This window comes from Albidovulum marisflavi, assembly GCF_025751435.1.
GTDB lineage: Bacteria > Pseudomonadota > Alphaproteobacteria > Rhodobacterales > Rhodobacteraceae > Albidovulum > Albidovulum marisflavi.
Window position 1 is genome coordinate 563340 of record NZ_JAOWKY010000002.1, and the last position, 43443, is coordinate 606782.

The 43443-nt window shown below is 63.4% G+C and carries 46 protein-coding genes, 1 tRNA gene and 2 pseudogenes (1 of these 49 cut by a window edge); 23 read left to right on the plus strand and 26 right to left on the minus strand.

Annotation, left to right across the window (positions count from 1 at the left end; all coding sequences use genetic code 11):
* The 3 genes from OEW28_RS11530 to OEW28_RS11540 all read right to left on the minus strand — a co-directional run.
* A protein-coding gene (locus OEW28_RS11530) for a pilus assembly protein TadG-related protein (RefSeq protein WP_263734907.1) crosses the window boundary here: on the minus strand, nt 1–315 show its beginning. The gene continues 1065 nt to the left of window position 1, outside the view; the window shows 315 of its 1380 coding nt (coding positions 1–315); it begins with the start codon at nt 313–315; its stop codon lies beyond the left edge, outside the window.
* Nucleotides 312–728 (minus strand): TadE/TadG family type IV pilus assembly protein, encoded by a 417-nt coding sequence (locus tag OEW28_RS11535; protein ID WP_263734908.1) that lies wholly within the window; start codon nt 726–728, stop codon nt 312–314. The genes OEW28_RS11530 and OEW28_RS11535 overlap by 4 nt, the downstream gene beginning before the upstream one ends.
* Nucleotides 729–1031: 303 nt before the next feature.
* Nucleotides 1032–2462: a Glu/Leu/Phe/Val family dehydrogenase gene (locus OEW28_RS11540; RefSeq protein WP_263734909.1), complete on the minus strand. Its 1431-nt coding sequence runs from the start codon at nt 2460–2462 to the stop codon at nt 1032–1034.
* Nucleotides 2463–2789: 327 nt separating this feature from the next.
* Here OEW28_RS11540 and OEW28_RS11545 point away from each other — a divergent pair, with 327 nt between their 5' ends.
* A complete protein-coding gene (locus tag OEW28_RS11545; RefSeq protein WP_263734910.1) occupies nt 2790–3701 on the plus strand; it encodes a pirin family protein in 912 nt (303 codons plus the stop codon).
* 55 nt (nt 3702–3756) lie between these two features.
* Here OEW28_RS11545 and OEW28_RS11550 read toward each other — a convergent pair whose 3' ends face one another.
* The 3 genes from OEW28_RS11550 to OEW28_RS11560 form a co-directional block, all read right to left on the minus strand.
* Nucleotides 3757–4137, minus strand: coding sequence for a c-type cytochrome (locus tag OEW28_RS11550; RefSeq protein WP_318527536.1), 381 nt, complete (start codon nt 4135–4137; stop codon nt 3757–3759).
* Nucleotides 4138–4249: 112 nt separating this feature from the next.
* Nucleotides 4250–4783 (minus strand): hypothetical protein, encoded by a 534-nt coding sequence (locus OEW28_RS11555; protein ID WP_263734912.1) that lies wholly within the window; start codon nt 4781–4783, stop codon nt 4250–4252.
* A 78-nt stretch (nt 4784–4861) separates the two neighbouring features.
* Nucleotides 4862–5449 carry a TetR/AcrR family transcriptional regulator gene (locus tag OEW28_RS11560; protein ID WP_263734913.1) on the minus strand — a complete coding sequence of 196 codons (588 nt, stop codon included), beginning with the start codon at nt 5447–5449 and terminating at the stop codon, nt 4862–4864.
* A 95-nt stretch (nt 5450–5544) separates the two neighbouring features.
* Here OEW28_RS11560 and OEW28_RS11565 point away from each other — a divergent pair, with 95 nt between their 5' ends.
* The 5 genes from OEW28_RS11565 to OEW28_RS11585 all read left to right on the plus strand — a co-directional run bounded on the left by OEW28_RS11565 (nt 5545) and on the right by OEW28_RS11585 (nt 10156).
* Nucleotides 5545–5772 (plus strand): hypothetical protein, encoded by a 228-nt coding sequence (locus OEW28_RS11565; protein ID WP_263734914.1) that lies wholly within the window; start codon nt 5545–5547, stop codon nt 5770–5772.
* A gap of 88 nt (nt 5773–5860) precedes the next feature.
* The gene (locus OEW28_RS11570; RefSeq protein WP_263734915.1) at nt 5861–7147 is read left to right on the plus strand and encodes a homoserine dehydrogenase; all 1287 of its coding nucleotides are present in this window, start codon (nt 5861–5863) and stop codon (nt 7145–7147) included.
* Nucleotides 7148–7243: 96 nt separating this feature from the next.
* The gene (gene glpX, locus OEW28_RS11575; RefSeq protein WP_263734916.1) at nt 7244–8209 is read left to right on the plus strand and encodes a class II fructose-bisphosphatase; all 966 of its coding nucleotides are present in this window, start codon (nt 7244–7246) and stop codon (nt 8207–8209) included.
* Between the two features lie 49 nt (nt 8210–8258).
* The gene (recJ, locus tag OEW28_RS11580) at nt 8259–10001 is read left to right on the plus strand and encodes a single-stranded-DNA-specific exonuclease RecJ (RefSeq protein WP_263734917.1); all 1743 of its coding nucleotides are present in this window, start codon (nt 8259–8261) and stop codon (nt 9999–10001) included.
* A gap of 80 nt (nt 10002–10081) precedes the next feature.
* Nucleotides 10082–10156 (plus strand) — tRNA-Glu (locus OEW28_RS11585).
* Nucleotides 10157–10188: 32 nt separating this feature from the next.
* Here OEW28_RS11585 and OEW28_RS11590 read toward each other — a convergent pair.
* Both OEW28_RS11590 and OEW28_RS11595 read right to left on the minus strand, forming a co-directional pair.
* A complete protein-coding gene (locus OEW28_RS11590) occupies nt 10189–10515 on the minus strand; it encodes a site-specific integrase (protein ID WP_263734918.1) in 327 nt (108 codons plus the stop codon).
* 138 nt (nt 10516–10653) lie between these two features.
* Entirely contained in the window at nt 10654–11256 is a 603-nt protein-coding gene (locus tag OEW28_RS11595) for a thermonuclease family protein (protein ID WP_263734919.1), read from the minus strand.
* A 338-nt stretch (nt 11257–11594) separates the two neighbouring features.
* On the opposite strand from OEW28_RS11595, the pseudogene OEW28_RS11600 reads away from it, so the two are divergent.
* Nucleotides 11595–11903, plus strand: a pseudogene (locus OEW28_RS11600) (DDE-type integrase/transposase/recombinase); the annotation flags it as partial.
* Nucleotides 11904–11959: 56 nt separating this feature from the next.
* Here OEW28_RS11600 and OEW28_RS11605 read toward each other — a convergent pair.
* Together OEW28_RS11605 and OEW28_RS11610 are read right to left on the minus strand one after the other, a co-directional pair.
* Nucleotides 11960–13315 (minus strand): aminotransferase class III-fold pyridoxal phosphate-dependent enzyme, encoded by a 1356-nt coding sequence (locus tag OEW28_RS11605; RefSeq protein WP_263734973.1) that lies wholly within the window; start codon nt 13313–13315, stop codon nt 11960–11962.
* A 13-nt stretch (nt 13316–13328) separates the two neighbouring features.
* A complete protein-coding gene (locus tag OEW28_RS11610; protein WP_263734920.1) occupies nt 13329–14141 on the minus strand; it encodes an IclR family transcriptional regulator in 813 nt (270 codons plus the stop codon).
* A 108-nt stretch (nt 14142–14249) separates the two neighbouring features.
* Between OEW28_RS11610 and OEW28_RS11615 the strand changes: the two genes are divergently transcribed.
* From OEW28_RS11615 to OEW28_RS11630, 4 genes are read left to right on the plus strand one after another with little or no spacing between them, the layout of a single operon-like run.
* Nucleotides 14250–15188: a tripartite tricarboxylate transporter substrate binding protein gene (locus tag OEW28_RS11615; RefSeq protein WP_263734974.1), complete on the plus strand. Its 939-nt coding sequence runs from the start codon at nt 14250–14252 to the stop codon at nt 15186–15188.
* Nucleotides 15189–15245: 57 nt separating this feature from the next.
* The gene (locus OEW28_RS11620) at nt 15246–15788 is read left to right on the plus strand and encodes a tripartite tricarboxylate transporter TctB family protein (RefSeq protein WP_263734921.1); all 543 of its coding nucleotides are present in this window, start codon (nt 15246–15248) and stop codon (nt 15786–15788) included.
* Between the two features lie 10 nt (nt 15789–15798).
* Nucleotides 15799–17322, plus strand: coding sequence for a tripartite tricarboxylate transporter permease (locus OEW28_RS11625; protein WP_263734922.1), 1524 nt, complete (start codon nt 15799–15801; stop codon nt 17320–17322).
* Between the two features lie 6 nt (nt 17323–17328).
* Complete coding sequence (locus OEW28_RS11630) at nt 17329–18816, plus strand: aldehyde dehydrogenase (RefSeq protein WP_263734923.1); 1488 nt, start codon at nt 17329–17331, stop codon at nt 18814–18816.
* Between the two features lie 130 nt (nt 18817–18946).
* Here OEW28_RS11630 and OEW28_RS11635 read toward each other — a convergent pair whose 3' ends face one another.
* From OEW28_RS11635 to OEW28_RS11650, 4 genes are all read right to left on the minus strand, one after another.
* Nucleotides 18947–19894 (minus strand): phosphotransferase enzyme family protein, encoded by a 948-nt coding sequence (locus OEW28_RS11635; protein WP_263734924.1) that lies wholly within the window; start codon nt 19892–19894, stop codon nt 18947–18949.
* Nucleotides 19891–21168, minus strand: coding sequence for an aspartate aminotransferase family protein (locus tag OEW28_RS11640; RefSeq protein ID WP_263734925.1), 1278 nt, complete (start codon nt 21166–21168; stop codon nt 19891–19893). The genes OEW28_RS11635 and OEW28_RS11640 overlap by 4 nt, the downstream gene beginning before the upstream one ends.
* An 81-nt stretch (nt 21169–21249) precedes the next feature.
* Nucleotides 21250–21912, minus strand: coding sequence for a hypothetical protein (locus OEW28_RS11645; protein ID WP_263734926.1), 663 nt, complete (start codon nt 21910–21912; stop codon nt 21250–21252).
* Nucleotides 21913–22102: 190 nt separating this feature from the next.
* Nucleotides 22103–23038 (minus strand): tripartite tricarboxylate transporter substrate binding protein, encoded by a 936-nt coding sequence (locus OEW28_RS11650; RefSeq protein WP_263734927.1) that lies wholly within the window; start codon nt 23036–23038, stop codon nt 22103–22105.
* 122 nt (nt 23039–23160) lie between these two features.
* On the opposite strand from OEW28_RS11650, the gene OEW28_RS11655 reads away from it, so the two are divergent.
* Nucleotides 23161–23970: an IclR family transcriptional regulator gene (locus OEW28_RS11655; RefSeq protein ID WP_263734928.1), complete on the plus strand. Its 810-nt coding sequence runs from the start codon at nt 23161–23163 to the stop codon at nt 23968–23970.
* Nucleotides 23971–24009: 39 nt separating this feature from the next.
* Here OEW28_RS11655 and OEW28_RS11660 read toward each other — a convergent pair whose 3' ends face one another.
* A complete protein-coding gene (locus tag OEW28_RS11660) occupies nt 24010–24483 on the minus strand; it encodes a Tm-1-like ATP-binding domain-containing protein (RefSeq protein ID WP_318527537.1) in 474 nt (157 codons plus the stop codon).
* Between the two features lie 215 nt (nt 24484–24698).
* On the opposite strand from OEW28_RS11660, the gene OEW28_RS11665 reads away from it, so the two are divergent.
* Nucleotides 24699–25160 (plus strand): MarR family winged helix-turn-helix transcriptional regulator, encoded by a 462-nt coding sequence (locus OEW28_RS11665; protein ID WP_263734930.1) that lies wholly within the window; start codon nt 24699–24701, stop codon nt 25158–25160.
* A gap of 15 nt (nt 25161–25175) precedes the next feature.
* Here the strand turns inward: OEW28_RS11665 and OEW28_RS11670 are convergent, their stop codons facing one another.
* Entirely contained in the window at nt 25176–25712 is a 537-nt protein-coding gene (locus tag OEW28_RS11670; protein ID WP_263734931.1) for a MarR family winged helix-turn-helix transcriptional regulator, read from the minus strand.
* Nucleotides 25713–25844: 132 nt separating this feature from the next.
* Between OEW28_RS11670 and OEW28_RS11675 the strand changes: the two genes are divergently transcribed.
* Genes OEW28_RS11675 through fahA form a run of 8 tightly spaced genes read left to right on the plus strand, consistent with a single transcriptional unit; the run spans nt 25845 to nt 33387 of the window.
* Nucleotides 25845–26795: an MBL fold metallo-hydrolase gene (locus tag OEW28_RS11675; RefSeq protein ID WP_263734932.1), complete on the plus strand. Its 951-nt coding sequence runs from the start codon at nt 25845–25847 to the stop codon at nt 26793–26795.
* Between the two features lie 29 nt (nt 26796–26824).
* Nucleotides 26825–28444: an FAD-dependent oxidoreductase gene (locus OEW28_RS11680; protein WP_263734975.1), complete on the plus strand. Its 1620-nt coding sequence runs from the start codon at nt 26825–26827 to the stop codon at nt 28442–28444.
* 13 nt (nt 28445–28457) lie between these two features.
* Nucleotides 28458–28649 (plus strand): DUF2783 domain-containing protein, encoded by a 192-nt coding sequence (locus OEW28_RS11685; RefSeq protein WP_263734933.1) that lies wholly within the window; start codon nt 28458–28460, stop codon nt 28647–28649.
* Between the two features lie 23 nt (nt 28650–28672).
* Entirely contained in the window at nt 28673–29218 is a 546-nt protein-coding gene (locus tag OEW28_RS11690) for a VOC family protein (RefSeq protein ID WP_263734934.1), read from the plus strand.
* 53 nt (nt 29219–29271) lie between these two features.
* Nucleotides 29272–30627, plus strand: a complete 1356-nt coding sequence (gene hmgA, locus OEW28_RS11695; protein WP_263734935.1) for a homogentisate 1,2-dioxygenase — start codon at nt 29272–29274, stop codon at nt 30625–30627.
* A complete protein-coding gene (locus OEW28_RS11700) occupies nt 30624–31484 on the plus strand; it encodes an MBL fold metallo-hydrolase (protein ID WP_263734936.1) in 861 nt (286 codons plus the stop codon). The genes hmgA and OEW28_RS11700 overlap by 4 nt, the downstream gene beginning before the upstream one ends.
* Nucleotides 31485–31491: 7 nt before the next feature.
* The gene (gene maiA / locus OEW28_RS11705) at nt 31492–32121 is read left to right on the plus strand and encodes a maleylacetoacetate isomerase (protein WP_263734937.1); all 630 of its coding nucleotides are present in this window, start codon (nt 31492–31494) and stop codon (nt 32119–32121) included.
* Between the two features lie 12 nt (nt 32122–32133).
* Complete coding sequence (fahA, locus tag OEW28_RS11710; RefSeq protein ID WP_263734938.1) at nt 32134–33387, plus strand: fumarylacetoacetase; 1254 nt, start codon at nt 32134–32136, stop codon at nt 33385–33387.
* A 419-nt stretch (nt 33388–33806) separates the two neighbouring features.
* Here the strand turns inward: fahA and OEW28_RS11715 are convergent.
* Both OEW28_RS11715 and OEW28_RS11720 read right to left on the minus strand, forming a co-directional pair.
* Nucleotides 33807–34151 (minus strand): annotated as a pseudogene (locus OEW28_RS11715) (RraA family protein); the annotation flags it as partial.
* The gene (locus tag OEW28_RS11720; RefSeq protein ID WP_318527539.1) at nt 34133–34654 is read right to left on the minus strand and encodes a substrate-binding domain-containing protein; all 522 of its coding nucleotides are present in this window, start codon (nt 34652–34654) and stop codon (nt 34133–34135) included. The gene OEW28_RS11720 and the pseudogene OEW28_RS11715, both read right to left, overlap by 19 nt.
* A gap of 11 nt (nt 34655–34665) precedes the next feature.
* Between OEW28_RS11720 and OEW28_RS11725 the strand changes: the two genes are divergently transcribed.
* Together OEW28_RS11725 and OEW28_RS11730 are read left to right on the plus strand one after the other, a co-directional pair.
* Nucleotides 34666–35532 (plus strand): amidohydrolase family protein, encoded by an 867-nt coding sequence (locus OEW28_RS11725; protein ID WP_263734939.1) that lies wholly within the window; start codon nt 34666–34668, stop codon nt 35530–35532.
* Complete coding sequence (locus tag OEW28_RS11730; protein ID WP_263734940.1) at nt 35529–35729, plus strand: thioesterase family protein; 201 nt, start codon at nt 35529–35531, stop codon at nt 35727–35729. The genes OEW28_RS11725 and OEW28_RS11730 overlap by 4 nt, the downstream gene beginning before the upstream one ends.
* A gap of 11 nt (nt 35730–35740) precedes the next feature.
* Here the strand turns inward: OEW28_RS11730 and pyk are convergent, their stop codons facing one another.
* From pyk to OEW28_RS11770, 8 genes are all read right to left on the minus strand, one after another.
* Nucleotides 35741–37153, minus strand: coding sequence for a pyruvate kinase (gene pyk, locus OEW28_RS11735; protein ID WP_263734941.1), 1413 nt, complete (start codon nt 37151–37153; stop codon nt 35741–35743).
* 172 nt (nt 37154–37325) lie between these two features.
* The gene (locus tag OEW28_RS11740) at nt 37326–38600 is read right to left on the minus strand and encodes a TRAP transporter large permease (protein ID WP_263734942.1); all 1275 of its coding nucleotides are present in this window, start codon (nt 38598–38600) and stop codon (nt 37326–37328) included.
* A 4-nt stretch (nt 38601–38604) separates the two neighbouring features.
* On the minus strand, nt 38605–39111 hold the full coding sequence (locus tag OEW28_RS11745; RefSeq protein ID WP_263734943.1) for a TRAP transporter small permease: 507 nt from the start codon (nt 39109–39111) through the stop codon (nt 38605–38607).
* 53 nt (nt 39112–39164) lie between these two features.
* Entirely contained in the window at nt 39165–40133 is a 969-nt protein-coding gene (locus tag OEW28_RS11750; protein WP_263734944.1) for a TRAP transporter substrate-binding protein, read from the minus strand.
* A gap of 27 nt (nt 40134–40160) precedes the next feature.
* Nucleotides 40161–41003, minus strand: a complete 843-nt coding sequence (locus OEW28_RS11755) for a shikimate dehydrogenase family protein (RefSeq protein WP_263734945.1) — start codon at nt 41001–41003, stop codon at nt 40161–40163.
* The gene (locus OEW28_RS11760; RefSeq protein ID WP_263734946.1) at nt 41003–41773 is read right to left on the minus strand and encodes a 3-ketoacyl-ACP reductase; all 771 of its coding nucleotides are present in this window, start codon (nt 41771–41773) and stop codon (nt 41003–41005) included. Before OEW28_RS11760 ends, OEW28_RS11755 begins: the two co-directional genes overlap by 1 nt.
* Nucleotides 41774–41842: 69 nt before the next feature.
* Nucleotides 41843–42844, minus strand: coding sequence for a LacI family DNA-binding transcriptional regulator (locus OEW28_RS11765; protein ID WP_263734947.1), 1002 nt, complete (start codon nt 42842–42844; stop codon nt 41843–41845).
* A gap of 369 nt (nt 42845–43213) precedes the next feature.
* The coding region (locus OEW28_RS11770; RefSeq protein ID WP_263734948.1) for an electron transfer flavoprotein subunit alpha/FixB family protein at nt 43214–43443 on the minus strand (230 nt) is incomplete at its 5' end.

A 43443-nucleotide genomic window follows, 5' to 3' on the forward strand; every position in this document is an offset into this window, starting at 1 on the left:
AACGATATCCTCGGGGCGCAGAACCGTGCCGTAGCGAGAGGTCGGCATCATGTTGGTCGCCACGGTGATCGCCTTGGCCTTGGCGACGTCGGCGGTTTCCCATTCGCGCGTCAGAAGGGCGGCGTGGGCGGCCGAGTCCGCGGTCGCCTGCAACTGCGTGTAGGCCTGGAAACCATTGCCGACATCCACGGCGAAGCCGCCCAGGATCAGGCTCACGATCAGCATCTGCAAGCTGAGCACGGTTATGCCACCGTCCTCGCGCTTTGCGCGTTTTTTCGCGGCGCGGGCCGCGCGGCTCAGGAATAGCGGTGTCATGGTTGGCTGAACCCCTCGTCAAGCTGGTCGGCGGTGATGAACCAGTTGCTGCTGAAGACATGGGCAATGCCCAGAAGGTCGAGATCTGCCAGCGGGACGGTCACGGTCGTCGTGATCAGACCGGCCGCGTTGGTGGTCACCGCGTTCGCATTGGCGCTGATCGAGGCGATACGACCTTCCACGTAGGTTTCCGTCTCGGCGTTGGTGGTCAGACGGCGGATCGAGTAGTTCCGGTTCCCGTCCTGGATGATCCGCATGATCCGGGACTGGTTGTTGAAGATCATCGATAGGTCGACCATCAGGGAAAACAGACCCAGGAAGAATGGCAGCCACAGGATGACTTCGATCGTCGCTGCCCCTCGGTCGCGACGCAGGAAATTCTTGCCCCTGCTGACAAGACGAAATGGCAGCATAACACGGCTCCTAAACACCGCCGATCCGCGGCGGCACCCCACACGCCATCAAATAAGCGATCAGAATCGGGCTAAATTTTGTCGATTTCAGGCTGTCGTGATGGCATGCGAAGCAGGAGGCCGCGCATCGAAGGATAAATCAGGCGCGATCCGATCCATTTGCGCACAATCGCGAACAATCAAGTGTCCGATACCGCTCCATTCGGCTCAATTGAGTCAACTTGCTGTTCGGAGCGCAGGTTTGGTCACCTGCTGGCGGCTTCGCTGCGAATCCGGTGGGCCGCGCGGCGGGCCGTGGGGCGATCAAAGCCCCTTCGAACGGTAGGCCGCCGCCACGCGGTCGATGGCCACGATATAGGCCGCGACACGCAGGTCGTGCACGTCGTTGCGGGCATGCCAAACCTCACGCATGGCCTGGTAGGCGGTGCGCATGGTGTCGTCGAGACCCGAGCGCACCAGTTCAAGCTCGTCAGAGCCGCGCAGGAAGCGTTCCTTGAAGTCCGGGGCAAGCTCCCATCCCAGTCCGCGGTCAGAGGAAAGCCGTTCAAGCTCTTCGACGATCAGGCGTGAGCGCGCCTCTTCGGCCCGCCGCTGCATTCGCCCGAACCGGATGTGAGACAGGTTCTTGACCCATTCGAAATAGGACACCGTGACGCCGCCGGCGTTGGCGTACATGTCAGGGATGATGACGGTGCCCTTTTCGCGTAGCACCTCGTCAGCGCCGAAGGTGACCGGCCCGTTGGCCGCCTCGATGATCAGACGGGCCTTGATCCGGTCGGCATTGCCAAGGTGGATTACCCCTTCATGCGCGGCGGGGATCAAGATGTCGCACTCTTTCTCAAGCACCTCCGCGCCGTTTTCGACCTGGACCGCGTCGGCATAGCCCTTGATTGTTCCGTGACGGTTCATCCACTGCTTGACCGCCGCGACATCCAGCCCTTCATCCCGCACCAGCGCGCCGTCATGTTCGATGATGCCGGTCACGATCACCCCGTCCTCTTCGCTGAGGAACTTGGTGGCATGGTAGCCCACATTGCCAAGGCCCTGCACGATCACGCGCTTGCCTTCCAGATCGCCCGAAAGCCCGGCCAGCGCCTTGTCGTCGGCGTGGCGGAAGAACTCGCGCAGGGCGTACTGCACCCCGCGCCCCGTCGCCTCGACGCGGCCCTGGATGCCGCCTGCGTGCGGCGGCTTGCCCGTCACGCAGGCACGCGCGTTGATGTCGGCGGTGTTCATGCGCGCGTACTGGTCCGCAATCCACGCCATTTCACGCTCGGAAGTTCCCATGTCCGGCGCGGGAACGTTCTGCGCGGGGTTGATCAGATCGCGCTTTATAAGCTCATAGGCAAAGCGCCGGGTGATCTGCTCGAGCTCGTGTTCGTCCCACTGCCGCGGATCGATGCAAAGACCGCCCTTCGAGCCGCCGAAGGGTGTTTCCACAAGGGCACATTTGTAGGTCATCAGCGCGGCCAGCGCTTCGACCTCATCCTGAGACACCGAGGTGGCGTATCGGATGCCGCCCTTCACAGGCTCCATGTGCTCAGAGTGCACCGATCGGTATCCGACGAAGGTCTCGATCTTGCCCCGCAGCCGCACGCCGAAGCGCACGGTGTAGGTCGAGTTGCAGACCTTGATCTTTTCTTCAAGCCCTGGGCTGAGGTCCATGAGCGCCACCGCCCGATTGAACATCAGATCCACAGACTCGCGAAAGCTCGGCTCCTTCAGGGTCGACATGGCTTCTCCTGACATCAGCTCGGTAGCCATTTATAACACGCATTGCGCGAACTGGAACCGCCGCGGACGCCCAGCCCCCGAACTTCCCGCGCAAATCGGGGCGGACCAGGCCAATGACGCCGGTCCCGGCGGTACTTTCGCGGCCGGAAAAAACGCTGACTCGTTGCCGCGCTGGCCGTGCCTGGGCTGCGCCACACCACAGGCAGATGCCGGGTCAAGATCGTTGTGCGCTGGCAAACGCATACTGTGAGTCCCGGACTGCGCGGTCAGGACTCGCGGCGCGCCGGGATGCGCCTATATTCGCTTCAGCAGAACAGGAGGCCCGCAATGTCCATCCGTCCAATCCTTGAATCCCGCCGCGCCATGCCGACGATGGAAGGCGCGGGCGTAAAGCTGCATCGCGCCTTCGGCTTCCACGACCCCAGCGAGCTTGACCCATTCCTGCTGTTCGACGACTTCCGCAACGAGCGGCCCGACGATTACCTGCGCGGGTTCCCGTGGCATCCGCACCGCGGGATCGAGACCATCACCTACGTGCTCGCCGGGACCGTCGAGCATGGCGACAGCCTTGGCAACAAGGGGCGTCTGGGCGCGGGTGACGTGCAGTGGATGACGGCCGGGTCGGGGATCATGCATCAAGAAATGCCGCTTGGAAACGCCAAGGGCCAGATGCATGGCTTCCAGCTTTGGGCCAACCTGCCCTCGGGCCTCAAGATGACGACGCCGCGCTATCAGGATGTGAAATCGGCCGACATCCCCGAGATCACCGACGACGACGGAACCGTCGTGCGGGTGATCGTCGGCTCATTCTGGGGCAAGTCCGGACCGGTCGACGGGATCGCAGCCGATCCGCAGTACCTGGACATCTCGGTTCCGCCTGGCGTGCGCAAGACCTTCAGGATCGACACCTATCGCCGCGCCTTCGCCTATGTCTTCGAAGGCACCGGCCGCTTTTCCGACGCGTCCCGCCCGCAAGGCGTGCTTCTGGAAAAGGAGGTGATGGGCGAAGAGGTGAACATCCGCGACATGTCCGGCGACCGGACGCTCATCCGCTTCGGCACGGGTGACGAGGTGACGGTGCAGGCCGGTGACAAGGGGATCCGGTTCCTGCTGATCTCGGGCGCGCCGATCGAAGAACCGGTCGCCTGGCATGGACCGATCGTGATGAACACCAAGGCCGAGATCATGCAGGCGATGACGGACCTCAGGAACGGGACGTTCATCCGCCCCGCGCATTGACCGGCGGGCCGCGCGGTTTCATCAGGCCTCAAGAGAGGCGGACAACCGCGTAAGACTAATAGCGGGCCTGGCCAGCGTAATATGCTGCCAGGTCCTCAAGATCCTGATCGGTCAGATCCCGCAGGAAATTTGTCATGGCCGAACCCTTGCTGGTGTCCTCACGCTTGCCGGACGCATAGTTCCTCATTTGCTCCAGCAAGTAGACCGCCGGCTGTCCGGCCAACATCGGAACCGGTTGGAACGAGGTTGAGCGGGCATTCCCGTCCACCCCGTGACACCGTGCGCAGTTGGTTCGCGCAAGATCCCGTCCATGCTCCGGGTCACCTTCCGCGAGAACGGCGGAAGCCGTCGCGAAGAATGACAGGGTCAATGTCGAAGCGATGCGCAAGGCCACGTCAGCCTCCCCGAACGATCCAACTTGCAACCATGATACCACATTAGCGGCGTTTCGGCGAACGCGCCTGCCAGTCGGCGGCGCGCTTGCAGGTGGGGCCGAACAGACGTCTGCCCTGGCGAAGCGGAAGCCGCCAACGGGACACGGTACCCGACTAGTCTTCGAAAAGCGCCTTGGCGCGTTCAGGGTCCCAGCGCCGCTCTGTCAGCCCTTCGGCTTCCCATTCCAGTCGCTCGGCCTCAAAGAAGTCGCCACCGTAGATGTGCAGTGCGCCGGTGTACTTGCAGATCGGGTTGGTCACTGAATGAATGACATCCTTTCCAAGCGGCGCGACGTCTCCGGCCGCCAAGGCCTTGGCGCCCGCGGCCTCGATCCGGCCAAGTGGATCATCCTTCACACGACGCCAGAAGATATTGTCCTCGCGGCCCGTGTAGATGCCGATGACGGCCCACATGTTGTGATCGTGGGGCATCAGGACCATCTGAGGTTTCCAGACGACGTTGAGAATTGTCAGCTGGGGCGATTTGTAGATGGCGCTCAGCCCGCCCGAAGTCGGTTCGCCAAGTTCGTCCAGGACCGCCGAGAGATCCGTCATCGCCCCTTTCAGCAGCTCCGCCACAGCGCCGTGGGTTGGGTCGTCGCGGACGGCGGCCTTGCAGTCTTCGACGAATGCTTCGAGATTGAACATCGTCTCTCCTCCAGCCCCAAAAGTCCGAGACTAGCACAAAATGGCCTTCCGAAGAACGCGGTCATCGCCGGACGGGCGTTACACAGCGACCGCCTTGCGCACCATGTCCCAGTAGATATCGCCCACTGCGGCACGCCCCAGACGCCCGCCTTCGCGATACCAGGTGTTGACACCGTTCAGCATGGCGATGATCGCCATGGTCGCGAGCTTGGTATCGGGCACGGCGAAGAACCCCCCGCCCTGCCCCGCCTTGAGGATCGATTCCAGCCGGTTCTCGTAGTCCCGCCGAAGCCCCTCGATCACGGCGAAGTTTTCCGGCCCAAGGTTTCGCAACTCCATGTAGGACAGGAAGACGGCGTCGGCATGGTCAAGATTGAAGGCGATGTGAAACCTCACGAAGGAGTCGAGCCGTTCGACCGGGCCGGCGGGGGGCTCCGCCGCGTCCCAAGCCTTGATCAACTCGTCCATGTGGTCCCTGAGCAGATCGACCAGCATCGTTTCCTTGTCGGGCGTGTAGAGATAAAGCGCGCCGGCCTGCACGCCCACCTCGGCCGCGATCTGACGCATGGACACCGCCGCGAAGCCGTGGCGCGCGAAGAGTCGGCGTGCCGCCGCGCGGATGCGCGGGCCGGTGATATCGGATCGGGAACCGGGTTTGCGGGCCATGGGCCCACAGTATATGAACAAACGTTCAGAACAATCCCCGAAACTTGCGAAGCCTGCCGGTCCGGCCTATCTTCGCGCCGCGACACGGAGGCTTCATGCGCCCAGTTCCCATCACCTTGGCGGCCGTCGTTCTGGCGGCCTGCGCGCCCGGCACCGGAACGGCTCCGACGGCCGCCCGCGCGCCCTACCCCGAGCTTCTTCCCCTGTCCGAGCTTCTGTCGCCCGAGGGTGCCATCGACGGTGCCGCGACGGCCGCAGCGCTTGAGGCGGAAGCAGCAGCGCTAAGGGCACGCGCTGCCGCGCTAAAGGCGGCCGACGGCTGATACGGCGTCGCACCACGCGCGGGCGCGTTGCAAGCCCCGCCGCAACAGGCTAACACCCGCCGGAACGCATGATATCCAGGAGCTCCCCATGTCCGAACCGCTGCGTCTTGGCATAGCCGGCCTTGGCACTGTCGGCATGGGCGTCGTCAAGATCGCCCAGGCCCACGCCGCGATGCTGGAACGCCGTGCGGGGCGCCCCATCAAGATCACCGCCGTGTCCGCGCGCGATCGCACCCGAAACCGCGATGCCGACCTGTCGGGCTACGCATGGGAAAACGACCCGGTCGCGCTTGCGCGGCGTGAAGACGTCGACCTGTTCATCGAGGTGATGGGAGGCGACAACGGTCCCGCCAAAGCCTCGACAGAGGCGGCAATCGCGACCGGCAAGGACGTGGTCACGGCAAACAAGGCGCTTCTTGCGCATCACGGCCAGGCTCTTGCCGAAACGGCGGAAAGTGCCGGCCGCGTCATCCGTTTCGAGGCTGCGGTCGCAGGCGGAATCCCTGTCGTCAAGGCGCTGACCGAAGGGCTGGCGGCGAACGAGATCCGACGCGTGATGGGCGTGATGAACGGCACCTGCAACTACATCCTGACCCGGATGGAAAGCGCGGGCCTTGCCTACGACCAGGTCTTCGAGGAAGCGCGCCAGCTTGGCTATCTCGAGGCGGACCCGAACCTTGACGTCGGCGGCATCGACGCCGGCCACAAGCTCAGCCTTCTGGCCGCCGTGGCCTTCGGAACCAGGGTGTCGTTCGACGCGGTGGAACTTGAGGGAATCGGGCGCGTGTCCATCGACGATATCCGCCGCGCGGCCGACATGGGTTATCGCATCAAGCTGCTCGGCGTCGCGCAGATGACGGGACGGGGGCTGGAACAGCGCATGTCGCCCTGCCTTGTGCCCGCGGACAGCCCTCTTGGACAGCTTCAGGGCGGAACGAACATGGTCGTCCTGGAAGGCGACAGCGTCGGACAGATCGTGCTGCGTGGTGCGGGCGCGGGTCAGGGGCCGACGGCAAGCGCGGTCATGTCGGATGTCATCGACATCGCGCGCGGCATCCGCGTTTCCACCTTCGGCCAGCCGGCCGCAACGCTCTGCGACGCGATCCCGGCCAAGGCCACGGCGCCGGCACCATTCTATCTGCGCATGGCGTTGTCGGACAAACCCGGAGCATTGGCCAAGGTGGCGACGATCCTCGGCGACGCCGGGATCTCGATCGACAGGATGCGCCAGTACGGGCACGAAGATCCGACCGCGCCGGTGCTGATCGTGACTCACCGGACGACGCGCGAGGCGATCGACCACGCGTTGTCGCGGCTGCCCGCGACGGGCGTCGTCGAGGGCGACGCGGTCGCGATCAGGATCGAGACCGTCTGAGGCCGCCCACGCCCTGGCGCCGGGCCGCTTGCCCCTTGCAGGCGCTTGGCGCGAGGCGTTACACGAAGAAAAACGCAGTTCACCCGGGGACAGACAATGGCCAACGTCAAGGAATTCAGGGATCGCATGCTCTCGCTTGGGCTTGCCCGCGTCAGCGAGGCGGCGGCGCATGCCTCTGCCCGCCTTATCGGACGGGGTGACGAAAAGGCCGCCGACCAGGCCGCGGTCAACGCCATGCGCGACCAGCTCAACCTTCTGGACATAGCCGGCACGGTGGTGATCGGCGAGGGTGAGCGCGACGAGGCGCCCATGCTTTTCATCGGCGAACAGGTCGGAACCGGCGACGGCCCCGAGGTCGATATCGCGCTTGATCCGCTTGAAGGCACGACGCTGACCGCCAAGGACATGCCGAACGCGCTGACCGTGATCGCCATGGCGCCGCGCGGAACGCTTCTGCATGCGCCCGACGTCTACATGGACAAGCTTGCCGTGGGTCCGGGTCTGCCCAAGGATGTCGTCAGCCTCGAGATGAGCCCGACCGAACGGGTCGTGGAGCTGGCGCGGGCCAAGAAGTGCAAGCCCACCGACATCACGGTCTGCATCCTGGAACGCCCCCGGCATGAATCGATGATCGCAGAGGTTCGCGCCACCGGCGCGGCAATCCGCTTGATCACGGATGGCGACGTGGCCGGCGTAATTCATTGCGCGGAAAGCGAAATAACGGGCATCGACATGTACATGGGCACCGGCGGAGCGCCTGAGGGCGTGCTTGCTGCATCGGCGCTCAAATGCATGGGCGGGCAGATCTGGGGCCGCCTGCTGTTCCGCAATGACGATGAACGCAGCCGCGCCGCCCGGGCAGGCATCACCGACCTGAACCGCATCTATTCCCGCGACGACATGGTCACGGCGGACGTGATCTTTGCCGCGACCGGCGTCACGAACGGGTCGATCGTCCAGGGGGTCAAGCGCGAACCGCAGTTCATTCAGACGGAAACCATCTTGATGCGGTCGAAGACCGGCTCTGTCCGCCGGATGATCTACCGCAACCCGGTGAAGTGAGCGCGAAACGCGATCCAGGAAGCGGCGGCGCCGCTTGGGCGGGCGCGGCATGAGCGCGTTTCTGGGCGTCGAAAGTTCCGCCACGGGCCGCCGATGGGTGGGTCCTTCGGCAGAGGCCGATCGCCTGGCCGAGGGGCTCGCGCAGGAAACGGGGCTACCGCTGGCGCTTGGTCGCATCTTGTCGGCGCGCGGGATAACCGCTGCCGACGCCGCGTCCTTTCTGGAACCGCAGTTGCGCGACCTGCTGCCCGACCCCAAATCGCTGAAGGACATGGGCAAGGCGGCCCTTCGCTTCCTCAAGGCGGTCAGGGGCCGCGAGCGGATCGCCATCTTCGCCGATTATGACGTGGATGGCGGGACCTCCGCCGCGCTTCTGATCACCTGGCTGCGCGCCCTCGGGCGGCCTGCCACGCTTTATGTTCCCGACAGGATCGACGAAGGCTACGGACCGAACGTCCCGGCGATGGCAGCTCTGGCCCGCGCCCACGACCTGATCGTCTGCGTCGATTGCGGCACGCTCAGTCACGACGCGATCGCGGCGGCCAGCGGCGCGGACGTCGTGATCCTTGACCACCATCTGGGCGGAGAGACGCTGCCCCCCGCGGTGGCGGTCGTCAACCCGAACAGGCAGGACGAAACCGGCGAACTGGCGCACCTTTGCGCAGCGTCGGTCGTTTTCCTGATGCTGGTCGAGGTCAACCGCCAGATGCGCGAAGACGGCGTGCGCGGACCCGACCTGATGGCGCTGCTCGATCTCGTGGCGCTGGCGACGGTGGCAGATGTTGCGCCGCTGGTTGGCGTCAATCGCGCCTTCGTGCGACAGGGGCTGAAGATTCTGGCGCGCCGCGAACGGGTGGGGCTTAGGGTTCTGGCCGATGTCGCGCGGATGGACAGGGCCCCCACGCCCTATCACCTTGGTTACCTGCTGGGTCCGCGGATCAACGCGGGCGGACGCATCGGCGCATCCGACCTGGGTGCGCGGCTTCTGGCCACCGACGACCCGCATGAGGCGCAGGCGCTGGCCGAACGGCTTGACGCGCTGAACACCGAACGCCGAGAGATCGAGAACAGGGTGCGCGACGCGGCGCTCTTGCAGGCCGAAGAGCGCGGGCTTGACGCCCCGCTCGTCTGGGCGGCCGGCGAAGGCTGGCATCCAGGCGTTGTCGGCATCGTCGCCGCCCGTCTCAAGGAGGCCACGAACAGGCCCGCTGTCGTGATCGGGCTGGCGGGGGACGAGGGCAAAGGTTCCGGCCGGTCGGTTGCGGGTGTCGACCTGGGTGCCGCGGTTCAGCGCATCGCAGCCGAAGGGCTGCTGACAAAGGGGGGCGGGCACCCAATGGCCGCTGGCCTGACGGTCCAGCGCGACCGGATGGAACCCGCGATGACCCGGTTGGCCGAGTTGTTGTCCCGGCAGGGTGCCGGGGCGCAGGGCCCGCGCGAACTTCGGCTGGATGGGCTGCTCATGCCCGGTGCCGCGACCCCGGAGCTTCTCGAGGCGCTTGAACAGGCAGGTCCATTCGGCCAAGGGGCGCCGGCGCCGCGATTTGCCTTTCCGTCGGCCGAAATCACGTTCAGCCGCCGCGTGGGCGAAAGCCATCTGCGGCTCACCCTTTCGGACGGCCTTTCGGCACGGCTGGAAGCGATCGCATTTGGCGCCTTCGACAGCGCCCTTGGCCCGTTCCTCGAGGCCCACGGCGGCCGAAGAGTCAATGTTGCCGGGCGTTTGGAGATGAACCAATGGCGGGGCCGCAGCTCTGTCCAGCTGCGCGTCGAGGACGCCGCGAGCCTGTGAATCAGGTCTGTCGAAAAAATCGCAAAATACCTCTTGCGAGTCACCCGCGCCTGGCCTAAACACCGCCCCACGCCAAGCGCGGCCCGTTCGTCTATCGGTTAGGACGTCAGGTTTTCAACCTGAAAAGAGGGGTTCGACTCCCCTACGGGCTGCCATGGCTTTCCCCAAGACATTGTTATACATGGGCTTATCCGCCCTTCTTGTCCAACTTGTCGGCTAGCCGCCCGCGATCTGCCTTTTCGGTGTAGGTCGATCCCTGATTGTTGGTCTTGTGGCCGAGGAAGCCCCGGATTTCGTCCGGCGTAGCCTCGTCATTTGCGAGCCTCGTGGCGCTCGCTTTGCGTCGCCCGTGGGCCGAACCAGGCACGCCCGCCGCCGTGCATTGGTCGCGAAGCGAGTTGCCAAGCGTTTCGGGCTTGTACGGCCGATCCTGGGTCAGGAATGAGAGCCGATCGGACGGCACGAATGCGAGTTCCGTGGCAAGCTCGAGAACCAGATCCAAGCGGATCGACACGGGAATGCCTGTCTTGTGCCTGCGAAACTCAAGCCGCTCGCCCTGTACGTTTTGCCAGCCAACCCGAACATCCCGCCTGCCTCGTACTCTTATACACAGTTGAAGCGATGAACCCTGGGCCAACAGATGAAGCTGGGGCTACTGTTTGCTCTTTCTCTTTTCGAAGTTTTCCCACACATGCATCCGGCCCTTTTGACGCGCATCGGCTAGAAAGAGTTTCTTGCGGACTTCAGGTACTTCCAGCGAGCCGTACTTGCCGCCTGAAAACTTGGGCCAATCGATTGCCAGACCAAGCTTCACCATCTCGGCCGAAAGGTCACGACCGTCAGGCAAGTAACAATGCGCTAGCGTGCGGCCGTAGCTGTCTAAGTCGGTCACTTCTGCTCGAATGACATGACCCTTACAGAGCCTTTGCAACGCCCTCTTGGCTCGTACTCCATAGGGATGGTCTAACTCGGGAGCATCAACTCCGAACAATCGAACCTGGGTTTTCTGAATCCTTATGGTATCTCCATCAACCACGTACGCTGCGCCCGTGAGAATGCGCTCTTCCAGAAGATGCCTGGCACTACTCGGGTCGAACCGCGAAGTCTGTGTCCCGTGAACCTGAGAAGGTCCGGTTCTCGTTCGGCGTATCGGCGCGGGATCTGGCAAAGAATTGGTTTGGCTTCCTTCCGTTTTTTTCGAACGAAGAAACAGAAGAATCGCCGCGATCACAACGACGCCTATCAATAGTTCCACTGTAGTGACCTCGCGCCGTCAATTTACGATTCTGAGAAACTAAGTTCATCTTTTCAGAGATTTGACAGCAAGGGAACAGGTTCACAGTGGTTGAAAGAGGCCTTCACGCGTCAGTTGAAGACCGGGGCTTTCTCGGATGACGTTCTCGGAGCAGAGTGTTCGCTCGACATCGCACACACGCAGCGCGACTTCGACTTCTAGCGGGTCGCCTATGTCGCTATCGGAAACCGCGATTCCGTCTGAAAGATTGTGGTCGATCGAAGGCCTTTCCCCACGCTGTTCCCCGGCCAACAGATGCTCAAGGAATTGCAGGCGGCGAGTCGCCCGATTTGACACTACGCTTGATCATCACGGATAATCTGCGCGGCTATATCAAGCCGATCCGCCAATTGGCCCCGGACGAAGATCACCGCGCGCACAAGGGCCTGAACAACCGGATCGAGGGCGCGCACCGACCAACTCGGAAGCGAGAGAAGCTCAAGGGTCGGTTCAAATCGCCCAATCAAGCGCAGCGGTTCCTCCCCGCCCATGACCAGAACGATACGATTTTCAGGCCCCGCCGCTATCGCCTTTCCGCCACCTCCTACCGCCACGCCAGATCAGATGCTTTCGACCTTTGGCAGAGCTATGCTCTCGAGATGACTGCGAGATCGAAGCCAGACGGGCCTTCTGTGGTCAGTCTGGAACAAGTTGGCCATCCCGTTCAGGATACCGTGGACAAACCAGCTTCCAAGGCGGACAGGATCGTGTTCACATCGGCATCCGACACCACAAGGGGCGGGGACAGGATGATGTTGTTGCCCGAGACCCGGATCATCGCGCCCGCCGCGTAGGCACCGCGCTGCACGGCGGCGATACTCTGCTTGTCGATCGGCGCCTTGGTGGCACGGTCTGAGACCAGTTCGAGCGCGGACATCAGGCCATGGCCGCCGCGAACATCGCCGATGATCTCGTACTTGCCCTTCAACGCTTCGAGACCGGCAAACATCTGAGACCCTCGCGCCGCCGCGTTTTCCGTCACGTTCAGTCTAAGGGTTTCCTTGATGCAGGCGATGGCGGCCGCTGCACCCACCGGATGTCCGGAATAGGTATAACCGGAGGCAATCGCGCCCTTGCCGGTGGTGTCCTTCTCGAACACTTCGGCAACTTCATCAGAGATCATGAGCGCGCCGAAGGGGAAATAACCGTTGGTGATCGCCTTGGCGGTCGTCATCATGTCCGGCCGCACGCCCCAGTGACGGGACCCCGACCAGTCGCCAGTACGGCCGAATGCCGTAATGATCTCGTCTGCGATCAGCAGGATCCCGTATTTGGTGCAGATCTCGCGTACGCCGGGCATGAAGCTTTCGTGCGGCGGAATGACCCCCCCTGCGCCGAGCACCGGTTCCATGATGAAGGCGGCGATCGTCGAGGGGTCCTGGAACCGGATCTCGTCCTCGATCGCGGCAAGAACGTGCCCCGCCAGCCTGGCCGGATCGGTCTCGTTGAACGGATTGCGATAGGTGTAGGGCGCTGGCACATGATAACACCCCGACATCAGCGGCTCGTACTGGGTACGGAAGTTGGCGTTTCCATTGACGCTTGCGGCAAGCGTATGGGTGCCGTGATAGCCCTTCTTCAGAGACAGAAACTTCACGCGGCCCGCTTCTCCGCGCAGCTTGTGATACTGCCGTGCAAGGCGCAGAGCGACCTCGACGCTGTCGGACCCCCCCGACGTATAGAAGGCACGCGACAATCCGTCGTGCGCGAAGAAATCCCTCAGCATCTCGGCAAGCTCGATGACATTGTCGTTCGTCGTGCCGCGGAAGATCGAATAGTAGGGCAGCCGATCAAGCTGGCGCGCGATGGCTTCCTTGACCGGCGCGCAGGAATAACCAAGGTTGACATTCCAGAGCCCCCCGACGGCATCGACGACGCGGTGACCGTCGACATCGATGATCTCGACGCCCTCCGCTCCAACGATAATGTCGGGCGGATTGGCCTGCATTTCTGCCGGATGCGCCATCGGGTGCCACAGGTGGCGGGCGTTGTGCTCTTTCAGGAAATTGCCGTCTTTCATCTTCATTCTCCGGTCATTCAGCGGCTTGCCGCGCCAGCGCTGCATAGTGTTCAGGAACCACGCCGCCTATCGCGCGCGTGACTTTCTTCATCCCCTCGCGAAGCGACTTCGCCGTTTCGCGCTTCTTCTGTTCTGTCATTCGGGCAAGCGGCATGGCGACGGCGAGGGCACCAGCGACGCTGCCCTCGGCGTCGAAGATCGGCATGGCACGCGATGCGACCTCGTTGTCGAAGGCCTTGCTGACCTCGCCCATACCGGTTTGGGCCGCGCGCTCGATCAAGGCACAAAGCGCCTCCGGCCTGGTCACGGTGTTGTCGGCATAAGCGTGAAGTTCGCCTCGCAGCACCTGCTGACGCAAGGCATCCGTGCCAAAAGCCAAAACAGCGACACCCGAAGCGGTCGCGTGCAAAGGCAGCATGTCGGCTTCGTCGAAATGGACCTGGGTGCCATGGCGGCGAGGGTCGACATGACAAACGGGTGAAAGCTTCGTTCCGTGAAGCAGAGAAAAGTGCACGAGCTCCCCTGTCTCCTCGGCCAAGGCCTCGATGATTGGCATGACCATGCTGCGCACCGGCGCCGTTGCCTCGCGCACGGCCGCCAGTCGCAGAATCGCCGGACCAAGGCAGTAGGTTCGAGTGTTCGGATTTTGCTGGAGAAAGCCATTTTGCGTCAGTTCGACAAGATAGCGGTGTACAGTTGCCTTGTCGCGACCAGACAGGCGCACGAGATCGCCCAGCCCCAGCGACGGCCGGACTCGCGAGAATAAGCTCAGCAATTCAAGGGCGTTGGTGATGGTTCCCATGATCAGCTCTTCGACAAAGGCCACGGACAATCCGCTCGGTGATTCAATTGTTGACGGATTTTCATTTCCCATGCAACAATAAATGATACTACCGGTTCGAATAATGAACCTTAACAGGGAGATCATCCGATGATGAAGAAACTTGTCGCGATCACAGCCGCCGCAGCGGCGCTTGCGATTCCCGGCGCTGCGCTCGCCGAATATCCCGAGAAGGCGGTCGAATTCATCGTGCCGTGGCCGCCGGGTGACCTTGAAGACGTGCTGACGCGCATGATCGCGGATGAGTTCCAGGCAACCTACGGTGTGCCGGCGGCAGTGGTGAACAAGCCAGGCGGCGGCGGCGGACCGTTCCCAGGCGCCGCCGAAGTGGCAAGCGCGCCGGCGGACGGCTACACCGTGGGCTCCTTTGTCGTCGGCGTGCCCGTCTCCGGTCCCAATACCGGAATCCCCGCGCTCAATCCAAACCCGTTCGATCCTCTGGGGATCTTCCTGACCTATCCCTTCGTGATCGTTTCCTCCAAGAGCGCGCCCTACCAGACGATGGAAGAGCTTGCCGCCCACGCCAAAGACAACGACGTGGCCCTTGGCCATTTCGGCTCCGTGCTGGTCCCGACCAAGGTCACGCTCGCCCTGGCGAAGACGATGGGTTTTGACTACGCGTCGGAAGCCGCCTTCGACGCGCTGGACTGCAACACCCTGGCGTCCGGCGACGCCGACGTGATCAACACGACGCTCCAACTCATCCTGCCCTGCATCGACGACGTCAACGTGCTGGCGTCCATCGGTTCCTCGCGCTTACCGCTGACGGCGGACACGCCGACCGTGGCTGAACTTGCGCCCGAGTTGAGCGTCTCATTGTGGAATGGCCTTTTCGTCAACAAGGACACGCCGGCCGATGCGCGTGAAAAGATCACTGCTGTCGCCGAAAAGGTCATGAAATCCGAAGCGGCAGCCAAACTCGCGGCGGAGACAGGCGCGCTGATCTACTGGCAGGGCGCTGCGGACAGCGAAGCACAGATCGAGGCCGACTCGGCAACGTTGGCCAAGATCAACGATATGCTCGCCCAATAACCACACCAAGGCCCCGAGGCATCCGTCTCGGGGTCCGTCTGGCACCCGGAGATAGAAATGAGTCGCATCAAGACGTTGCAGGACCTTTTCCGTCGCTACCGGCGGCCGGGTGACTTCGTCATTGCGTTCCTGTCCTTTGCCTTCGCGCTGTTCTTGGCGGCCTGCCTGCCCTTCCAGATCACTTGGGTGGAGGGCACGGCGCTTTTCGCTCAACCCGCCTTCTGGCCGTCGGTCGCGATCGCCTTGATGTTGGTTTTCAGCACGCTGCACATGATCGGGGCGCTCGTTTCAGAGCGGATTCCAGGACGGCTCGCGGAAGTCGTCCAGTGGATCAAGGCCATTGAATACGGCCTGTGGTTCATGGCCTATGTTTTCCTTGTGCCCGTCCTTGGCTACCTCCCTGCCACAATCCTGTTCACGGTGTCCCTGACCTTTCGCCTTGGCTACCGGGGCTGGAAATGGTCCGTGATGGCCGCGCTTTTCGCGGTTGTGGTGGTCGTTCTGTTCAAAACGTTCCTGCATGTGAAGATCCCGGCAGGCGCCGCCTACGATCTGCTCCCGGCGGGCAGCATTCGCAGCTTTCTTCTGACCTACCTCTGAGGAGCACGACGTGGAATCCTTGATCGGCGGTTTGAACCTCATCCTGTCTCCCGAAGTTGGCCTGGCCTTGCTTGTCGGCTCGATCGGCGGGGTCATCATCGGTGCGATCCCCGGCGTGGGTGCCGCAGTGGCCATCGCCATCCTTCTGCCTGCCACCTTCGCATTGGAGCCGATCGTCGGTCTCACGATGCTCCTCGGCATCTACGGCTCCTCGATGTATGGGGGGTCGTTGCCGGCGGTCCTCATCAACACGCCCGGAACGGCCGTCAATGCGCTGACGACCTACGACGGCCACCCGATGACCAAGCGCGGGGAAGCGCTGCGTGCGCTGGGGCTCGCCTACGGTGCAAGTTTTGTCGGCGGGATCCTCTCAATCCTCGCCCTCATCCTGCTTTCACCGGTGCTGGCAAAAGTGGCCCCGATGTTCGGATCACGTGAAATCTTTCTCGCGGCGTTGCTCGGTGTGATCCTCGTGGTGATCGCCCACCGCGGGCAGACTTTCGCCGCAGGCTCGCTTGCCGCCTTCGGCATCTTTCTGGGAACGGTCGGGCTGGAGCCTGTGAAATACACGCAGCGCTTCACGTTCGGGTTCGAGTTCCTGACATCCGGCGTCGACCTTATCGTTGTCGTTCTGGGTCTTTTCGCGATCAGCCAGGCCTTCGTCCTGCTCGTCGATCCGGATCACGCGCCCAAATCGCAGCACGTCTCCGGCAACATGTTCAAGTCGATGTTGGGCGTGTTCCGCCACAAGCGGATTGCGTCGGCCGGGTCCGGCTTTGGCGTGCTCATGGGAATGATCCCGGGCGTCGGAGAGTTCACCGCGCAGTTCCTCACCTATACCTACGCCCAAAAGACCTCCAAGACCCCGGAAGAGTTCGGCAAGGGCAGCCCCGAGGGCCTGGTCGCTTCGGAGAGTGCCAACAATGCCGTGCCGGCGGCGGCGATGATCCCGTTGCTGGCCCTCGGCATCCCCGGCGAGGCGCTGACCGCGATGATGCTCTCGGTCTTCTACGTGCATAACGTGATACCCGGGCCAGCCCTCTTCCGGGATCACCTGGATTTCATCTACGCGCTCTACATCGCAATGATCCTGCTCAACGTGATTGTCGTGATCTTCGTTGGCCTCAGCTCGAACCTCCTGATGAAGATCATCCAGATCCCGACAAGGTTTCTTGGCATGACGATCCTCACCCTGAGCTTCGTCGGCGTCTATTCGTTGCGCAATTCGGTGACCGATTGCCTGCTCGCCTCCGCCTTCGGCATTCTGGGCCTGATCCTCAAGCGCCAGAACCTGCCCGTCGTTCCAATCATACTTGGCATGGTTCTTGGCGGCATAATGGAGGTGAAGCTGCGTTCGGCCATGGCCCGCGTCAACACGCCGCTGGATTTCGTCGACCGGCCGATCGCAGCGCTTCTGGCGATCGCCATCGTCGCGCTCCTGGTTCTCCACGTCTGGGGGATCATGCGCGAGCGCAAGGCCCGCGACCCCGAATTCTCTCACGACCACGATATTCACGACAGCCAGCAGGGATAGAACGCAATGCTCGACCGGACCAAAATCGAGGCGCTTCGCAATGCTCGCGTGCCGCAGTCAGGTCATGTGATCGACGGCGTGGCGCGTGCCGCCTCGGACGGCGGCACGCTTGAGGTGATCTCTCCGCTCGACGGAAAGGTGCTGACGACCATGGCCTGCGGCACGAAGGACGATGCCGACCGGGCGATCGCCGCGGCCCGCCGCGCCTTCGACGATGGGCGCTGGTCAGGCATGGCGCCTGCGCAGCGCAAGAAGATCCTGCTTGCATGGGCCGATCTCATCGAAAACGAAGCGCTGGAGCTTGCCGTGCTCGGGGTGCGAAACAATGGCACCGAGATCGGCATGGCGCTCAAGGCGGAACCGCTCTCCGCCGTCGGCACCATCCGCTACTACGCCGAGGCCCTCGACAAGCTCTACGGAGAAATCGCACCGACCGGGCCGGATGTTCTCGGGCTCGTTCATCGAGAACCGGTCGGCGTCGTCGGCGCGATCGTGCCGTGGAACTTCCCGCTCATGATCGGGTCGTGGAAGTTCGCGCCCGCGCTCGCGGCTGGCAACACGATGGTGCTGAAACCGGCCGAGACGGCATCGCTGACCCTGGTGCGCCTGGCGGAACTGGCGATCGAGGCGGGCATGCCGCCGGGCGTGTTCAACGTGGTCACCGGGAAAGGCTCGGTCGTCGGCGAGGCGATCGCCCTGTCGATGGACGTCGACGTCCTGGTCTTCACCGGGTCGGGTCCGGTGGGTCGGCGGCTGCTGGAATACGCCGCCCGATCCAACCTCAAGCGCGTCTACCTTGAGCTGGGCGGCAAGTCCCCCAACATCGTCTTTGCAGATGCGCCCGATCTGGCCGAGGCCGCGAAGGTTTCGGCCGGCGGCATCTTCCGCAATTCCGGTCAGGTGTGTGTTGCTGCGTCCAGGCTCCTGGTCGAACGGTCGATCCACGATGAATTCATCGAGGCGCTCGCAGGCGTCGCCAAGTCCATGAAGGTCGGCGATCCGCTTGATCCCTCCACTGCGGCGGGGGCGGTCAATAGCCTGACCCAGCTTGAACAAAACCTGGGCTTCGTCGACGAAGCACGCGCCCTTGGGCGCGACATCCGCATCGGCGGCAGCCGCATCCTCGAGGAAACCGGCGGCTACTACATGGCGCCGACGATCGTGACGGGGGTCGCCCCCACGGACCGGCTCGCGCGGGACGAGGTGTTCGGCCCGGTTCTGGCAGTGATCCCCTTCGACACCGAGGAAGAGGCCATCCAGATTGCCAATGGCACCGACTACGGCCTTGCCGCCGCCGTGTGGACAGGCGATCTGTCGCGCGCCCACCGGATGGTGCGTGCGATCAAGGCCGGCGTGGTTCATGTGAACACCTACGGAGGGTCAGACATCACTGTGCCACTGGGCGGTGTGAAGCAATCGGGGAACGGCCACGACAAGTCGCTGCACGCCTTCGACAAGTACCTCGACCTCAAGACCGCCTGGATCAAGCTTTAGGCGATACCGCCGAAGAGTTCCCGGCACGGCGCGCCGATGCCGGTTCCCGCGCCGGTGATCAGAATGTCATTCTCTTGAACCGATGTCCCATGACTTCCCCATTTTCTGCTGACACGCGGCCCTCGTGCCTTCAAGCCCGGTGAGGCTGGCCGAGATATGCGGAACACAGGCGGCGCGCGGTGCGAATGAAGCGCGCGTTGCGATCCGCCCCATGCTCTTCGGTGATGCGTGGCACAATCCAGCCGACGTAGGTCACAGCACGCAGCGCCAGGAAAAGATCCAGCATTTTCTCATCGATCCGGCGGCGGGAGCGGTAGCCGGACACTAGAGCGGCCTGCAGCTCGCCGCAGTTCGGTTCGTCGATGTTCTTCAACAGCGCGGTCGCGATGTCGAAGAGCCGATAGCCAAATCCCCCGTCATCGAAATCGATCAGTCGAAGATTTGGCCCATCGACCAGCACGTTCTCACGCACGATATCCGCGTGGATCAGGCCATAGTCGGCGCAACTTCCCATCGCCCCGAGGTCGCGGACGGCCTCTTGCCGGAACTGTTGCAGCAGCTGACGGGTTTCCGGGTCGAGTGTCGGATTCTCCCAGAAGCGGCCCCAAAGGGGATCGTCGCCAAGCAATCCGTCGAGGTCCCAGGCGCATCGGGTGAATGTGTCCGGTCGCCTCCATGCATCGCAGGCGTCGTGCAAGCGGGCTATTTCTGCGCCGAGGCACGCGAAAATGCCGGGCGCATCGTCGATCGCGAGGCGATCGCGGCTTTGGCCGAGCGGTCGTCCCGACAACCACCCGACCAGGTCGACATAGTGGCTTCCGACGGTTTCCAGCAGCGCCCCCGAAAGCGCCGGACGCGGTCTTGGCACCGACAGACCTGCGGCGTGCATCGCGTCGAGCCACTGAAGCTCCGACAAGAGCTCGGCCTCCGTCCGGTAGCCCGGACGTTTGATGCGAAGGGCAAAATCGCACTGATCGGAACGGATGCGATAGACGCGGTTTTCGCGCCCGGCGACGAATTCGCTCGTGGCGCCTTCAAGGCCCCACAGCGCAAGGGCTTGGCGGACCGGATCTGTCAACGGCGCACCTCGGTCGTCGCCATGACATCGTCCAGCGTCTCGATCAGCAGGTCCAGATGTTCCTCGGCAAAGGGCATGGGCGGCCGGATCTTCAGCGTGTTCTTGTGGCGACCGAGCTTGGACAAGAGGATACCGCGGTCGCGCATGGCGTTGACCACACGGTCGGCATAGGCGATGGCAGGCTCTTTCGTCGCGCGGTCCAGCACGAATTCAGCTCCGAACACCATGCCGCTTTGACGGACATCCCCGATGACCTCGTATTTCCGGGCCAGGGCCGCAAGTCTTTCCTTGGCCAAGATTCCGATACGAAGCGCATTGGCTTGAAGATGCTTTTCCTCGATCTCTTCAAGGACCGCCATCGCCGCGGCGCAGGACACCGGATTTCCGCCGAACGTATTGAAGTACCGGAACGAGTTGCGAAAACGCTCCATGATCTCGGCATTCGTGACCAGCCCCGCAACCGGATGGCCGTTGCCCATGGGTTTTCCCATCGTGACCACATCAGGCACCACGCCCTGTTTCTGGTGCGCCCAGAAGTGGTGGCCGCACCGGGCAAAGCCCGACTGGACCTCATCGCAGATCAAGATCCCCCCTGCCCTTCGCACGACCTCGGCGGCGGGCCGCAACCAGCCTTCCCGCTGGTCAGGGAAACCCTCGTTCAGGAACAGCGGGCAGACGATCAGCGCGGCGAACCCGATGTCCGCGCCTTCCAGATCGTCGATCGCTTGTTGCACCTTTTCGGCAAAGCGCTGTCCGTCGGGATCGTCGATCCGATAGCTGTCCGGCGCCTCGACATGCCGGAAATTTTCGCCCAGCCCGAAGCCGACCTCAGGCACGTTGCTTCTGGAGAGATGACTAACAAGCGTCGTGTTGCCATGGTAGGTCGCGTCGGTCGCGACAATCCCGCGCTTACCCGTCATCGCCTCTGCCATACGCAGCGCGATGTCGTTGGCCTCAGATCCCGTGCAGGTCAGGATCGCGGTCTTGAGCGGGTCTTCGAACGTCGCCGTCAGCCGGGCAACGTAGTCGAGAATGCCTTCGTGCAGATAGCGCGTGTGGGTGTTGAGGGTGCGGGCCTGCGTGCAGATCGCATCGACCACGCGCGGATTGCAGTGCCCGACATGGGGAACGTTGTTGTAGCAGTCGAGATAGCGCCGACCGTCCGCATCCCAAAGCCACACCCCTTCTCCACGGACAATGTGGACGGGGTCGTCGTAGAACGTGGATACGTTGGGTCCCAGTAGGTTCCGCCGCCGCGCGATAAGATCAGACATAAGTCGGTTCCATTCCTTCGGTTTCCGGGGATGCCAGACCTGCGATCTGTCTGGCCCCCTCATTCTTCGTTGCCAATGTGCTCAGCTGCCTGACTGGTCGCCCTGGTCCGGCAGCGGTGTTCGTCTGCGCCGCAGCCCGATCAACGCGAAGACGAGGATCCCGAAGACGGCAAGACCGATGAGCGTGGCCGAGATCGGACGCTCGAAGAAGACAAGGATGTTACCGTTGGAAAGGCTCATCGACTGCGCGAAGCGCCACTCGAACAGAGGGCCAAGGACAAGCCCGATCACCATCGGAAAGGCCGGAATGTCGTTCCCGATCATGATGCGACCCACGATGGCGAACACGATCATGAACAGGTAGACCAGAAAGATGCCCGAATATTCCAGCGCTGGCTGAAGGTTGCCGAACGCCCATCGCGACCTGCGGACGAAGGTGCCCCGGTCCGTGCTCCGCGCCGCGATGCGAAGCCACGCAAGGACCTGAAAGGCCGAGGCGGCAAGCGTGATCGCAAGCGTGAAGATCGGCCAGGTAGCCGGCTCGACCCACCAGCCTTTCTGCATCGGCGCGGAACGCGTTGCGACAGGCAAAAGGGCAAGAAGCAGGCAGGCCAGCACGGCGAACACCAGTGCGATCATGCCCTGCGCTTCAGGATGCACGAATTCGGAGTGCTCGGGATCGTCCGGCAGCGGAACGCCATGAGCAATTGTCTCGATACCGGCAGACCCCTGTTGGTCAGACATTGCTTGCTCCCTCGGATGATGGGTGTCTCTGAAACGGCACCGGCTTGCCGAGCCATGTCCGCGAAAGCCGGGCGTCCTTCGGCCCTTGCGGGCCTTCTTGCACGATCGAATGCATGAACGGCCTGCGCGGCCGCTTGGTGGACCCGGCGTCCGGCGGGCTGGCCGACCGGACACCGGAGCACATCGTTCATTATTGCGCTGCCGCGACAAGTTTCTCGGCAGCCGCGTAATCGGCATCGATGCGCTTGGCGGCCTCGTCGGGACCGATCCAGTATACGCCGGCGCCCGTGTTCTTGGCGACGTCCTGCGCCTTCTCGGATTGCATCGCCTTCGAGGCGGTTTGAGCGATCCTGTCGATCACCTCCTGGGGCGTATCTTTCGGCACGAAAAGCCCGTTCCACAAGGTGATGTCGAGGCCGGGAATCTGCTCTGACAGAAGCTTTGCATCCGGGGCGAGCGACAACGGCGTGTCGGCGTAGGCGGCCAGAACCTTGACGCTGTCGAGGCAGGGCAGCACGAGCGCCATCGACGTCGCCATCAGGTCCACGTCACCCGATTGCAACAGCGCACAGTCAAGCATATCGGCAGGCGTATCGGCCGCAAACTCGAAGCCGAGTTGCCGCGCCGCCTCGAGCGTCTCCATTGTCGGGATCACGTCATAGCCGAATTGGCTGAGCTTGACAGGGTTCGCCTTGGCGTAGTCCGCCAGGCTGGCCAAGTCGGAATAGGGTGCATCGCCCCTCGCGACGAGTGCGAAGGGATATGTCAGGAAAATCCCTACCGGCACGAAGGTCGAGCGGTCGTAGGTCGCGACATTCTTGATGATTTGCACCGTCGGCACGTCCAGGACGAATGACCCGACGGTGTATCCGTCCGGGGTCGCCTGCGCCACGAAGGTGGCCCCTTCCACCGCGCCGCCGCCGGGACGCTTGATGGCCTTGCCGGGAACGCCCGTCTCTTCTGTCGGGGCGTCCGCGATGATGCGGGTCAACTCATCCTCCAGATTACCGGGAGGCCAGGGGACGATAAAGGTGACCGGGCGCTCAGGATACTCCGCCTGCGCAGCTCCGGTCAGTCCGCAGGTCGCCAGGACGATCGCCAGCGCGGGTCCCATGATACTTTTCACTTGCGCTTCTTCCGTGGTTCATTATTATCACCGGCGGTTCAATATTATGCGGCGGATTGTCGCCGTGTCAACGAAAATGAATGTGCAGGCGGGGCCGGCGCGTTCCTGACGGAGAGAGCGACGTGTCGACCACCGTAGCCAAGGCGCTGACCCTGCTTGACCAGTTTTCCGAAGACACGCCCGAAGTCGGCCTTTCCGATCTTGCGCGGCGAACGGGCCTCGACAAGGCAACGGTCCACCGGATGATGTCGGTTCTGGCCGATGCGGGATTGGTCGAACAGAGGGGTGCCGCACGTCTCTACCGGCTCGGCCCCGGCGTTCTTCGGCTGGCCCGCGTGCGTGAAAAATCCTTTCCGGTCACCGCGATATTCCAACCGGCGCTGGATTCGCTGGCCTCGAAAACGGGGGAAACCGCACATGCTTCGCTGATTTCGGGGCGCGCGCTTGCGACAATCGATGTCTGCGAAAGCAATCGCAGCAGTCGCGTCTCGCTCGTGGCTGGCGAGGTCTTGCCGTTCCACACCACCGCGTCCGGCATGGCCGCACTTGCCTTCGCCTATCCGGAGCTGCGAGAGCGAACCCTCTCATCCTCGCTGTCCGCAAAGACCGCCCACACCGTCACCGACGTAAAGCTCTTGCGTCAGCGACTCGAAGAGGTCGCGGCGTCGGGTTTCGCGGAATCGGACCAGGGCAATGAGGAGGACGTTTATGGCATCGCCGTTCCGGTCTTCTACGCGGACGGATTTGCATCAGGCTCGATCGCCGTTGCCACACCCGCGCACCGGATGACGCCTGACCTTCGCCAGACCATCATCTGCGCGCTCATTCGCGAGGCGGAGAAGGTCACCTTCAACGTCGGCGGAACCGTCCCGGCCAGTTACAGGAACGCCGCTGCGCGAAGCCTCGCATCCTTTGCCAAGATGCCGGGGTGAACGCGCGGCGCAGTGGCCGCCGACGCTGACGAGCGGTGATCAGGGCCTGGCGCCGGGCACGATCCCATCCGCGACCCACTGATCGAAGATCTCCAGCGCGGCGGCGCAGAACTCCGGATCGTTGATGTGGGCCTGAAGCTCCGTGACCTCGACAGAGGGGGCCACGATGGCGCGCAGCTCGGACAGAAAGGCCGCCAGACCCTCGGGGTCGTGGCAGTCGCCGCCGGGCCGGTCCCATTCCTCGATACCGCCCATCGGGATGATGAGATGGGTCGCCGCGCGGCTTTCTCCGATGCGGCTGTTCAGTTCCCGGGCGATTTCGCGCCGCTCGTCCACGTTGTAGAAGGTGTTCTTGACCAACTTGTTGTGCATGTGAATGGGGCGGTCCTGAAATTGCGCGGGAATGTCCTGCCAGCCCGCGAAGTCGATCAGGTCCATGCACCCCGGCGCGACGATCTGCGGAATCCCCGCGCGGCCCGCGGCGCGATGCCGGTCACGCCCGGCATTCACCACCGATCCCGCGAGAAGGTTGGCTGGAAGACCTATAAGGGTCGTGGCGAAGTCGTGACCGAGTATTTCCCGTCCTCGGGCACCGGACAAACCAACGTGCTGTTCGACGTGACCTGAGACTGCATGGGCGCGTTCGCTCCGCCTCTCTTGACCTCGCCCGCCTCTCTTCGCTTCAATTGCAACGAAATTGGGGCTACATGGGCGTTGAAGGAGAAGCGATGCAGCTCGAAACGTTCTTTCCCTACCGCCTTGCGATCACTGCCGAGGCATTCTCACGGCAGTTGGTTTCAGTCTATGGACGCGCCTTCGGCCTTACGCGCGAGGAATGGCGGCTCTTGTTCCTGATCGATGGCGCGGAACGGATCACTTCGCTCGATCTGGCGCGCCGAACGACCCTCGACAAGGTGCAGATCAGCCGAGCGGCGCAACGCCTGGAGGACAAGGGACTTATTTCGCGTGTGATTGATGCCGAAGACCGCCGCCTGCGGCTTTACTCGATCACGGATCAAGGCCGCGACACCTTCTCGCGGGCGTTTGCCGAGGTCGAGGGCCGCGCCGCCCTGATTCTCGGCCAAATTCCACCCGCCGACCGAGAGGCTCTGGATCGCGGCCTGGCGGCCTTGATGAAGGCATGCCAGGCAATCGAGGAACGCGAATACGGCTGGGGACAGGACACCTGACCGGGGGCGCGATGGTCACAGGCTCGGATCGCCGGAAGGCAGGCTGCCAGCACTCCTCCTCTCGATGTCCGGTCGTTGCAGATCCATCCGCGACCGGCGCTTCGCCTCGGGGTCGTCGTCCAGGACCGAGTGAATTTGTTCCATCACGCGACAGAAAGTATCCATGTCTTGCCGGCTGATCCGGGCGCACAGCTTGTCCTCGTAGGCCCGCGCGGCAGGCAGGATATCCGAAAGCGCAGTCTCGCCCGCGACAGTGAGGGAAATCTCGACAAGCCGGCCATCGGTTTCGCCCGGCACCTTCTCCACCAGGCCCGCCGCTTCCAGCCGCGACACGGCCCGGCTGACCCGAGACTTCTCGAGGTTCACGCAGTCGTGGATATCCTTCACCGAGATCGCGCCCTGGCGCGACAGGTGGACGAGCACGCGCCACTCCGCGACGGACAGGCCGCGGATCTTGCCATATTCTATGGAAAGGCGATGACTGACGCGCTCGGACAGCACGGCCAGTCGGTACGGCAGAAATCCGGACAGGCGGAACTGGTCTTTGCCCATGAGAGCCTCGCGAAAACGTTTCGCCTGCAATGATATTGACTTTCGTTGCAATCGCAACGATAAAAGCTTTGTTTCGATTGCAACGATTCTGGCGCTCGAAACTATGCCGGCCCGCAGACGAAAGGAAAGACCATGTCGAAAGCATTCGCGTCGCAAGGCGACACGGCGGAAAAGAAGATCTCTTTCACCGAGATTGGCGAGGGTCTGTGGGCGTTCACCGCGGAAGGCGACCCCAACTCCGGTGTCATCATCGGCGATGACAGCGTCATGATCGTCGAGGCGCAGGCGACGCCGCGCCTGGCCAACAAGGTGATCGAGAAGGTTCGTGAGGTCACGGACAAGCCGATCACCCACGTCGTGCTGACGCATTACCACGCGGTGCGCGTCCTGGGCGCCTCGGCCTTCAACGCCGACCAGATCATCATGTCCGACAAGGCCCGCGCCATGGTCGTCGAGCGCGGCCAGGAGGACTGGGACAGCGAGTTCCAGCGCTTCCCGCGGCTTTTCCAGGGGCATGAATCGATCCCCGGCCTGACCTGGCCCACCACCACCTTCAGCGACAGCATGACGATCTACCTGGGCAAGCGGAAGGTCGTGATCAAGCAGATCGGCCGCGCGCATACCGCAGGCGACAGCATCATCTGGGTGCCCGACGCGCAGACCATGTTCACCGGCGACATCGTCGAATACCACTCTGCCTGCTACTGCGGGGACGGCCATTTCGAGGACTGGGGCCGGACGCTCGACGCGGTCAAGGCCTACGACCCCCAGTTCATCGCGCCGGGCCGTGGCGATGCCCTTGTCGGGCGCGAGATGGTGGATGCCGGCCTTTCCGCAACGCGGGATTTCGTCGACAGCACCTACCGCCCCGCCCAGCAGGTTGCAGCGAGGGGAGGCTCGCTCAAGGACGCCTGGGACGCGGTGCGCGAGGCCTGCGACCCGAAGTTCAAGGACTACGCCATCTACGAACACTGCCTGCCGTTCAACGTCGCGCGGGCCTACGACGAGGCGCGCGGCATCGACACGCCGCGGATCTGGACGGCGCAGCGTGATCTGGACATGTGGGAGCAACTGCAGGGCTGATCCGCTCTGCCAGGGAGGAGGAACGGACGGTGCTTCAGGACCGCTACAAACTGGCCTACAAGGTCTACCCCTACGAACGGTCGGCGGATCAGGACAAGCCCGACGCGGTGCGCCACCCCGTCGTCATCGTCGGCGGCGGGCCGATCGGCATCGCGACGGCGATCGACCTTGGCCAGCAGGGCATTGCGACGCTGGTTCTGGATGACCACGAGGGCATCGGCATGGGAAGCCGGGCCATCTGCTTTGCCAAGCGCTGCCTCGAGGTCGCGGATCGCTACGGATGCGGCGAACCGATGTTGCACAAGGGTGTGGTCTGGAACCTCGGCAAGGTGTTCCACAAGGACGACAAGGTCTTTGAATTCAACCTGCTGCCCGAACAGGGCCACAAGTACCCGGCCTTCATCAACCTTCAACAGCCCTATTTCGAGAAATACATGGTCGATCGCCTGCGGGCGCTGCAGGCTGAGGGTGCGCCGGTCGAAATCCGTGGCAAGAACCGCGTCGACGCGTTGGAGGTCAAGGACGACCACGTCGTTCTGGACGTGATGACGCCCGACGGCCCCTACAAGGTCGAGGCCGATTGGCTGATCGCCTGCGACGGGGCAAGTTCGCCCCTGCGCACCATGCTGGGCCACGAGTTCACCGGCAAGGTGTTCCAGGACAGCTTCCTGATCGCCGACATCAAGATGAAGGGTGATCTGAAGTTCCCGACCGAACGCTGGTTCTGGTTCGAACCCAGCCACGGCCAAGGGGCCTCGACCCTGCTTCACAAGCAGCCGGACGATGTCTGGCGCGTCGACTTCCAGATCGGCTGGGACGTCGACCGCAAGGAAGAGATGAAGGAAGAGAACATCCGCCGCCGCCTCGACGCCTTCCTGGGCAAGGTCGATTACGAGATGGTCTGGTCCTCGATCTACACCTTCCAGTGCAAGCGGATGGACAGCTTCCGCCACGGCAGGGTGTTCTTTGCCGGCGACGCGGCGCACCAGGTGTCGCCCTTCGGCGCGCGCGGGGCCAATTCCGGCATGCAGGACGTGGACAACCTCGGCTGGAAGCTCGGCCTCGTCATCCAGGGCAAGGCGCCGGAGCGGCTTCTGGACAGCTATTCCGAGGAACGGATCTTCGGCGCGGACGAAAACATCCTGAACTCGACCCGCTCGACCGACTTCATCACGCCCAAGTCCGAGATCAGCAAGATCTTCCGGGATGCTGTCCTGTCGCTGGCCGGCAAGGCGACCTTCGCGCGCCCCCTGGTCAACTCCGGGCGGCTTTCGGTGCCTTGCGTCTATGACGGGCTCAGCCTGAACGGCCCGGACGCGCTGGCCGGCGGCCCCGCCCGCACGCGCGTCGGCGCGCCGATGGTCGATGCCCCGGTCGATGGCGCCTGGCTTCTGGAGAAGCTCGGAGGCCGGTTCCAGCTGATGACCATCGACGCCGATGCGCCCGAGACGCTCGACGTGGACGGGATCGCGGTCACGCGGCTCGCGCTCAGTGCCAAGGGCAACCCCGAGCTTGCGGAACGCTACCTGGGCGAGGCGCGCTCCGCCGTCTACCTGATGCGCCCCGACCAGCACGTCGCGGCGCGGTGGGACCAATTCGACGCGGACGCGGTGCGGGACGCCGTGAACACCGCCACCGGACGCACCTGAGGAGGACCGCAAGATGGGCACCCTGAACACCGAACCCAACATCGCCCGGCCCGATGATTTCTACGCGCGCCTCTTGGCCGCGCATGAAGGCAAGTCGAAGGCGGAAAGCGACGCGATCAACGCGCGCCTCGTGCTGATCCTGAGCAACCACATCGGCGATGCCGAGGTCCTGGACCAGGCGCTGACCTTGGCCGCCCAATCCTGAACCGTCCCGCAACGGAGGAAATGATGAAGATCGAGAAGATTCACCACGTCGCCTACCGCTGCAAGGACGCGAAGGAGACGGTGGAATGGTACGGCAAGATGCTGAACATGGATTTCATCCTCGCCATCGCCGAGGACCGCGTGCCCTCCACCCACGAACCCGACCCCTACATGCACCTGTTCCTCGATGCCGGGGACGGCAATGTCCTGGCCTTCTTCGAACTGCCGACAAAGCCGGAAATGGGCCGCGACCCGAACACCCCCATCTGGGTCCAGCACATCGCCTTCAAGGTGAAGGACCGCGACACGCTGCTGAAGTTCAAGGACCACCTGGAAGCCAATGGCGTCAATGTCCTGGGCGTGACCGACCACTCGATCTTCCACTCGATCTACTTCTTCGACCCAAGCGGTCACCGCATCGAGCTTGCCTGCCCCGATCCGGAGGAAGAGGCGCTGCTGAAGCGCATGGATGCCGTAAAGTGGGACATGCTGGAGGAATGGTCGCGCACCAAGCGGGCGCCGAAGCATGCCGACTGGCTTCACGCCAAGGAACTGGGCAAGGCCCTTTGATCACCGATGCCGCACCCGCGAGCGCGCGGTGCGACCCGATAAGGAAACGCGCTATGAACGACATGGACAAGACCGGCCTCGTGCAAGCCGATGGCCACGCCGTCACCGAAGGCTACATGCCGGGCTTTGGCAACGACTTCGAGACCGAGGCGCTGTTGGGCGCCCTGCCCCGAGGCATGAACTCGCCGCAGAAATGCAATTACGGGCTTTATGGCGAACAGCTTTCCGGCACCGCCTTCACCGCGCCGAGCCATCAGAATGAACGGACCTGGTGCTACCGCATCCGGCCTTCGGTCAAGCATTCCTCGCGCTACCAGAAGATCGCCCTGCCCTATTGGAAAAGCGCGCCGCATGTCGTCGATGACGTGATCTCGCTCGGCCAGTATCGCTGGGACGCGGTGCCGCATTCGGAGGAAAAGCTGACTTGGCTGACCGGCATGCGGACCATGACCACGGCGGGCGACGTCAACACGCAGGTGGGGATGGCCAGCCACATCTACCTGGTGACCGACAGCATGGTGGATGCCTATTTCTATTCCGCCGACAGCGAGCTTCTGGTCGTCCCGCAGGAGGGGCGGCTCAGGTTCTGCACCGAGCTTGGCATCATCGACCTTGCGCCGAAGGAGATCGCCATCCTGCCCCGCGGGCTGGTTTACCGCGTGGAAGTGATCGATGGCCCGTGCCGGGGCTTCGTCTGCGAGAACTACGGGCAGAAGTTCGAACTGCCCGGCCGCGGCCCGATCGGGGCCAACTGCATGGCCAACCGGCGCGACTTCAAGACGCCCGTCGCCGCCTTCGAGGACCGCGAGGTGCCCTCGACCGTCACCATCAAGTGGTGCGGACAGTTCCATGAAACGAAGATCGGCCACAGCCCGCTGGACGTTGTCGCCTGGCACGGCAACTACGCCCCGGTGAAATACGACCTGAGCACCTACTGCCCCGTCGGCGCGATCCTTTTCGACCATCCCGATCCGTCGATCTTCACCGTGCTGACCGCGCCCTCGGGCGTGCCGGGCACCGCGAACATCGACTTCGTGCTGTTCCGCGAACGCTGGATGGTGATGGAAAACACCTTCCGTCCGCCCTGGTACCACAAGAACGTCATGTCGGAACTGATGGGTAATATCTACGGCCAGTATGACGCCAAACCGCAGGGCTTCGTGCCGGGTGGCATGTCGCTTCACAACATGATGCTGCCGCATGGGCCCGACCGCGAGGCCTTCGAAAAGGCGTCCAACGTGGAGCTTGAACCCCACAAGCTCGACAACACCATGTCCTTCATGTTCGAGACCCGCTTCCCGCAGCACCTGACCGCCTTTGCCGCGAAGGAGGCGCCGCTGCAGGACGATTACATCGACTGCTGGGAAAGCCTTGAAAAGAAATTCGACGGTACGGAGGGCGTGAAGTGACTTCGTCCAGCATCGCACTTCTGGGGGTCAAGGGCGGGCCGGCGATCCGGCCGGGATCCTCCATGCCCACCTCCACTCTGGTCCGCATGGGTGGCAGGACGATCCTCGTCGACGCCGGCCTCGGCACTGCGCGCGGCGTCTGCGATCAGGGCGTGGGATTGGGAGAGATCGACACGATCCTGATCACGCACCTTCATGGCGACCATATCCTTGAGCTGGGTCCGCTGCTCTATACCGCCTGGACCGCAGGACTTAAGCGCAAGATCGTCATCTACGGGCCCGAGGGCCTGACGACCTACTGGGCCGGGTTCACCGCCTCGATGGTTTACGACATCGATCTTCGCATCCACGACGAGGGCCATCGCGACCTGGCCGAGTTCGTCGAATTCAGAACCATCGGAGAGGGCGTCGTGATCGAGGACGCCGGCCTGGTCGTGCGCGCCATGCGCAACCTCCACCCGCCGGTGACGGACTCCTTCTCGCTGCGGTTCGAGGCGGGCGGAAAGTCGGTCGTCCTGTCGGGTGACACGACCTTCATGCCCGAGATGTCGGCCTTCGCCCGCGGATGCGACGTTCTCGTGCATGAGGTCTACCTTGATTCAGCCATCGACGCCCTTTGCGCGCGGATCGGCAATGCGGACAAGGAGAAGAAGAAGGCGCATTTCGTCCGGTCGCATTGTCGAACCGAAGATGCCGGACGCATCGCGCGTGAGGCCGGCGTCGGGATGCTGGTGTTCAATCACTTCGTGCCGGGCGACGACCCGACGCTCAGCGACGACGACTGGCGGGCCGGAGCCCGGAACGAATGGGACGGTGACATCAGGATCGGACGCGACGGCATGGTCATCGAACTGTAGGTGACGGATGAAACTCTTTACCTACTGGCGCTCAACGACATCCTACCGCGTCCGGATCGCGCTGAACCTGAAGGGGATCGCTTTCGACGCGGTTCCGGTCAACCTGGTCGCCGCGGAACAGAACACGGCCGCCTATACTGCGTTGAACCCTGGCCAAGGCGTTCCGACGTTGGTTCTGGATGACGGAACGGCCCTGGTTCAATCCATGGCGATCCTTGACTGGCTGGACGAAACCCATCCGGAGCCGCCGTTGCTGCCCGCGGGTCCCCTGTTGCGCGCGCGGGTGCGGGCCGCGGCGCTGACCATCGCGACCGATATCCACCCGGTCAACAACCTGCGCGTCATCGCCCGGCTGAAGGCGATGGGCCACAGCCAGGAAGAAACCGTCGCCTGGATGAACGACTGGATGACGCGGGGCTTCACGGCCTTCGCGGACCTGATCGCGCGCAATACCGACTTCTGTTTCGGCGAGGCGCCCGGGCTGGCCGACCTGTGCCTTGTGCCACAGCTTTACAATGCCCGCCGCTGGGGATGCGACCTTGCCCCCTTCCCGCGCCTGGCCGAGATCGAGGCCCGCTGCCTTGCGCTGCCCGCCTTCGACGCCGCCCGCCCCGAAAACCAGCCTGACGCCACCTGACGGAGACCCAAGATGACCGAGTTGATCCAATCCTGGGTCGCAAGCGCCAATACGCCTGACACCGACTTCCCGCTCAACAACCTGCCCTATGGCGTGTTCTCGACGGAAGGCGGCCAGCCACGTTGTGCGACCGCGATCGGCGACATGGTGCTCGATCTCGACGCGCTGGAAGAGGCAGGTGTCCTCGATTTTGGCGGGACGCTTAGGACCGGCGGCTGGAATGCCTTCATGGCGCTCGGGCACGCGGACTGGGCACGGCTGCGGGCCACGCTGATGAAGTTGCTCGGCTCGGGCTCGGAGGCCGAGACGCGGCTGCGCCCGCATCTGCTGTCCCAGGCGGACGTGACGCTGCACATGCCCTTCGCCGTAACGGAATACACCGATTTCTACGCCGGCCGGCACCATGCCTTCAATGTCGGCACGATGTTCCGCGGGCCCGAAAACGCTCTACCGCCGAACTGGCTGCACATCCCGATCGGCTATAACGGACGGGCCTCCTCGGTCATTGTCTCGGGCACCCCTGTCACCCGTCCGAACGGTCAGCTCAAGGGCCCGAACGACGACGCGCCGCGCTTTGGCCCGTCGCAGCGCTTCGACATCGAGCTTGAAATGGGTGCCATCGTCGGCCAGCCGTCCAGCGGGCCGATCTCGGTGGCGGAGGCCTTCGAGAACATCTTTGGCTACGTGCTTCTGAACGACTGGTCCGCGCGCGACATCCAGGCCTGGGAATACCAGCCGCTTGGCCCGTTCCAGTCCAAGGCAACGGCCACGACGATCAGCCCCTGGATCGTCACCGCCGCCGCGCTGGAGCCCTTCCGTACCATGACGCCCCCGCGCGAAAAGCCACTCTTGCCCTATCTCGCAGAGCCGGGGCCAATGCTCTACGACATCGCGCTCGAGGTAGGACTGACACCCCAAGGCGGCGCGGAAACGGTGATTTCCCGCACGAACTACAACGAAATGTACTACTCTGCCGCCCAGCAACTGGCGCATCACACCAGTTCAGGATGTCCGATGCGCGTCGGCGATCTTCTGGGCTCCGGCACGATCTCCGGCCCCGAAAAGGGCAATCGCGGCTCGCTTCTGGAACTCTCTTGGGGCGGAAAGGAACCAATCGAGATTGACGGCGGCACGCGCACTTTCATCGAGGACGGAGACACCCTGACCCTGCGCGGGGCGGCCTGGGGCAATGGCTATCGCATCGGCTTCGGTCCGTGCACTGGCACGATCATCTCCGCGCGCGATCCCGGCCAGAGGTCGGATTGAACCCCGAGATCTCGGGGTGGCCGTCCACCCGCGGCAAGGTTGGTTCGGCAACTGGGGTTTCCAAGTGTTTACTGATGATGGAACCGGTGGCCAACGAGGTGGCGGGCCCGCTCTAAGAGCGATCCAAGACAATGACACCGCGGTGGGTATCTCGGGACACATAACCAACCTGGCAGATTGTGCCACGCTCAATCCTCGCGACCACCTCACCGCTTTTGGCTGCTGATCCCCCCGTCGTAAAGCCCGGCCATCAGGGACTCGAGCGACCTGAAATCCGCAGGATCTATCGAGGGTTCCGGCATTGTCAGAGTTTGCGCATCAGATCGAAACCGCGCAACAGAAAGGCCGCTGGGCCAGTAGGTGGGCCAGTAGGTGGGCCAGGCGGCCGCCCATTGGGGGGCAAGCCCCCTTGCGATCTGGGTTCGGGCCCGTTCGAAAGCTTGCCAGGCCGCTTCGAAGGTCACGAAATCGAAGTCTCCCCTCCGCGCCGGCTCCCGGACGATGTGTTCCGTTTCAAGCAGTTTGCGAATGGCGTTTTCAAGATGCGCCACATGGCGTTGCGGGATCACAAGGGCCCCATGACGGTCCGCGTGCACCAGGTCGCCATCCTCGATCCGCAGCCCGAAAACCGACACCGGCGTCCCCACTTCGCGAACATGCACGAAGGCGTGGCTTGGCCCGATCGAACCGGCGATCTCGGGAAAGCCCTCCGGCAAGTCACCGAGATCGCGCATCACGCCGTTGGTCAGCGCGCCGGGCAGACCATGCGCTCGACCGGCTGGCGCAGGGTGGTCAGGTCATAGGCCCCCCAGCTGGCCAGCGGCACGTCGTCGAACCCCACGACGGAGATGTCATGGCCGGGTCGCAGCCCCGCCTCGCGGATCGCGTCGATCACCGCAAAGGCCATGTGATCGTTGCCGACAAAGATCGCGTCCGGCCTTTCGGCGTTGCCGAGAAGCTTCCGGGCGCATTCCATCGCGACCTCGCGCTTGTACATGCCATCGACTATGGCAAACGGGCTTTGACCTGCCGCCTTAAGGACCTCGAGGAATCCCGCCTGCCGGTCCCGGCCCGTCGAGCTTCCTTGCCAGCCTGCGATATGGGCGATCCGCTCATGACCGCCTGCAACAAGGAATTCGGCCACCTTGCGCCCGCCCAGCCGGTTGGCCGAGGTGACGTTGGAGACCTCGACGTCGTCCTGGCTGCGGTTGAAAAGGACCACGGGAATACCAAGGTCCTTTGCCCGCGACTTCCTGGCCGAGGCCACCGGAGCCGCAGATGCGGATTGACGCCCATCACCACCTTTGGGACCTGTCCGCGGTGCGCTACCCGTGGCTCATGGCAAAGGGCGCCCGGCGTTTCTTTGGCGACCCTGCTCCGATCCAAAGGGATTATCTGATCGACGAGTTCCGGCGCGACGCGCGCGGTTTCGGGGCGTCAGTCCACATCCAGGTCGGCGCCGAACACGGCTGGGCCGAGGCGACATGGGTGCAGGCCGTCGCCGAGGCGAACCCGGACTGGCCGCTTGCGCAGGTCGTGTTCTGCGATCTGACGGCGCCGGACCTGTCCCGGCAGCTCGACCGGTACCAGACCCTGCCATCTGTGCGCGGCGTCCGCCAGATCGTCGGCCGCGCGCCGGGCGAGGATGCGCGGACCGGCACCAACGCGCTGCTCGACGATCCACGGTTCGCGGCAGGACTTCGGGCGGTCGGCGAACGGGGCCTGTCGTTCGACCTTCAGCTGATCCCTGAACTTTACGAACGCATGGCGCGCGTGCTGGACGCCGCGCCGGGCACCGCGATCGCACTTTGCCATGCAGGCTCGCCGCACGACCGAAGTCCGGCGGGACTTCGGGACTGGGCTTCGCGCCTGCGACTCCTGTCGGATCGGCCGCAGATCACCTGCAAGCTGTCCGGACTGGGCATGTTCGATCACGAATGGACCAGCGAAAGCGTTCGCCCGATCGTCGAGACCTGCCTTGAGCAGTTCGGGCCGGACCGGTGCATGTTCGGGTCGAACTTCCCCGTGGATTCTCTCTATTCGGACTACGCCCATGTCGTCGCCGCCTACGAAAGCCTTGTGCCAGAGGCCGCGACATTCTCTGTCTTCCACGACACCGCAGCGAGGTTCTACGCCCTGCCATGACCCGGACTTTTCACTATCGAACCTCCGTTCGGCCAGAATGGATCGACTACAACGGACACATGCAGGATGCATACTACGGGCTGGTCTTCAGCCATGCCGTCGACGCCTTTCAGGACGAGGTTGGGTTTGACGCCGCGTACCGAAAGGCGACCGGCTGCACGACCTATTATCCACTGAAGGTGAGGCGTCCCCCGTGAGTTCCCATTTCTTACTTGTAACTGGCGATACGGATATTGTTCGTGTTGCCGGGTTGTCCGAATGGAACTCCGGCCAGGATGACAAGCCGGTCGCCCACGGCACAGTTGATGAGCTTCGCACTCTCCTCCCGTGCCATCGAGATCATGCTGTCGTAGTCGAGCACGGTGTTCTCCAACACGGAGCGCGCACCCCAAACCAAGGCCATCCGCCTGGAGACGTGGGCGTCGCGGGTAACGACGATGAGGGGAAGCATCGGGCGCCGTGCCGCGACGCGCGCGGCCGTTGCGCCGCTCATTGAATATGCGACGATACAGCGCGCATCCAAAGAGCCGCCCAGCGTGGCGCCGGTATCAGCGATTGCATCTGCCGGTCCCTGAGGCGCTTCGCGAGACGAAGCGATGGTCCGGGCATAGAAGTCATGGGATTCCGTGCGATGGATTATGCGGTCCATGACCTCAACGGCCTCACAGGGGAAGGCACCCGTGGCGCTTTCGGCGGACAGCATGACGGCATCGGCTCCATCATAGACCGCCGTGGCGACGTCCGAGGCTTCGGCACGCGTCGGCGCCGGCGACGCGGTCATGGATTCGAGCATCTGCGTCGCCACGATCACCGGGCGGCTTTCACGCCGGCAGAGCGCTATGATCTCTTTCTGTCGGGCCGGCACATCCTCGGGCGGAATCTCTACACCCAGGTCCCCTCGGGCGATCATGATCGCATCAGACTTTCGAACGATTGCGTCGATCTCGGATAGAGCCGACGGCTTTTCAATCTTCGCCACGAGGCCAGCGCGGCCCGCGATCAGCGACAGGATTTCATCGAGGTCACGCGCCTTCTGCACGAAAGATAGCGCCACCCAGTCTACTCCCTGCGAGAGGCCAAACTCGAGATCTGCTCGGTCCTTCTCGGTTAGAACCGGCAGATCCAGCACGGTGTCAGGCAGGTTCACCCCCTTGCGGTCACTGACCTTCCCGCCCTCCAGGACTTCTGCCTCGAGCCTGTCATCGCGGCGCTCGACAATCTTGAGCCTGACCCTTCCGTCGTCGATGAAGACCCGGTGACCGGGTTCGATCGCGGCGAAGACCTCGGGGTGCGGCAGTGGCAGCACGGTGATTTCATCGTCGCGCTCCGTAAGAGTGAAGCTGACTCGCTCGTACCGATCCAGCATTCGGCAACCGTCGCCGAGGCGACCGAGCCGGATTTTCGGCCCTTGGAGATCTTGTAGAATCCCGATGGGAACACCCACCTCCGCTTCAAGCGACCGGATCGCCTTGATGACGGCTGAATGGCCAGCATGATCTCCGTGGCTGAAGTTCAGCCGGAAGGTGTCCACGCCCTTGTTGAAGAGACTGCGAAGCATGAAGGGTGCGGCACTGGCCGGTCCCACGGTCGCGACGATCTTTGCCCGTCGATTGCGGATCATTCAGGTATCCTTCTTGGGTGCCGAGTGGCTGGTCAGGGGTTCTGTCGCAAAGATCCGCGACGAGAGGAAAGAAGTCTTGTTTGCTTATATTTATGCGTCATCACACCACGATCCATTCGCCCGGTGACGCCCATCTAACGCCACGGTTTGCGACAGAACCCCATCCTCCTCGTCAACGCGCGATCAGCAGTGACGGTAGGTAGGTGACGATCTGCGGTACGGCGACCATCATCGCGAGCAACGCCAGCAAGACGGAGAAAAACGGCAAGGTTGCCCAGAACACGCGCTCGATCGGCAGGCGCGAAACCATGGCCACCCCGTAAAGCGCCACCCCGACCGGCGGGGTAATCAGGCCAATCACGCAGACGATGCAGAACAACACGCCCAGATGCAGCGGATCGATGCCGTAAGCCGAAACCAGCGGCGAAATCGCGGGGACCAGCATCAGGATGATCGGGGTCGCGTCCATGAAGAAACCCAGGAACAGCACAAGCAAGAGGATCAAGATCATCACCAGCAGCGGGCTCGACGTGAACGAGGTCATCGTCTGCGCCAGCAACATCGGCACCTGCTCGCGCGCGATCACCCAGGCATCCAGCCCGGACACCGAGACCACCACCATCAGCGCGCCGACCGCCGTCCCGGTTCCGACCAAGGCGCGGTAGAACGATACGAACTGAAGCTTGCCGTAGACCAGGCCCAGGAAGATGACGTAGACGACCGCGACGACGCTAGCCTCCGTCGGGGTGAAAACGCCCGAAAATATCCCCCCGATCACGACGATCGGGGTGAGCAGGACCAGCGCCGCGCTAAGCCCCGTGCGCCAGACCTGGGCGAAGCTGAACGCATTGCCCTTCGGATAGCCGCGGCGCCAGCTTAGGAAGGTGACCATCGCCATCATGGACAGGGCCATCAGCAGACCGGGCCCGATGCCGCCAATGAACATCTTGCCGATCGAGACATCCGCCGTCGCCCCGTAGATAATCATGATAATCGAAGGCGGGATAACGGGCGCAAGCGTCGCCGAGCCGAGCGTCACCGCCGCCGCAAAGGAGGGGTCGTAGCCACGCTCGCGCATGGCCTTGACGGTAATCGTGCCCACGCCGACCGCATCGGCCGCAGCAGACCCCGACATCGCGGAAAAGATCATCGAGGCGAGCACGGCTACGTAACCAAGGCCGCCGCGAATATGGCCGATCACAGCCTGAGCGAAATCGAAGATACGCTTGGTCGCGCCGTACATGTTCATCAGTCGCCCAGCCAGAAGGAACATGGGCACGGCGAGCAGAATGGATTCGTTGACGGTGCCCAGCATCCGCTGCGGCGCCAGGCCAAGCGGGATGCCCTTGAGGCTCAGATACGCCAGCGCAGGGGCGCCGAGCGCGACGAAAATGGGCGCGCGCAGCATCAGGAGGACGAAGATTGCTGCAAGAATGTAGACGATCATGGCCCTACTCCTCGTAGGCTTCGTCGGAATGATTGTCGCCCACATGCCTGTTGCGAAGTGGGAACGAGGCGGCGTGGATCGCCATCAGCGCCATGCCAACCGGCAGGGCGATGGTCTGTGCGGCAACCGAAATGCCCATCACCGGCAGGATCTGCCCCGCCCCATTCAGCGTGGTTTGAAACCCGATCCAGGCCAGGGTAGCTGCAAATGCGACCGAGAGCGCGTCGACGGCCCAGCCCACGATCTGCCTCGGGCTGGCTGGAAGCGCGTTGTAGACGAGATCGACAATGAAGTGCTGCGAGACCCGCATCGCCCGCGCCGCTCCGATGAACACCAGCCAGGCGAACAACAGGCGCGCTGCCTCTTCCGTGAAGTCGAGCGGCTGGTCCAACACGAAGCGGAACAGCACCTGCAGCGCAAGCATGACGATCAGGACAGCCATGGCCGCGAAGATCACGACCCCTTCCAATCGGTAAAGCTGCTCATCCAGCCAAAGGAAACGTTCACGCATGGGGGACCTCCGGGGAAACGGGCCGCCGGGGAGCAGGGCGGCCCGCCGACGTGTCACTGGGTGTCGCGAATACGCTGAACCAGATCGACGCCGAACTGGTCTGCGTACTTGTCAGCGACCGGCTTGACCATCTCTACAAAGGCCTGACGGTCAGGCTCGATGACGGTGACGCCCTGTTCTTTCAGCCAAGCGATGTCGCTTTCGAAGTTCGTCGCGAAAAGCTCGCGCTGCATCGCCGTGGCCTCGGCAAAGGCCGCGTCGAATTCAGCGCGCTGCTCTGTCGTCAGTTGCGCCAGCGCATCCTTGTTGGCGATCACCGGCTTGAAGAGGAAGAAGTGCCCGGTCAGACTATAATAGGGCGCCTGTTCGAAGAACTTCACGTTGCGATAGCCCGAGCTGTCGTTCTCGGCGCCGTCGATCGCACCGGTCGCAAGCGCCGTGTAGACCTCGCCATAGGGCATCGGCGTCGCGAGCGCACCGAGGCCGTTGAAGGTGTCGATATAGACGGGGCTGCCGATCACGCGGATCTTCTGACCCGCCAGGTCGGCTGGCGTGTTAACCGGCATCTCGCGGGTAAAGACGTGACGCATGCCCGCGCTCCACCAGCCGAGAACCTCGACATTGGCCTCGGCTTCGATCTTGGCGTTGATCTCCTCACCGATCGGCCCATCGACCACAGCCCAGGGGTGATGGCCTGCGTCACGGAACAGGAATGGGATGTCATAGACCCCGGCCGCGGGCGCAAACGCCGACAGATTGGCATTGGCCACCGTCGTCATGCTGATTGCGCCCAACTGAACCTGCTCGATCGCGTCCTTTTCGCCACCGATCTGCCCCTGTGGAAAGATCGTCAGAGTGATACCGGTCGTCCCCTCCGACAGCTTCTTGGTGAGGAAATCGAACGCCGTGTTCGACGGCTCGCCCGGTGGGTTCACATGGGCTGCGGTCAATTCGGTGGCCGACGCGGCCCCCGCACAGACAGTCTGCGCCAGAAGCAAGACCGTCGCAAATCTGGATCTCATGTTCATGAATCTTTCCTCCTGTTCAGTTCAAGGATTGCTTGGCGACGGGTGATCCGTGCGCCCCTTAGAAAGGCCAAGAAACGCCATAACCGCACGCGCCTGTCCGTTAAGCGTCTCGATTCCGGCCAAGGTCTTGCAACCGCGCGCGCGCGCCGCGGCGAGCAGCGGCGTTTCGAGCGGTGACATGATCATCTCGGCAAGAACCTGGTCACGGCGCAGAAGCGAGGGATCAAAGGGCGTGCCGCCGATTCCGTTCATTCCGACCGGCGAAGCATTCACGACGATGTCCGCGCCCGACAGGTCCAGCCCCACGTTGAAGCGGCCGTGGGGAAGCGCCCGCGCAAGCCGGTCTGCAAGTAGCTCGGCCTTCGCCGTAATAGCGTCAGCCAGCCGGATCGGCCCGGCCCCGGCTTGTGCCAGAGCGAAGGCGACCGCAGAGCCTGCGCCGCCGCTGCCGACGATCTGGACGCTACGCCCATGCGGGTCCACGCCCGCCTTGCGGAGGCCATATACCAAGCCATCACCGTCCTTGATGTCGGCACTCCAGCGGCCGTCGGGGCCTATCCGGACCAGGTTCGCGGCCCCGACGAGACGTGCGGCCTCGCTGGCCTCATCGACGAAATCCAGCACCGCCGGTTTGTGCGGCACCGTTACGACCAGGCCCGCAAGGTTGGCGATCTCGCGGAACCCCCGCATCGCCGAGGAGAACCCCCCTGGAGGGATGTCCATCGGCACGAAAAGCGTGTCGCAGTTTTCCTGCGCGGCCAGCGCACTGAACAGGGCGGGCGAGCGCGCCTGAACGATTGGATGACCGATCACGGGCACCAGCCGCGTCGCGCCCCCGACGGTGATTTGTGGCCCCTGGGTCATCAGAAGCGCTCCATCGACAGACCGCCATCGACCGCAATGACGGAGCCGGTCACATAAGGCAGATCACCGCTTGCGACGCTGCCGACCACGCGGGCCACGTCCTTGGGCTGGCCCACCCGTGGCTCCAGCGCGAGGCCTTCCTCCACGATGCGTCTGCGATAAGCATCGACCACAGAGGCGGAAAGATCCGTCTCGATCACGCCCGGCCGGACGTCGACGACCTGGATGCCCTCGGGCGACAGCCGCTGCGCGAAGAGCTTGGCGACCATCGCCGCCCCCGCCTTCGAGACGCAGTAGTCCCCCTTGTTGGGCGAGGCCGCGATGGCGTTCGCAGAGCTGATCAGCGTGATGGACCGGTGCGTCCCATCGGCATTTGGTCGACCCAGAAGGCGCTTGGCGAACGTTTGCAACAGGAAGAACGGACCGATCGTGTTGGCCACGAGGCAGTGACTCAGCCCGTCCGGGGTGACCTCCAGCAGATCTGCACGGCGCATCGGCCCCGCGCCCGCATTTGCCACGAGCGTTGTCAGCGGCCCCAGCTGCGCTTCCGCCGCATCGAGCAGGATCGGCACAAGCTCCGGATCCGACACATCGCCGGGAACCGGAACCGCGCGCCCAACCGTCCGTTCGATCTCGGCCACGGTCGCATCCATCGCCGCGGTCTCGGTCCGCCCGTTGACGGCCACAGCAAAGCCACGGCGGCCCAGCTCAAGCGCTATGGCCCTCCCGATACCCCGGCTTGCGCCCGAGACGAATGCAATTCCAGACATCTGACCCTCCGTTGATTACTCGTGTAATCAACGGTACGGGATTCGGTCAACCGATTTGTAACCGTATAGTTACTTTTTTCGATGCGTCGTTCCCCGGATGATGAGCTTCGGCGCGATCAGCGGCAGGTCGCCCTCAGTCACCGTCTGTTGAAGCCGTGCCACCAGCCGTCGCCCCGCTTCCCGGCCGATCGCGTCCATGTCGACATCCACCGTCGTCAGAGGCGGATCGCAAAGCCCGCCAATCTGCAAGTTGTCGAAGCCCGCCAGGCCAACCGTCGCGCCCGGCACCCGATCGAGCGCGCGCAGCGCCCGCAGGCAGCCGAGCGCAACAAGATCGTTATGCGCGATCACGGCGTCGATCCCCTCGCCCGCATCGCATAACTGGGAAATGGCGTCATAGCCAAAGGTGTCCGTCAACGGCCCGGGACAGACCCGCATCGTGCACCCCTCCGCGATCAGGACCTCCTTGATGCCCTGCACCCGCCGCTCGAAGGACGTTGTATCTCGAAAGCCGCCGATGATCGCGAACCTTCTGTAGCCCACCGCTACCATGTGCCCCGCCACCATCGCGCCGGCCGCGACGTCGTCGAGCGCCACGAGCGGCAGACCGCTACCCTCGATATCGCGGACGTAGAGTACGACGGGTATCCTCCGCGCCAGCGCCGTGTTCATGTCCGCAAGCGTGGTGCCCGCACAGGGGTTGACGATCAGACCGGCGACGCCGTTTCCGACAAGCTCTTCGATGATTTGCGCCTGCCGCCCCGGATCGTCCTTAGTCTGGCCAAGAACGGTCACATAGCCCGCCTTGGACAGCTCGGCCTCGATATGCGAGATGACGGTGCCATAGAAGGGGTTGGCGATATCAGTCACCATGACGCCGACCAGCCGCGATTGACCCGTGCGCAACGCGACAGCATTCCGGTCGCGGACATATCCGAGGGCAGTGATCGCCGCTTCGACGCGCGCACGCGTCGCGTCGGAAACCCGTCCCTTGCCGTTGATGACATTCGAAACCGTCGCCCGCGAAAGACCAAGGGATTTCGCGATCTCTCTGGTGTTGGTTGATTTCATACGCCGCAGATTTCTTGCTTGGGCTCGCGCGGTAAAGAATATGGAACCGTCGGGAAAACGCAATTTTCAGTTTTCTCAGCCGTTGTGCCAATTCGACGGGAAATGATGCCGGATCAGCAGTTTCACCTGCGGCGGCGCATCAACATGCCGCAAGCTCCAAGTCGCAACTCAGAACCAATCAGCGCGGCCGGGGACGGCACACCTGACGGGATGGCACGGTATCACTGCCTTCTTTTGTGCCACGTGCGCTCACACCTTGAACGCATTCGCACGAGACGGCATCAGGCCTTGGCTCGGCATTGAGGTTCTCGTGGGAAAAACCGCGGTCCGCGAAAGCGTCCCTGAGCGGACGGTCCTGTCATCGTCTATCTATAACAGCTTTTCGGTCAGTTCCGGGACGGCGGTGAAGAGGTCTGCGACGAGGCCGTAGTCGGCGACCTGGAAGATCGGCGCCTCTTCGTCTTTGTTGATCGCGACGATGACCTTGCTGTCCTTCATGCCCGCCAGGTGCTGGATCGCGCCCGAGATGCCGACGGCCACGTACAGCTGCGGCGCCACGACCTTGCCGGTCTGGCCGACCTGCCAGTCGTTCGGCGCGA

Bases quoted from the DNA above. Each gene is read 5' to 3' on its own strand.
- OEW28_RS11535 (WP_263734908.1), bottom strand. From the start codon at position 728: ATGCTGCCATTTCGTCTTGTCAGCAGGGGCAAGAATTTCCTGCGTCGC.
- OEW28_RS11540 (WP_263734909.1), bottom strand. From the start codon at position 2,462: ATGTCGACCCTGAAGGAGCCGAGCTTTCGCGAGTCTGTGGATCTGATG.
- OEW28_RS11545 (WP_263734910.1), top strand. From the start codon at position 2,790: ATGTCCATCCGTCCAATCCTTGAATCCCGCCGCGCCATGCCGACGATG.
- OEW28_RS11555 (WP_263734912.1), bottom strand. From the start codon at position 4,783: ATGTTCAATCTCGAAGCATTCGTCGAAGACTGCAAGGCCGCCGTCCGC.
- OEW28_RS11560 (WP_263734913.1), bottom strand. From the start codon at position 5,449: ATGGCCCGCAAACCCGGTTCCCGATCCGATATCACCGGCCCGCGCATC.
- OEW28_RS11565 (WP_263734914.1), top strand. From the start codon at position 5,545: ATGCGCCCAGTTCCCATCACCTTGGCGGCCGTCGTTCTGGCGGCCTGC.
- OEW28_RS11570 (WP_263734915.1), top strand. From the start codon at position 5,861: ATGTCCGAACCGCTGCGTCTTGGCATAGCCGGCCTTGGCACTGTCGGC.
- glpX (WP_263734916.1), top strand. From the start codon at position 7,244: ATGGCCAACGTCAAGGAATTCAGGGATCGCATGCTCTCGCTTGGGCTT.
- recJ (WP_263734917.1), top strand. From the start codon at position 8,259: ATGAGCGCGTTTCTGGGCGTCGAAAGTTCCGCCACGGGCCGCCGATGG.
- OEW28_RS11605 (WP_263734973.1), bottom strand. From the start codon at position 13,315: ATGAAAGACGGCAATTTCCTGAAAGAGCACAACGCCCGCCACCTGTGG.
- OEW28_RS11615 (WP_263734974.1), top strand. From the start codon at position 14,250: ATGAAGAAACTTGTCGCGATCACAGCCGCCGCAGCGGCGCTTGCGATT.
- OEW28_RS11620 (WP_263734921.1), top strand. From the start codon at position 15,246: ATGAGTCGCATCAAGACGTTGCAGGACCTTTTCCGTCGCTACCGGCGG.
- OEW28_RS11630 (WP_263734923.1), top strand. From the start codon at position 17,329: ATGCTCGACCGGACCAAAATCGAGGCGCTTCGCAATGCTCGCGTGCCG.
- OEW28_RS11640 (WP_263734925.1), bottom strand. From the start codon at position 21,168: ATGTCTGATCTTATCGCGCGGCGGCGGAACCTACTGGGACCCAACGTA.
- OEW28_RS11645 (WP_263734926.1), bottom strand. From the start codon at position 21,912: ATGTCTGACCAACAGGGGTCTGCCGGTATCGAGACAATTGCTCATGGC.
- OEW28_RS11665 (WP_263734930.1), top strand. From the start codon at position 24,699: ATGCAGCTCGAAACGTTCTTTCCCTACCGCCTTGCGATCACTGCCGAG.
- OEW28_RS11670 (WP_263734931.1), bottom strand. From the start codon at position 25,712: ATGGGCAAAGACCAGTTCCGCCTGTCCGGATTTCTGCCGTACCGACTG.
- OEW28_RS11675 (WP_263734932.1), top strand. From the start codon at position 25,845: ATGTCGAAAGCATTCGCGTCGCAAGGCGACACGGCGGAAAAGAAGATC.
- OEW28_RS11685 (WP_263734933.1), top strand. From the start codon at position 28,458: ATGGGCACCCTGAACACCGAACCCAACATCGCCCGGCCCGATGATTTC.
- OEW28_RS11690 (WP_263734934.1), top strand. From the start codon at position 28,673: ATGAAGATCGAGAAGATTCACCACGTCGCCTACCGCTGCAAGGACGCG.
- hmgA (WP_263734935.1), top strand. From the start codon at position 29,272: ATGAACGACATGGACAAGACCGGCCTCGTGCAAGCCGATGGCCACGCC.
- maiA (WP_263734937.1), top strand. From the start codon at position 31,492: ATGAAACTCTTTACCTACTGGCGCTCAACGACATCCTACCGCGTCCGG.
- fahA (WP_263734938.1), top strand. From the start codon at position 32,134: ATGACCGAGTTGATCCAATCCTGGGTCGCAAGCGCCAATACGCCTGAC.
- OEW28_RS11725 (WP_263734939.1), top strand. From the start codon at position 34,666: ATGCGGATTGACGCCCATCACCACCTTTGGGACCTGTCCGCGGTGCGC.
- OEW28_RS11730 (WP_263734940.1), top strand. From the start codon at position 35,529: ATGACCCGGACTTTTCACTATCGAACCTCCGTTCGGCCAGAATGGATC.
- pyk (WP_263734941.1), bottom strand. From the start codon at position 37,153: ATGATCCGCAATCGACGGGCAAAGATCGTCGCGACCGTGGGACCGGCC.
- OEW28_RS11740 (WP_263734942.1), bottom strand. From the start codon at position 38,600: ATGATCGTCTACATTCTTGCAGCAATCTTCGTCCTCCTGATGCTGCGC.
- OEW28_RS11745 (WP_263734943.1), bottom strand. From the start codon at position 39,111: ATGCGTGAACGTTTCCTTTGGCTGGATGAGCAGCTTTACCGATTGGAA.
- OEW28_RS11750 (WP_263734944.1), bottom strand. From the start codon at position 40,133: ATGAGATCCAGATTTGCGACGGTCTTGCTTCTGGCGCAGACTGTCTGT.
- OEW28_RS11755 (WP_263734945.1), bottom strand. From the start codon at position 41,003: ATGACCCAGGGGCCACAAATCACCGTCGGGGGCGCGACGCGGCTGGTG.
- OEW28_RS11760 (WP_263734946.1), bottom strand. From the start codon at position 41,773: ATGTCTGGAATTGCATTCGTCTCGGGCGCAAGCCGGGGTATCGGGAGG.
- OEW28_RS11765 (WP_263734947.1), bottom strand. From the start codon at position 42,844: ATGAAATCAACCAACACCAGAGAGATCGCGAAATCCCTTGGTCTTTCG.